We start from the raw sequence: 57,671 nt of genomic DNA on the forward strand, positions 1-57,671 counted from the left end.
ACAGTCACCAAGAGGAAGCCAAGAGAAAATTGTCACTAAATGGCTAGAGGGAGTTTTAAATCATGCAAAAGGCAAAAACATTAGAACCAAGAAATCCAAACAAATCAACAGGAATATTTAATGGGCAATCAAGCGGTATACTGAATTGGAATGATATTGCGTATCCACATTGGCATAAGATGTACAAACGTCTGCTAGGGAACTACTGGCAAGCGGATGAAATAAATATGTCTAATGACATAAAGCAATTTGGTAGCTTGAGTGAATCGGAGCAGGATGCTTACTTAAAAATTATTGGACTGCTAGCGACATTAGATGCACCTCAAACTCGTACAGCTCTATTGCTTTCGCTATATGCAACAGATCCATCGGTACAATCCATTATGGCGGTCATTGCACAGCAAGAAGCCGTACATAATGAAAGCTATTCCTATGTTTTATCATCCATTGTATCGCTGGATAAGCAAAACAAGGCATTTGATTTTGGTAGAACGGATGAAGTGCTAATTAAGCGCAATCAAAACATTGCCAAGTACTACAATGAATTTGTAGAGAATCCAACGACGGAAAACATATTAAAGACGCTAACTTATACAACGTTATTAGAAGGACTATTTTTCTACTCTGGCTTTGCCTTCTTTTATAATCTTGCTCGTTATAACAAAATGGTAGGTACTTCTACGATGATTAGCTACATCAACCGAGATGAGCTAGAGCATGGCCGGTTTATATCAGAGCTATTCAGAGCAACGCTAGCTGAAAATCCAGAGCTAAATAACGATGAATTTATAGGGTGGGTCTATGAGCAATTTAAAGAATCTGTCCAACTAGAAATAGAATGGTCCAATTATGTGCTACATGATATCGATGGAATCGATATAGAAGATATGCAAGGGTATATTAAATACCGTGCCAATAAAATGCTACGTCTCATCGGTTTAAATGAAATCTACCCTGAGTATGTGGAAAACCCGATGAAATGGATTCGAGCATATGCAGATAATATAGATGGCACTAAAACAGACTTCTTCGAACAAAAGTCTCGCCAATATGTAAAGGTGAATGCAATTGATAATGGCTTTGATGATCTTTAGTAGAAAAGAGATCTAGTCTGATAAAATTATAATCTTAGCAATGCCATGAACTTCGTGTTCATGGCATTTTTTTTAATAGATGGATATTTAGTTGGAATCTAACAAAATCAGGCTATGTTAAAGGCTTAGGTTGATTTTTCTTGAAGTGGAGATGGGTGAAAATATGACAAATTCGTGGGAAGGCTTTTTAGACATAATTACGTTAGACCAAAGTATCAGACTAAAAGCAAATTTACAGATTTTAATGGATTAATTTCTCAAATGGTAATCCAAATAAATCCTTGTTGGTAAGTTTATTCGACCAGATTGAAAAAAATTATGGGAATAAGAGATGCACAATCCTTTGGTGGAATAATGGTAGAAGTCTTTATTCAAAGACTATTAGTAAAGACGATTTGGATTTTTTACAGTATTTTTGGGATGAAATAGTGAAATTTCTTTGTTTTTTTTACCAGAAGAGTTTGATATAAAAAGAACAAAAGTCGAAGACGAGGAAGCATTCATTGGAAAGTGTTTAAAAACAACAGTCACACAAACTATTATGAGTTGTTGGATTATCAAATAAGAACCTCCTGACTAAATCAAAACGATTAATGTCAGGAGGTTCTATTTAAATACGTTCTTTATTTTTATAATTCGGAAGCATACTTGTTTAACTCTTTACTCATCGAGTGAATTTTGGTAATGATGTTAGAGATTTCTTCAGTAGAGGATACCTGGTCTTGTCCAACAATAACAACCTCTTGTATGGAAGCTGTAATCTCATTCACAGACTCTTGGATGTTAGTTAATGTTTGTCTTATTTTTTCTGTGGAAGAAACTGTTTCTAAAGAAAGTTTTCTTATTTCATTAGCGACTACTGTGAAGCCAAGACCTTTATCACCAGCCCTTGCTGCTTCAATAGCAGCATTTAACCCTAAAAGATTTGTTTGATTAGCGACTCTCTTAATGAAATTTAGTACTTCATCCGTATTATTCACTTCTTCCGAAGCACGATTGGACTTTTCTAACAATACATTACTTATTTTCGAGAGACCTTCCGAGCCATCTGTTATAGATACAACACGATTATTAGCTTGTTCAAGTGATTGTTCAATCTGCTCTGAAATGGTTCTAAGTTGTTTTTCGTTTTGTTTTTGTAATTGAATGGCTAATGCTCCAATGACCTGACCATTATCTACAATAGGTGCAGCTGATCCAGTAAACGGAATTCCAAAGAATTCGGATGGAACTTCTTCGCTTATTACTATCATGTTTTTAATACAATCTGCTAATGGTTCGCGTGGATTGATTTTAGTACCAGCTCTTGCTCCTATATCTATTTTACGCCCAGGATGATAAGCAATCCATTCTTGCGTATTTGTTAATCCAATAGCTATGTCTGGTAACATCGAGTGGAATATAGGTAAGATTTCTAAATAGTTTTGTAGATTTGGATGAATGGCTGAATTCGAATTTAAAATTTTAATATTAGTCATTTTCTATTTTTCCTTTTCTACTAAAAGATGGATTTTAATTTATCTTATCACTAGTAATTAAAATTGTCTGCTAAATAATATTTTTTGGTGCTCCATTACTATTATCGTTATAAATTTTCTACTAAATTAGGGGATATAAGCTTTATTATAATTAATCGTCTTATTCCTAATATTTTTCTCTTTATAATAAATACAAATTGTGTTCCAACTGTTGATTTGATTGAAAATTAGAACAAGACCTACATATTGTTTCTGGTCATAATGTTCTCGAGTTCGCTGATAAAGTTCGTCTGGAACACGTTTCATTGGGATTAATGTCACGTGCTCTGTCAATTCTTAAGCAACTTTTTCTGCTTCAGTGTAGAATTCACTCTTTCTATGCATTGACACAGTAAAGTCGCTGTTCGGTTTTACCCATTTTTGGGGCATCGGTTGTATGCATACTCAAACAAAATGCACATCCGTTAATTTGAGAAGCACGAATTTTAATTAGCTCACGAAGTTTTCGTTCGATAGCTGTAGTTTTCGTATATTTCTCCATTTCCATCATATCGTATTTATTCAAGATGAAATCCAACTGTAAAGAGTAATTAGGGTTGCTTCGCAGTAAGTAGATAATGTGTAATAAAAGAGAAGATGCTTATTTAGCTAACACGTGCTTCAGTAAAAAATAATATCAAAGTAAATGAGCCAGTAGAAAACATCCTAGCTCGTTTTTTATGTATACTTCTATCAGCTTTACGTTTAACATAGCCAAAAATTAAAATATACTGAATGAAAACAGATCACAAAAGGAGATACAAATGAATAATAAACGAAACTTGATTTTATATATTGCTGCTAGCTTAGACGGATATATAGCTACGGAAGATGATTCTTTAGAGTGGCTATTTAATGTAGAGGGTGAGGGTGATAATGGAATATCAGAGTTTTATGAGACGGTAGATACCGTTTTAATGGGTAAAAAAACATATGACTGGATAATAAAGCATGAATCAGGAGAATTTCCATATAAAAATAAAGAATGTTACGTATTTACAAGATTAACTATGGAAGATACCGAAGATGTTCAGTTTACGAATGGTAACATAGTGCAATTAACCGGCGAACTAAAAAGTAGCGAAGGAAGTAACATTTGGCTTGTCGGTGGAGGCGAATTATTACAAAACTTTCTAAAAGAAAAACTAGTGGATGAAATTATTTTAACTGTTGCTCCGACTATAATCGGAAAAGGTATTCCGTTATTCAATAAAGGAGATTATCAGTTAGACCTTATATTGAAAGGGACTAGAACCTTCAACCAGTTTGTAGAACTACATTACATTGTTAAAAAGTAAATAAGATAAGGAGAATAAAATGAGGCTACCAATGAATATTACCGGCTTAGCAAATAGTACAATTGAAATGAAAGAGATGGATGGAGACCTATTTAAAAAGTTAGGATACGAAATTGCTAGAAAGACTAATGGTAAAATAATTGGTTTTTTTTCACCTAGCTACCCATTGAATTATTTTCGTATGGACATTGAGGTAGATAAAAAAGTGGTGTCGATTCTACTGCATCAATATTTTCCATATGCAGCCATTGTATTATATGAAAATGAACTCCAGCTACAATTTATAGAGTATGATAATTTATCCACTGAGCTGAGTCCATTTTATACAGTTTTAGAAGCAGCTTTTTTAAATGATCCGTTTAATCCTAACGCTCATGATTTATCAGAGGATGAATTAAAAAATGTGAAGTATTGGCGTCCGAATAATAATGGAGAGGTTATTTTTAATTGTTGGGATTAGTTATATTCTTGAGAAATGGAAGGAAACATGCTGAATATATTTTTGGAATATCAGAGGCAGCTAAAATTGAAAAACCAAGATTATCACCAGCTTCCTTCAATAAAGAACATTCTAATAAAAAGTATGTTTTGACCTCATTCAAAATAGCTGATCAGGAAAGAAAGATAAGACGAATTCTAAGGATAGAAAGGGTGTTGAAGTGAAGGTCAATCATATAATTCACCTCGAAAACGGATTAGCTTTCGGGATTTCCTTTTTTATTTATATGCAGCTGGACTTTCCAATCTGGATGTTTTTTTTACTATTATTCGTTCCTGATATTACGATGATCGGTTATACAATTAATAATAAAATAGGTGCGACCATTTATAATGTTGGTCACAGTTTTATTTTTCCTATACTTTTAACATTAGGTTACTTCTACTTTTTAAAAGATTATTTGCTTATAATTTCTATCATTTGGGTAGCCCATATTTTTATGGATAGACTTTTTGGCTTTGGATTAAAGTACCAAGAATCTTTTAAAGAAACTCATATGCAAAGGCTTTAAAATTAAAGTTAGTTTTTTATAATTAATCATAGAAAAAGCGTCTAATCAGTCACACAACTGGTTAGACGCTTTTTCTTTAAAGCTTATACTGTTCTCTAATTAAGTAGGAAACCCACTTGCATTGAGGATGGTTTTTAATATTCTCTAAAAGACCTTTTATAAGTGCGAGACTCGGAGTTTCGGTTAGGAGATGATTTTTTAGAATTTGAAGCGTTTCCTTTTCAATTGGCTCTTCTATTTCTAATAGAATCTGACTGATTAACTCCAGTATTTGCTTGTCTTTATCCGTGTTCTCTTTTATAACCTTTTGCATAATTTGAGCACTATCTGCTGAGATTAAAGGGATGGTTGAGTGCTTTGCCAATACTTTCGTTTTTTCAACGAGCGACTTAGTTAGCGTGTCAATATCGATTGGTAATTCAAAGAATAGATAGAGATCGATATATATTTTCATAAAACCTTTTATACAAATAAGTAAGTCATATTTTGTTTCTTCATAAGTTAAATCTAACTTGTCTACCATATAAAGAATGATTTCATTTAATAGATTGTCATAATAAGTTAGTTTTTTTAATAAATCATCGTTTACCGTATGTGTCTGTTCCTTGAAGAAGATTTTAGCAAAAGTAGAGTTTTCTTGAAATGCCTTGTTGGCAGTGTAGAAAAAGGTATATAGCATTTCATCAGAATGTGAACATTCTTTGACCGAGTAGTCAATTTCTGAAATAATCTGCTTCATAAAGCAATCTACCAAAGAAGTAATGAGCTCATCTTTGGATTTATAGGAAAGGTAGAAAGCACCTTTAGATATACCGCAATGGTCAGTGATTTGTTGGACTGATGTAGCTTCAAAACCTTGCTTTGCAAAAAGTTCTAATGCTTTATCCATTATTAATTGTTTCTTTACCATATCTTATCGCTCCCAATGGTTATTGTTGACAAATGACCAATTAGTCATTATTATAAGTAAATGAGTTTGATAAGTCAAATGAGGGTAGGTGCAAGTGTGAAAGGTTTAGTAAATTTTGTACTGAAAAATAAGTTAGCGGTATGGTTATTAACTATTATCATTACTGTTTCCGGTATTTATTCAGGTACAAGAATGAAGATGGAGACCATTCCAGATATCTCGATTCCATTCTTAATGGTGATGGATGTTTATCCAGGTGCGACTCCTGAAAAAGTTATGGAAGATATTTCGATGCCTTTTGAGAAAGCGTTAGAAGGATTAGAGGATGTTAAATCGGTATATTCCAATTCCTATTCGAGTATGTCTAATATTCAAGTAGAGTATGAATATGGCACAGACATGGATGAAGCAAAACGCGCATTGGAGTCTTCTTTAGATAACATAACCTTACCTGAAGGAGCAATGGAGCCAACTATTACGGCAATAAGCATGAATATGATGCCGGTAGCAGCCCTAAGCGTAAGTAGCACAGAAGAAGATATCGTAGAGCTAACATCGACAGTAGAAGAAATTTTACTACCGAAAATTGAGAAAATAGATGGTGTTGGTTCTGCTACTATAACAGGCCAGCATATTGAAGAAGTAGAGCTTACATATGACGAAGCAAAAATGGCCGAACTAGATGTAACTCAAGATACAGTGAAACAAATGATCCAAGCAAGTGATATGGCAGTATCCTTAGGATTGTTTGAATTTGAAGAAGGCGAGCAGGCAGTAGCGGTTGACGGTAAGTTCATGACAGCCGACGAACTGAAAGAAATGCTTATCCCTGTTACACCTTCTGCTACAAACCCATCTCCTTTTGTAAAACTTGGAGATATTGCTTCTATTGAAGTGGTTGGTAAAGTAGAATCGGTTTCCCGTACAAATGGGAAAGATGCAATTGCAATCCAAATTATAAAAAATCCAGATGCTAACACTGTAACAGTAGTAAATGCAGTGAAAGATTTAATCGCAGACGAAGAAAAGAACATTGATGGTTTAGTGATTGACGTTTCCTTAGACCAAGGTGCTCCTATTGAAGATTCAGTATTTACAATGGTTGAGAAAGCATTGTTTGGTGGATTAATCGCCGTGTTGATTATTCTATTGTTCTTACGTGATTTTAAATCTACAATTATTTCTATTGTTTCTATACCGGTTTCTATTTTTATGGCATTACTGCTATTAAATTGGTTAGATATTACGTTAAATATTATGACACTTGGAGCCGTTACCGTAGCAATTGGACGTGTAATTGATGACTCGATTGTTGTAGTAGAGAACATTTATAGACGCCTTCACTTAAAAGGGGAACCATTAACTGGCCGTGCCCTTGTTCGTGAAGCAACGATTGAAATGTTCAAACCGATCCTTTCTTCTACATTGGTAACGGTAGCAGTATTTGCTCCATTAATCTTTGTAGGTGGTATGGTTGGAGAATTGTTCATGCCATTCGCACTAACAATGACATTTGCTCTTGGTGCATCTCTATTAGTAGCAATTACAATTGTACCTGCAATGTCACACTTCTTATTTAAGAAGAAATTGTACGCTGAAAAAACAGAAAGTAATCATAAAGAGCAAGGTAAGTTAGCTGGTAGCTATAAAAAAGCTCTAGAGTGGACATTAAACCACAAAATTATTACTTCCCTTGTATCGGTTGCATTGCTAGTAGGAAGCTTGATGCTTACACCGTTAATTGGTTTCAGTTTCTTGGGTAGTGAAGAAGAAAAAGTAATGTATTTAACTTACACTCCAAAAGCTGGTGAGCTAAAAGAAGACACATTGGCAAACGTTACTAAAGTTGAAGAAGAGATGCTTAAACGTAAGGATATTGATATTACTCAAGTATCCATAAACGGTGACGGCGCAAATGACATGACGGCAATGATGGGCGGAGGTTCAGGCGGCGCATTAATGTACTTGATCTTTGACGAGGATATGGAAGACTTCCCAGGTGCTCGTGAGGAAATCGAGGATTATGTGTTCAACATTGGTCAAACTGGCGAATGGAAGAGCCAAAACTTCTCAAGTATGTCCATGTCGACAAATGAAATTAGCTATACATTCTATAGTGAAGATTTAGATAAGTTGAACGAAGCTGTTGCAATGGTTGAAGAAGTAATGGGAGAAACAAAAGGATTAGAAGATGTTTCTTCGAGTGCTGAAGACAGCTATGTAGAGTATACATTCCAAGTAGCTCAAGATGAATTATTGCAGTACGGTTTAACAACTGGTCAAATCGTTGGGATGTTGAGTCCTTCCACTACGGAGGAAGTATTAACGACAGTTGAAAAAGAAGGAAATGATTTAGAGGTTATCGTACAGCAAGAACAAACAGCAACACCTAAATCGATTGATGATATTTTAGCTAGAGAAGTACCGACAGCAATGGGAACTACAATGCCATTGTCTGAATTAGTAACAGTAGAAGAGGGTTACGCTCTAAATACGCTTGCTCGTAGTAAGGGTGAATACTATGCTTCTGTATCCGCTACAATTCAAGATGATGATATTTCAAAAGCTTCAGCAGATGTTGACAAAGCTATTGAAAAGCTAGATTTACCTAAAGGCGTTACAGTTGGTGTTGCCGGTGTAACTGCAGATATGAATGAAACATTCACTCAGCTTGGAGTAGCAATGCTTGCAGCAATTGCGATTGTTTACTTTATATTAGTAGTAACATTTGGTGAAGGTATAGCACCATTAGCTATCCTATTCTCATTACCATTTGCAGTAATCGGTTCATTTGCAGGTCTATGGATTGCAAACGAAACAATTTCCGTATCTGTTATGATGGGGCTTCTCATGTTGATTGGTATCGTTGTCACGAATGCCATTGTATTAGTGGACCGAATCATTCATATGGAGCGCGAAGGTATGAATATGCGTGAAGCAATTCTTGAAGCTGGTGCAACTCGCTTACGTCCTATTCTGATGACTGCTATTGCAACCATTGGAGCACTCGCACCACTTGCAGTTGGATCAGGCGGCGGTGGTTTAATTTCTAAAGGATTAGGTATCACGGTTATTGGTGGTCTAGCAAGTTCTACGCTACTAACATTAATCATCGTTCCAATCGTTTACGAGGTTCTATCGAAGCTATTTAAGAAAAAACGTAACGAAGTACAAGATAATTAAACAAAAAGCGCCTGTGGGATTGATTCTCACAGGCGCTTTTTTGCAACTTAGATTATCCTTTTCTTAAATCCATTCTAATATCTCGATACGATTACCAAATGGATCGTTAATATATATGCGCTTAGCCCCTGGAAGTTCTGTATCTACTTTAAAGCTTACTTGTTGTTCGGTTAAATGCATTTTTAGAGCTTCAAGGCTTTCAACTTCAAAAGCTGGGTGTGCCTTCTTGGCTGGAGAGAAAGGCTCTTCAACCCCGATATGAATTTGATAGCTTCCAAGCTCGAACCATACGCCACCCTTCTTTTTTAGAAGAGGTGGTTTTTCTATTTCCCGCAATCCTAATATTCCCGTAAAGAAGCTGCGTGCCTCTTCCTCACAGTCCTTTGGAGCAGCTAATTGAATGTGATCAATTCTTTTAAATGTAAATGACATGGTCCATACCCCCTTATGAATTAACTTAATTATAAATGGAATTTTTTGATAATAAAAATTTATATAAATCATGAAAAGGGATAAGTAATTCTTATGTTAAAAAGGTTACATTCGCTCCAATATTTTATTTACGGTATTTTTATTTCTAGCTGTTGAGACCATTTGAAGCTTCTTTTCAAAAAAGGTATTTGTATATTTAGTTTGATGATAGTTTTTAGTATGGTGGATGATCAAGTTTCGATTATGTAGGACAATAAAATCGTCCTCTACAGTTCCTTTTAATATAGCAAGCTGATCATTTGTAACGTCCTTTTGTAGGAACATGACGAAGGTTTGGTCATTCAAGAAAAGTGGGTGATTATGTATTTCTTCTAATTCTGCTTTTGGTCTCACTACAACAGGTATTTCGAATCCATAGTCATTCCTTAATGCTTCTTCCAGTGTTTCCTCGCTGCAACCTCCACTATCAAAAATAACATTTCCCGTTTGAATATATGTACGCACATTTTGAAAGCCTAACTCTTCAAAAAGAAGCTTTAGCGATTTCATATCTACTTTGTTGAGCTTTCCTAAGTTGATCCCTCTTAATAGAGCTACTGACGACATGTTACGACCTCCACTATTTTTACATTAATCATACATATATTTTCTGATTAGTGGAATATGTAATATAATTCTAACAATATGTAAAAAATAGTTTACTTTAAGTAAAAAATATATTACAATTTGTGTGAGGTGACAGAACATGGAAAGTAAGAGACATATAACCAATAGAATTTTAGTATTAAGAGCTGAAAAGGGTCTTTCCCAGAAAGAAGTTGCTGATTTATTGGGAGTGAGCCGGCAAACAATCATTTCGCTAGAGAAGAACAAGTACAATCCATCGTTAAAGCTAGCATTTGACATTGCATTGCTATTTGAAGTGGATTTAACGGATGTATTTCAATATAAGAAAGAGGGGGAATAGAAAGTGACGGAGGTTGTATTTGGTATATTAAGGCTTGTTTATGTAGTTATCTTTTTTGTTGCTTGCTATATAAGCTTCAAATTTGAATGGAGTAGTGAAGGAAAAGATGAGAGAGGTAACGCAATCGCTCACAAATCCTACAGCATCATATTTCCGTTTGCACCCTTTGGATGGTTCCTGATTGAGCTATATGACTCATATATAAGCGAAATAGGCTATGAATCATACAAGCTAGCAATATGGTTTCTACTGACGGGATTAATGATTTGGCACGCCATTAACATAATCGTTTTAAAAAGAAAGTATTAGGAGGATAAGATGAGCATTTATACGTGGATTGGTATTGGAATTTATGCGTTCTTCACCCTACTTCCTCTAAAGGATGCAAAAAACATAGGTAAATGGAAAATTACATCGATTATTATAAATATGGTAGTATTGTTGGCGATTATCTTTGCACATTTATTTTATAGTTTTAATATATGGATAGGAATTTTCCTCCTTATTATTCTTGGAATTTTCTTGGACAAAAAAACCTATACGAAAAAAAGGTTAATCATATATGCTTCCATTTTTGTTGTTATAGGGGGAGTACTATTTTGGCTATTAAACGATATTTTGGGAAGTCCTGAGTCTAATACTGTTTTAGAGCATCTAATAGAATATCCCGATACTTCATCTCTGTATTTTTCAAAGGATGGAAATGTCCTCATTAGTTACAATGTAGAGGAGGCCAGGCCCCTCGCTAGTGTCGTAAAAATTGTGGTTGCGATGGAATATGCCTTCCAAGTAGAAGAGGGAAAGGTTGATCCTACAACTATAATAGGTTTAGAGGATTTAGATGTTTATTACATTCCAAAAACCGATGGGGGTGCCCATGAAGCTTGGTTAGATAGCTTAGAAACAAGACCGCCAACACTGCAGGAGGTTGCTAAAGGGATGATTCAGTATAGCTCGAACGCTAACACGGAATATCTCATGGAACTGCTCGGGCTAGACGCAATTAACAATAGGCTGGAAGTGTTGGATATTGAGAATCATGAAGAAATCTATCCGATTATAGGCGCTTTAGGTATATCCAGTTACCTTAAGGAAAAGGAAAATCTAAGCAAAAAGCCATTAATAAATAGATTGAATAATATGTCCATGGAGGAATATCGTTCATTAGCTATAGAAGTCAGTCAACTGTTAAAATCTAAACAATTCGCAGTAACGGATGTTTCTGATATTTCTATGGACATTCAACGCATATGGTCAGATCGGTTGACTGGAGCTTCTGCAGAGGCCTACGGAGAAATTGTTTCTCGTATATCGAACAATGAATTTTCATCAATTGTCACTAGTACTTTAAGAGATATATTGGAGTGGCCTCTCGCCTATGAAAGCAATCAGGAAAAGTTTAATCATATCGGTGCCAAGGGAGGTTCGACAGCCTTTGTTTTAAATCAAGTTATTTATGTTGAGACAAAGCAAGGGGAACGGATGGAGATGGTAATCATGCTAGATGATTTATCGTTGTTACAAAGCCTTTCTATGCAAAAAAGTATAGATCACTTCCTATTTAAATTAATAGATGACCAGGACTATATAGAGTTAGTGGAAAGCGAGTTGCCATAAATGAAAGAAGAGTGTCATCCAAGTCTGGAGACACTCTTTTTCTTTACGGTAGCCACATACTAGTGCTACAACTAATTAGTAAAACACAAATAAACAAGAACACTAGTATAAAATCCTTCTTTTCAATAGGCACTTCATGATAAAAAACTTTTCTAGGATCTCCCGTAAAGCCTCTTGCTTCCATTGCGAACGCCACTCTTTCAGCCTTACGAACAGCCCCAGAAAGCATAGGAATCAATACGCGACGTAAACCAATCAGTCTTTTAAAAACATTGGAGTCGTCGCTTAGTCCTCTCAGTTTCTGTACTTGTTGAACTTGTATAAACTCGTCCTTTAAAAGCGGTAAAAATTGATAACCAACCATAATACCATAAGCAATTTTAGGAGACAGCTTCAACTGCTGCATTAGACTCCGTATAAATATAATTGGGTCGGTTGTTAGAGCAAATAAAAGGCTCAGACTAGAAAAGGCCAACACCCGAAAGCTTAAGGATAAGGCATGGTTCAATTGGCTTTCCGTTATATCGACAGAACCGATGGACCAAAGAACAGTTCCAGACCCGCTCTCTGCAAATAGAAGAGTGGTCCAAAGGTAACCAAAAGCTGCGATTACGAAAGGGAGCATCAGTAAGGCCCAGTTTTTCCAGGAGATATTGCTTAAGAATATTTGAATCACAATAATGCTGAACCAAAAAACTAGTGGTGTCCATGGATCGAAAAAGAATGCTAGTGAAAGCATGCAAATCATTACGATCACAAACTTAATGGACGGATTCATCCTATGAAGGCTAGTACGCATAGACAGGACCTCGCTTAGGAGGAAGTAATTGATGTTCTAGCATTAAATCTTTCTTATCCCAGAAGCTAGTCGAACTATATTTCCCTGTCACCCCTCCGTTCCTCATCAATAAGATGGAATCAGCTACCTTATACGCAAATTCCATATCGTGGGTAACGATTAGAAAAGTAGTACCTGCCCTAGAGCGCTCATCTACGACTTTTAAAAGTTCTGTCAGATTAGCAGAGTCCTGACCAGAAGTTGGTTCATCCATCAAAATCACTTTACGGTTCTGGCAAAGCATAACGGCTATAGCTAGGCGACGTTTTTGTCCATGGCTGATAGAAAATGGATGGGCCTCTGAGATGCTAGATAAATCAAGTCGTTCCAGCAATTCTTCTGTGTTTGATCCACCGCCAAAAGAGACCTCCTCTTTTACTCTTCCTGTAACAAACAAAAATTCTGGTGACTGTGGTACATAGCCTAACAAGCTGGGCTGGACCTTGCCTTCAGCTGCCAGGATCCCGGACAGTGCTTTTAATAAGGTGGATTTTCCACTGCCATTAGGTCCTGCTAATACTGCGACCTCTCCTTTGTTTAAAGAAAACGAGCTTGGTTGAAGAAAACTAGTGGTGCTAACTCCTTCCACTTGTAGGGATAGTTCCTGTTGGACCCTGTTATCCCGTTTAACATCGTTTATAAGCGAATTTCTGTCTTCCTTTAATCTAATTCGACGATGAAAGAAGTCTTCCCAAAGGTCTAGCTTGTGTTCAATTGCTAATATCGTTAATCCAGAGCTTTGCTGCAGTGTATCCAACCATTCAATATATTGCTTTGCAGTATAGGGATCTAAGTGTGTGATCGGCTCATCTAACAATAAAACCTCTGGCTTCATAATGAGCGCACAAGCCGTGGCGACTCTTTGTTTCATTCCTCCAGAAAGTGACTGAATGATGGAATGTCGATAAGCGGTTAACCTGGTTGCCTCCAATACTTCTGAAATTCTTGAATCCATGTCCTCTCGCGCCACGAGTAAATTCTCTAAAGTAAAGGCAAGCTCCTCCTCAACGGTTGGCATACAAAACTGCGCCTCCGGATCCTGAAAGACGGTAGCGATACGATGATTGACCTCGCCTGGTCGATAAGAATCGCTTTCCTTCCCAAATAGCTCTATTTTCCCAGAAACTATTCCATCGCAATTGTCAGGGTAGAGGCGGTTGCACAAATATAGCAATGTACTTTTCCCGCAGCCGCTTGGACCAGTGATTACAACGCGCTCTCCTTGTTCAATAGACATCGAAAAATTTGATAATACAGGAATCTCTTCATCAGGAAATGAAAAAGAAACATTTTCGAGACGGATAACATTAGACACGTGCATCACCTTTTTTAGATCGTGAGATAGAATATCCTCTTAACGAACCTGTTGCAAGCAAACCATCAGCTATGGCTTTGCCTCCTACACCAGCAATTAACGTCCCACTAAAGATCCGTACGACAAGCATAAAAAGGACATATCCAGTAGTATAAACGGTAAACCCTCCTAAAAAATATCCGTATACAAAGCTAAACACTGCAGATCCTGCACCAGCAAGCATTAATACCCAAAGATCAAATCGTTTATAGCCGGTAGCTGCGAATACTGCCTCTGCACCCAATCCTTGAATGACACCCGAAAGGATAAGTCGTGGTCCCACTGCATTACCTAAAAGCACCTCTATTGCGGCTGCAATAGTTTCAGAGATTACAGCAGCTCCTGGTTTGCGAATAATATACATACAGATGATAGAAACGATAAACCATACTCCAAAAATCCATTCATATGCGATTGGGCCAATAAACCCTGACCAAATATTTCCGACATGAAGGAATAGTAAATACACAATCCCAAATACTACTGCAAAGATAGACATTAAAATAATCTCTTTTAGCTTCCATGTTTTAAGCATGAAGATTATCTCCATGAGAAGGACTGTTAATGCTCATCGATAAAGTCATTACTAAATGCTTGTGCTCCTCTGATCTGGCTCTGCTAAAGGTAGATTCGTAGAAGGCAAATACATCATGGATATCCCCGTGAATCCCGCTTGCATAATGCATGGACTCATTGAATATATCAGCGTCTTTCGCATGCTGAATCTCTTTGTAGATAACATCCATGTAGTTTGGATTGTTCATTGGATATAAGGCAAATTGAGAGGACACATATTGTTTAGTTGCATCCATATTAGCAACTTCATCTCCTCTTTCTAAATAAACGTCAGCTGCTGTGTCACCTGGACAGCCCGCTGAAAATGTTCCTGAGAGAGCCACATGTACCCCAGTTTTAGCTGCATTTAAAGCTATTGATTTTGCCACATTGAATACATGAGCTTGTTTTCCCCTGATCACAGTCGATACGTCATCCGTATGCATCCACACATTCGATGTGTCTGTATCCTGTAACGCCCCCTTAATAATACTGATAAACTCATTGCTCATTGGATGTAGGGAGAAACGAAACCCTACAATTGGACTTAAACCACATTCCATTCAAAACCCTCCTTAAAATTTTTCATAAAAAAAAGCTACATCCGTGAAGATGCAGCCACTAACCTTATGAAAAAAAGGAAAGTCACCGCACTTCCTCACGCAGGTATTATCCTGATCGAGTAATAAGGGATCGGAGCTTAAAAAGCTCTCATCACAGCCAAAGTGGGCACCCCTAGTGCAGAAACGGTATGTAGTTTTCCAATTATGTAAGATTTACACAATCTGTTTTTTTATGTGACCACAGTATAGCGTATAAAAATATTATTGTAAATACAGTTGAATTCTTTTCTCAAATCAGCGATGCTTAAATTATCAGAAAATCATTAGGGGGGAATTGGATGTATAAAATTTTTATTACTAGAAAGTTACCGGAAGAGATTGTACAACCACTAAGAGAAAAATTTGAAGTCATTATGTGGCATAGCGAAGAAATTCCAATGAAGTACGAGGATATTAAAAAAGAGGCAAAGGATTGTAATGCTTTGTGGACCGTTCTCTCGGATAAAGTGGACCGGGAACTGATAGAAAGCCTACCAAATCTAAGAATTATATCTAATCTTGCGGTCGGCTATAATAACATTGATATCGAGGCTGCAAAAGAAAAAGGGATTATTGTAACCAATACGCCTGGTGTATTAACGGAAACTACAGCAGATTTAACATTTGCCTTATTACTAGCAACTGCCCGTCGTATTACAGAAGCGGAGCAGGATATTCGTGCAGGGAAATGGAAGTCTTGGACGCCGATGCAACTGACTGGCATGGACGTTTTTGGATCAACCTTAGGAATTATAGGCATGGGGAGAATCGGTGAAGCGGTTGCACGCCGTGCAAAAGGGTTTGATATGAAGGTCTTATACCATAATCGAACAAGAAAATTAGAATCTGAGCAACAGTATAACTTTACATATGTGGAGCTTGAGACACTACTAAAGGAGTCAGATTTTGTTGTCATATTGACTCCTCTCACTCCAGAAACTAGAGGCTTAATTGGGAAAAAAGAACTGGAAATGATGAAGGAAACCTCAGCTCTTATTAATGTGGCACGAGGAGGAATAGTTGATGAGCAGGCTCTTTATGATGCCCTAGTCAACAAAAGCATTTGGGCTGCGGGTCTAGACGTTTTTGAAACGGAGCCAGTTCCATTAGATCATCCACTATTAACTTTACCTAACGTGACTGTCCTACCCCACATCGGTAGTGCCAGTATTTATACAAGACTTGCTATGATGCAAATAAATGCTACGGCCATTGAAGATGCTTTAGAGGAACGGGTACCAGAAAACAGAGTGGTTTAAAGTGTAAGAGAAGCCATGAACATAGCGTTCATGGCTTTTTTTAGGTTTTGCAAGGTGATAAAAAATAAAAATTAACCCTACCGGTGATAAAATCCCATGAACGGTGATAAAACCTTAATGAGCGGTGATAAATCTCTACGAACGGTGATAAACTCGCGTGAACGGTGATAAACCTTCCCCGAACGGTGATAAATTCAAAATCTACTCTATTTATCTGCATACTTTCTCCTAGACAAAGCCACCCTCGAGCAAAAAAAGAATTATAACAAATAATTAATAATTACGTCGTTATTTGTATGAATAGATTGTCTAGGGTTTACTAATTATTTAATGATAAATAACTATAAAAATGATACATAATATTCAGATAAAGATAGAATAATAACAATCATTTATTAAGTAAATTTGCAATATACAAATTTGTTTAGTAGTATTAGTAGTTATAAATTAGGCGTCCTTTAATTTCCAAATTCAGGGAAGTTTAATTGTTTAGTATTTTAGCAATTATTTATAGATTTTGAAGGAGGAACGATCGAACGTCTAATTTAAAAACTGAATGAAAAGAGGTAGTCAAACTAATGAAAAAGATTATGTTATTTTTTTCACTTTGCACGCTTTTAGTACTTGCAGCCTGTGGCAGTGAGACAAGCAAGGACAATATTGAGGTGATTAAGTTTGCTGATGCAGGGTGGGATAGTATTCGCCTACACAATAGCATAGCTCAAACAATCGTCGAAGAAGGTTATGGTTATGAAACCGAAGTAACAAGTGGAACAACAGCAGCAACAATGCAGTCACTTGAGAAGGGCGACATAAATGTCTATATGGAAGTATGGACCGATAACATTAAAGATGTCTATGAAAAAGCAATTGAAAGTGGAGATATCATAAAGGTAGCTACTAATTTCGCTGATAACGCGCAAGGATTATATGTTCCAACTTACGTGATAGAAGGAGATGCAGAACGAGGTATTGAACCAATCGCTCCAGATTTAAAAACAGTTCAAGACTTAGAGAAGTATCCAGAAATTTTCCAAGATCCCGAAGATAGCAGTAAAGGCCGAGTGGTCGGTGCTCCATCCAGTTGGGTAGTAAGTGAGTATTTGGGGACGAAACTTGAAACATATGGCCTTGACGAACAATATAACTATCTAGCACCTGGCTCTGATTCTGCCATTGTTGCAGATTTAGCTGGCGCATATAAAAAAGGCGAGCCGTGGGTAGGTTATTATTGGTCACCAACGTGGGTAACAGCAAGCTACGATTTAACTCTATTAGAAGACGCACCATACGATGAAGCAACATGGAATGATTCGAAGGGAACTGAATTTCCTCCGAATGATGTAGTGGTTGCTGTTCATAAAGATTTACCAACACAAGCTAAGGAAGTAGTAGACTTTTTAAGTAACTATGAAACTAGTAATGATTTAACTGAAAGTGCTTTAGATTACATGCAAGAAAATGATGTGGAAGCAGATGAAGCCGCTATTTGGTGGATGAAAGAGTATGAAGATATTTGGACAGCTTGGGTGTCAGAAGAAGTGGCAGAAAAAGTTAAAGCTTCTTTAAAATAATTCATAACTCAATCTAACTAAAAGAGAGGTGACCTGCGACTGTATGTTTTGCAGTCCTACTATATGACAGAATTTCCAGATGTACGTTTTCCAATCGGGGATGTAGTAGAAAAATTCGTAGATTTTTTAGCCGCGAACTTTGATGCATTCTTTGATTTTATCTTTATTATTTCTTCCTCTATGATTAAAGGCTTAGAGGCAGGTCTATTAGCAATACCTTGGTGGTTATTTATTGTTATCATCTTTTTAATAGGGTGGTATTTTAATAATATTTATGGAGGATTGCTTTATGGGGCATTTATCTTCTTAATAGGCTCCTTTGATTTGTGGCCGGAAACGATGACCACGATTTCCATCGTTCTAATCTCCGTAATTTTATCTCTTGTAATAGGCATTCCGCTAGGCGTTGGAATGGCTTTTAGTAAGTCCATGTCTAGAATCATGCGCCCAATATTAGACGCAATGCAGACAATGCCGAGCTTTGTCTACTTAATACCAGTAATTTTCTTCTTTCCACTAGGAAATGTACCAGCAGTTATTGCAACAATCATTTATGCTTTACCACCAGTAATCCGTTTAACAGAATTAGGTATCCGAAGTGTAGATAAAGAAATTGTAGAGTCTGCACAATCATTTGGTTCCTCTTCCTCTCAAATGCTCATGAAAGTTCAACTACCACAAGCCTTACCTACAATTATGGCGGGTATCAATCAAACAACGATGATGGCTCTTGCAATGGCTGTTGTTGGTTCTATGGTTGGGGCACAGGGACTTGGAGAACGAGTACTCTTTGCGATTAACCGAATTGACATATCCCTAGGTTTTGAAGCCGGAATTAGTATCGTCTTTCTAGCGATTATTATCGACCGAGTTACCGGAGGAATTGCAAATCGCCTTCAGAAGCATAGGAGGGATGCAGCATGACAGTAAAATTAAAACTAGAAAATGTCTCCAAAATATTTGGACCACGCCCTAAAAAAATTATCCCAATGGTAGAGAAGAGTGTACCAAAGGAAGAGATATTAGCTAAGACAGGGCATACTGTTGGAGTGTACAATGCTTCTATGGAAATCATGGAAGGAGAGACCTTCGTCATTATGGGGCTGTCTGGAAGTGGCAAATCTACCCTAATCCGTTGCTTGAATTTATTGAATAGACCTACCTCAGGTGCTATTTATGTCGATGGGGAAAATGTGGTCGATTACAATAAGACACAGTTAAAATTCTATCGTCAAAAGAAAATAGCAATGGTATTTCAACACTTTGGACTGTTTAGTCACCGTACCGTATTAGAAAATATCGAGTATGGATTAGAAATTAGAGGAATGTCCAAGAAGGAGCGTCAGGAAATTGCTCAGAAGCATTTAGAGACGGTCGGTCTTAAAGGCTATGAAAACCAATATCCTGATGAGCTTTCTGGCGGTATGCGTCAGCGAGTAGGCATCGCAAGAGCGCTTGCGAACGATCCAGACATCCTATTAATGGACGAGCCCTTCAGTGCACTTGACCCACTAATCCGTAGAGAAATGCAGCTAGAGCTTTTAGATATCCAAAACCGTCTGCAAAAAACAATTATTTTCATTACACATGACGTTAACGAAGCATTTAAAATTGGCGATCGTGTAGCGGTTATGAAAAACGGAAAAGTAGAGCAAATTGGCACACCAGAAGAGATTCTGGAAAATCCAGCAAGCAGTTATATTTCCGAATTCATACGCGATATTGACCGTACGAAAATTCTTCAGGCCGAGCACATCATGTCTAAGCCAAATGGATTAGTATCCTTAAAGGATGGACTAAATGTTGCAATCCAGGTAATGAGAGAGAATGGTAACTCGAGTGCGTTTGTAGTTGACAGAAAGCGGCAGCTACAAGGTATCATTACTATCGACCAAGCTATTGAAGGGATGAAACAAAAGAAAACCTTACAAGAAGCGATGTCGAAGGAAGTAAAAACTGTACATCCAGAAGAATATGTACAAGATTTAATACAACAGGTACTTGATTCCAGGTATCCTCTCGTTGTCACAGACGAGGAAGGTACGATGAAAGGAATTATTTTACGAGTGCATGTATTGGCAAGTTTAATAAGTGATCCGATAGAGGAATCAGAAGAAATATAAATATCAAGAAAGCCCAAAGGCCATTATGTCGTCTTTTGGGCTTTTTATTTTGACCATTTAAAGATGAAAAATGAAAACAACATGTGTAATAAATGGAATATTATTTGGTTGATTATGTTAAAATTTAACATGTAAACATAGTGTTGTTTGAGAATTGGACAGAAGGAGAGTTATCCATGGAAAATAGCCTAATAAAAATAGTAAAGAACAACATCAGAGCAATATTGGCTTTCGTTGCCTTCTACTTTGGCATATTTGCTTGGCTAGTATTTAGTAGTGAAAATGTAGTTTCAATAGAGGTTATTTTGTTATCCTTCTTTTTAACTGGGCTGTTTAGCTTTTGTTCATGGAGTATGGGATTTAACTCGAGATAATTAAGAAAATGATTATATATTTTGGTGAATACAATAGAATTATCATTCATATTAAAGGAGAGTTTAGGTGAAAAAGAAATTACTTATTTGGATTCCAGTTCCTTTATTAATAATAGTTTTAATAACAGTGAATTGGAATTATATTTCCCAATATACCGAATGGAAGTTGAATTGGGAGATAGGAATCCCAAGACCAACCAAGATAGAAACAGTCTTTCATACAAGAAATGGATTTCCTAGCGAGGGAGAAGTATTTCATGTACTTCATTATAAATCTATTGAAAAGAAATTAGAGGACAAAGATGGTTGGATTTCAATTAATGAAGATTCCTTTGACACTGTATCTGGACACCTTAAAAAGTTTCAAAAAGATGTGGCTAATATTAATAAGGATACACAGCAGTTTAATATGTTATTTCAAGAGAATCCTGTGACTTTTGAAGAAGAGGATAAATATTTTTATAAATTGGAAGAGGATAATAGTTATATACTGGCTATTTCAAATGCGAAAGAACAAAAATTGTTTGTGATGGAATGGATCCAATAGTGGTACTAGAAACAGGGCGCATTTCATGTCTAAGGTCTGAATTTGGGTGTTTATGGGACACTATAACTTATTTAGAAGTCATTTTAAGTCTTTAGGAGATGAATAAATGAAGAGAATGTCACTCTATTGCCTATGTATCTTGTTCTTATGCTCCTGTAGTCAATTCAATGAACCCTTATTAAATGATGAGATGATTAAACTTACAATTGGATGTATAGATGGTGAAATAATTGAAATTGATAACGAAAAAACCATTAAAAAAGTGATTAGGGAAATCAACGAATCAAAAAGAGAAGGTACACAAGAGATGGAATTTGATCTGGAGCATCTCTCTACACTCGAAAATAATGAAGGTGAGACAAAATCTTTCAATTTATTTAGTAACGGAAAAGTCACCATGGCTGGATACTACATCCACTCAAATATAGATAATTTTTGTGAAGAATAGTTTTATGTTTAAGGAGGTATTATATGCTACACCATAAGATCAAAATTATTCCGTATAACCCTAAGTACGCAGTAAAAACAGTGGATATGTGGCGGAAAAGTAAGGAACAGGCTATTGGCCAAAAAGAAATTCACGACTTCGAAAAACACGTTTATTTTTTAAATCATATTTTAACGGAACAATTTCAAATAGAGTTAGCGTTAATGGATGAAGAAGTAGTTGGGATGATCGCCTATAATGACAGGGAAATAAGCCAACTATATATTCACATAGAGTATCAAGGAATCGGTATAGGTCGAGCATTACTAGATAAAGCAAAAGTGAAATCTAGTGGGAAATTAACATTGTACACATTTGAGGTAAATAAAAATGCACAGCAGTTTTATGAAAAACATGGTTTTGAAGTGATAAGTAGAGGGCATGAAAACGAAGAAAATTTACCTGACATTCAATACGAATGGGTATCCAAAATAAATGGAGACATACAAACTTGAATTATTATTTCTATTAGAAGGGTAACTCTACATTGTTGCTCTTTTTTATTTTGTAAAATAAAGCTAAAAATTCAGAAAATAAACTTTTATTTTGGAGGAATTAATCATACAATAAAATTAGAACGGTCGTTCAAATTGACGGAAGGAGATTATTTTGTATTGAGTAGGCGTTATGACAGTGAAGAGGCAAAACGAATCATTAAGGAAAAGGCTTTTGAATTGTTTTCATTACATGGCTACAATCAGACCTCAATCGCAGATGTTTCTAAAGCTTCTGGATTTAGTAAAGGTCACATTTACTATCATTTTGAAAACAAAGAGAAGTTGTTTGTCCTATTAGCACAGAATTCCATGCATGATTGGTATTCAAAATGGACGGATGTCGAACAAAATTATTCATCAGCCTCTGAAAAATGGTACGGAATGGCCAAGCATGTTTTGTACAATTATCAAACTCCATTGCTTAAGGCTGGAGAGGAATTAGCGGCTAATCCTAAATCATCATTGGAATCGGTCCGAAAGTTATATGAACTTGCGGTAGTGCCGATGAGCTCTTATCGTTCAATCTTTATAGAAGGAATTGAATGTGATGAGTTCGAAAACGGCAATGTTGATGAATGGACTGCCCTGTTAGGAACTTGGCTCGGGGGATTATGTCAATTGACCAATACACAGCCATTACAGTCACTTGAGCCTTTATTTGAACAAGCAATCACTATATTTTTAAGTTCAATAAAGAAAAGGGGAAACTGATATGAAAGTTGCATTAATTGGTGACAGTTTAACTGAGGGACGCCCTGGCGTTTCGTTTGTAAATATTTTAAAAGAGAAGTTTCCGAGCGATTCGTTTGTGAATCTTGGAAAACCAGGGGAGACTGTAAAAAGTCTATATAGCCGATTGATCAAAACTAGTTTAGATTCTGATTATGATTTAACCTTTCTATGGATTGGTACGAACGATGTATATTCAAAGCTATTAAAGGTTCAGGCGCAGCCAGTTGCTGAAAATCATGATGAATTTATAAAGCTTTACCAACAAGTGTTAAAAATAGTGATGCCTTCTACCAAGAAGATGGTGACGGTTTCACCCTCTATAGTAGGTGAATATATTGAAAATCAGACTAACAAGGAAATTAAAGAATTATCTGTTCTTATCCAGTCTTTAAGTGAAAAAAAGCTAATGGATTATATGAATCTCCAAACGATTTTTGAGAAAGAATTGGCTAACACGAACAGCTCCACTTATATTTCAACTAATCCATTTCGAGTTATGTTCGATGTATTCTTCTACAAAAGTGAAGCAAGGATTGATCGATTATCAAGCCAGCGTGGTTTAAAACTTACCTTAGACGGAATACATCTGAACAGCACCGGAGCAAGAATTGTTGCAGATGAATATGCCACTGTGATCAGAAGTACACTTGGTGATAGTTCAATTATGGAAGTTTCTTAAGGGGGTAATCATGGACACAAAAAGAAAAGTTGCGATTGTTACTGGTGGAGCTTCCGGAATTGGTAAAGCAATTTGCGAAGAACTCATCACTCAACAGGTATTTGTCATAATAGCAGATGTAAATAAGATAGAAGGTAAAGTTGTGGAGGATGAGCTTAATCGACCACAGAGCTGTGCGCGGTATGAGTATGTGGATGTAGCTGATCAAATAAGTATGGAAGAGTTGGTTAAGAATACTTTTAACGAACATGGTAGACTGGATTATCTGTTCAATAACGCTGGAATTACTATGTATGGTGAATTGTATGATGTTTCAATAGAGGACTGGAAACATATCGTAAATGTCAATCTTTGGGGAGTCATACATGGGACACAGATAGGCTACAAGATCATGAAAGAGCAAGGCTTTGGTCATATCATAAATACATCTTCGGCGGCAGGAATGGGGCCCTCTTCTCTTACTGCAGCATACTCCGCCACGAAACATGCTGTAATTGGGCTCACAACCTCATTGCATTATGAGGCAAAAGAACATGGCGTGAAAGTAAGTGTACTTTGTCCCACATTTGTAGATACGCCTATCTTTTCAAATGCTATAGCTATTAATATGGATAAGCATAAAATGATTCAACAGATGAAAAAGCAAAAGTTAATGACTCCTGAAAAGCTAGCTAAGATTGCCATAAATGGTGTTCATCAAAATGCCCCCATTATTTGTCCGATGCCCATGCGACGAACAATGGATATCTTCTTTTCCTTGTTCCCACTAGCACATAGTAAGCTAATGGACTATGTTTGCAAAGTTGGAAGGAGAGCTCGTATATCATAGGCTATAGAATCCCTCTGTCTAGTCATGTCCTAAAATACCAGGTCAAGTGCTCTCTATAAAGAAAACAAGGTCAAGTTCGATACAGTAGATTAATTTGCTCGGCAATATATTCGGAATCTAAGTGCAAGCCATCTTTTATCCACCACATGATTACCCCGATATAGAGGCGGTCTTAATATCTGTATCTACCATGATTTTTTTCTTATATTTTTAGATTGAATTCTCCGGGTGACGATTAAATCTTTCATTAAGAACAGTAAATGCTTTTCAACTTGTTCAAACTGTAATAGTGCAAGTATGTGATTCCTTTGTTCAAGAAGATAATCTAATAGCTGTAATAAGTGATCTTTACTTTCAATTTATTGATTGAAGCGGAAAGCTGAAAACAATTGCACTATATCCTGTTATTATATTAATACCATTTATCAACCTTTCCCTTTAACATAGTTTAAATTATTTGAATTTTCGCATATTATATATTGCAAAAATGGATATTATTAACTAAACTAAAGATAGTACGAGATGGTTTATGTACTACTAAATCATAATAATGTAAGCGCATTCAATCAAGCCGAGGAGGTAGTTGAAATGAGACTTCAAGATAAAGTAGCAGTAGTAACAGGTGCGGGTTCAGGGATGGGCAAGGCGATTGCAGTTCTCTATGCAAAAGAGGGAGCTAAGGTTGTGGTTTCAGATTTAAATGAAGAAACGGCAAAGGCAACAGTTGATGAGATTAAATCAAATGGCGGAGAGGCACTAGCCATAACTGCCAACGTTGCAAAAGAAGAGGATATTCAAAATCTTATTGATACGACGGTAAGTACGTATGGTACGGTTGATATTTTAGTAAACAACGCAGGTATAATGGACAACTTCGAGCCTGCTGGAGATATTGAAGATAGCAACTGGGAAAGAATATTCTCAGTTAATACAACAAGCGTCATGCGTTCAACGAGAAAGGTATTGCCAATCTTTTTAGAGAAGCAAAAGGGAGTTATTATCAATGTTGCCTCTGTTGGTGGACTACAAGGATCTCGAGCGGGCGGCGCTTATACAGCCTCTAAGCATGCAGTAGTAGGATTCACTAAAAACACTGGATACATGTATGCTGATCAAGGTATACGTTGTAATGCAATAGCACCAGGTGGAGTGGAAACGAACATTAATAATTCTATGACAAGTATTAGTGAAAAAGGAATGGGCCGTATTCGATTAGGGATGGGTAACAATCCAAGAATGGGTAAATCAGAAGAAATTGCAACGGTTGCATTGTTCCTTGCTTCTGACGAATCCAGCTTTGTTAATGGAACTGTCATAACAGCAGATGCAGGCTGGCTTTCCTACTAATATCTTCATCAAAACCCCTTCTCCTTATTTGGAGAAGGGGTTTTTAATTAGCTAAAAGTATATTAAATAAGCGGATAATAGGCTTCGTAGTTTGGGTGGCAATAATATGGTGGTCTTGCTCCAATTTCGGGTAATTCAAATGGTTTGGCATTCGAAGCATATTGCACATTTACCTTTTTGTCGGAGTGATTTATAAGTAATTTTTCTACCTCTTCATGTCTGTTCAACAGCATTCCTCCTTTGGATTTAGCTTATTCTTTTTAACGTGAATAAGGAACAGGGATGGAATAGGATATTCACCTTAATAAGAGGATACACATAAGATGATTGGATACTAAACCTGAAGGGAGAATGTCTTGGAACAGCATGAACACAATCTAAACTACCCGATGTATCCAAACTTCGGTAAAATAACGAAATTTCAAGAGGTTCCTATCACTGTACCAGAGCAGCGTCAGCTAAGACAGCCTGGTCTGGAAAGTCTGATGCATCCAAGGCCAATTATAGAAAATCCTAACTATACAGGAACGGGTAAATTACTTGGCAAGGCTATCTTAATAACAGGAGGAGACAGTGGGATGGGAGCGGCTGCAGCTATTGCCTTTGCTAAGGAAGGAGCAGACGTCGCCATTGCTTATCTTGATGAGCATGAAGATGCCTATCGTACAAAAAATAGGATAGAGGAGCTTGGGCAACGTTGTTTACTGTTGCCGGGAGATTTGCGAGACAAGGAGCATTGTAAGCATATAGTGGATGCAACTGTTCAAGCTTTTGGGCAGTTAGATGTTTTATGTAATCATGTAGGAATTCAATTCCAGCAGCTAAGTCTTTTAGATATTACAGATGAGCAATTTGACGATACGTTTAAAGTTAATATTTATTCCCATTTCTACACAACGCGAGCAGCTTTACCACATCTTAAGCCCGGGAGCTCTATTATTAATACTGCTTCAGTCGTTGCATATGAAGGACATAAGCATTTAATGGATTATACGGCTACTAAAGCCGCAAATGTAGGGTTTACTCGCGCCCTTGCAAATAACCTAGTAAGCCAAGGTATTCGAGTAAATGCAATTGCACCAGGCAGAATATGGACACCGTTGATCCCTGCTAGCTTTTCAGCAGATGAGGTTACACAAGCTGGCAATCCGATGGAACGACAAGGTCAACCTTTCGAGCTAGCACCTACCTTTGTTTATCTAGCCTCAGATGATTCACGGTTTGTCACTGGTCAAACCCTTCATGTTAATGGCGGGCAAATCACTTCTTCTTAAAAAGTTCTGTTAAGACCATGTCCTTGTGATTTGGTCTTTTGTGTTTGTATATAGAAATACTAATTTTTCCTTTACTGAGTTTATCATCCATGTGTTTAGGTTATATAGATAAAATGAATGTCGAATTTTGTAATAGTTGTAGGGGCATTCAGTTTTAAAGGAGGTATTTGTTATGAAAAAGAGGATTTTAGGTGTCACTGCTCTTACTCTGTTGCTTGCAGCCTGCTCTGATGAGGAGACGACAGTGAAGCAAAAGGACCAAACTGAAGAAACCAAGCAAGAAGAAGTCGTAGAAGATGAGGAATTTTCACTAGAGGTGACAGATGAAGAATGGCTAGCATTATCTAACCAAAGTAAATGGTGGGAGGAAAATGATTTAACTGAGCCAGAATTTGGACAAGCCGTAATCGTCCAATTTGATGAGGATACAATCCCCGAAGTAGTTATTCCTTATACACAAGCTAAAGAGGAGCCCCAGGGTCTTTTAATTGGGAAGTATAATGAAACCGATGAAAAGTGGGCCATTTCTCAAAATGTTCCGATTGATAACAGCTTGAAAATAGAAATCCTAGAAGACAAATTAACATTCAGTAACGGTACTGAAGTACTTGTTACTCAAGAAAGTGATGATACAAACAAAACATTAGCAACCTATAAATACTCTAAAGAAGATGAAGAAGTAATAGCTTCAAGAATTGATGTGGATGTGGACCAACCAATTGAAGTGGATACTGAAGAAAATACCATTAACTATTTTGTTGATGGAGAAGAAAAGAAAGAGACGGTAGAAGAGGAGTAAGAATCTTCTAGATTCCTGATTATTGATAAGACCTAATTATTACATGAATATAGTACACGAAAAAAACAGTCCCTAAGTTTTTTCTAGGGGCTGTTTTTATATGACCTCATTGTAAAGAATTCCTTCTCCGTCCTCTAGCTCTATAACTTTTAAGTAACTCTCATTTTTAACGAACACACTTTTATATATTTTATTGCCATCAGTGTCTTCAAAGAAAATCACTCGAGTCCCTTCGTTATCAGTCTCAATATTTGCTACATATACTTGCAGATCAATAATATTATTTAAAATAGGATACTCTGGAAAATCATTGAGGGCTTGATTTTCCTTTGGTAGTTCTTCTTCTAATTCAACGGGAGATACATCTGATACTTCCTCTTCAGTAGCTGAGCAACCAGCTAGTATAACAGATCCCACGATAGCAATTAATAATTTTTTCACTTTCCAGGACTCCTTCATCATTTTTATTTGAAGCGTTTTTCATGGAATAAAAGTTATCCCTTAAATAGTTATCCTAAAATACTGAATATATGATGTCAAATGATAGCTCTTCCCAAACTGTCACCTTTCAAGAAAAATCGTAATAGTATAAGCAGATAAGAATAATTATGAAGCATCATTTAGGAGAGTGCCTATGCCTGCTATTACAGGAAAACAATATATAGACCGGATAGATCAGTTGAATTCGGAAATTTGGGTTGACGGAAAAAGAGTAACGGGGAAGATTTCCGAACACCCCGCATTCAAAGGGGTCATGAAGAGCCAAGCAGCATTATTTGATATGCAGCATGACTCAAAATTAAAAGAAATATTAACCTATTCTTCCCCAACTACAGGAGAATCTGTGGGAGTGTCTTTTTTAGAGCCAAAATCAAAAGAAGATTTGGCTAAAAGAAGGTTGATGGTTCAGGAATGGGCTCGAGCGACCAATGGTCTAATGGGAAGAAGTCCTGATTATATGAATACAACTTTAATGGCTTATGCGTCTTCCGCAAAATTACTGGAAGGTAAAAATAGCTGTTTCCCTCAGTATCTCCAATCCTACTTTGAATATGTACGAGAAAATGATTTAACTTTAACTCACAGTTTTATTGAGCCACAGGTAAATCGGACCTTCTACTATTTAGAAAATGAAAAAGAACCAATTGCAGCTAAGGTCATCGGTGAAAATGAAAAAGGAATTATTTTAAAAGGTGCTCGTCTGCTTGCAACGCAAGGTGGTATGACAGATGAAATTTTAGTGTACTCCATTGGTTCAATTTTAGATGAAGGAAAAGGATATTTTTTCTCTATCCCAAGTAACACGAAGGGCGTAAAATTTATATGTCGGGAGTCATTAGTAGGGGGAGATTCTTCCTTTAATTATCCGCTGAGCTCCAAATATGATGAAATGGATACCATTGTGGTTTTTGATGATGCTGTAGTCCCGTGGGACCGTGTATTTATTTATGATGACACTATGACGGCCAATGATTTTATGACTAGCAGCTCCTTTCAACCGTTCACCCTACACCAGGTAATATCTAGACAGATTGTTAAAACTGAATTTGTCTTAGGAATTGTCCAGTCTATTATCAAAACTATTAATATAGCAGAATATCAGCATGTTCAGGAAAAGGCGGCAGAGGTAATTGTAGCATTAGAATCTTTAAAAGCGTTGTTAATGAAATCAGAGATAGATGCGAAAATAAATCGTTTTGGTTTAATGGAGCCAGATAGAACTACATTGCATGCTGCTATTACTGTGTATCCGAAGGTATACCCAAGACTAGCGGAAATCGTACAGCTATTGGGTGCTAGTGGACTAATGACCATTCCAACAGAAAATGATTTTAACTCACCGATTAGAAAGGACCTCGATCAATACTTGCAGGCAAAGGCAGCCCCAGCTGAAGAACGTGTAAAGCTATTCCGCCTTGCTTGGGATCTTACGATGAGTCCCTTCGGAACAAGACAAACCATTTATGAGCGTTTTTTCTTTGGAGATCCAATTCGCGTAGCAAGCCAGCTCTACTTTGCCTATGATAAAGAGCCTTATGTTCAACGTATTAAAGATATTTTATAGTTGCAGGGAGATAACTGGTCAGAACCCTACCTTGTTTTATTAGCTAATACTAATAATCGGTCGGTTAGGGCAATTAATCGGTCGGTCGAGACGAATAATCGGACGGTTCGCACAGAAAACCGGTCGGTTCAGACAAATAATCGGTCGGTTCCAATCACTTATCACATAATTTGAAAAGGCAAGCATGCGAAAAATAGCATGCTTGCCTTTAGTATGGCTAAATAAGTTTATTTCTTTCTTCTAATAAGCGATGAATTAACCTCGTTCATCGATGCACAACCAGATAATGCTAAAGTAACATCAATATCATTAATCATGTTACGTAGGACGTGCTCAACTCCTTGTTCGCCGGCAGAGGCCAAACCATAGATAAAAGGTCTGCCCAGTAAAACTACATCTGCCCCAAGAGCTTTTGCTTTAATGACATCAGAGCCCCGTCTGATACCACTATCCAATAACACTGGAATATTCCCCTGAATGACTTCCGCGATGGATGGGAGTGCCTCTAATGACGAAATACAGCCATCCAGCTGCCTGCCTCCGTGATTGGAGACTATAATTCCATCGACTCCGTGGAGTAAAGCTTTTCTTGCATCCTCCTCATGAAGGATACCTTTCAGTAAAATAGGAAGCTTGGTGTGCTCCTTAATGGTTTTAAGGTTTTCCCAAGTTAATGAAGGATTAAAGATAATATCAACAATACTTTTGATGACCTCCGGATCGTCAGCGGAAGGGGGGCTAGTAAATCGATCCTGAAAGACAGGGTCGTATAAGTAGTTAGCAGCACCTTTTCCCAGTTTTAAAGGAGAATAGCGATTGTTCAAATCACGCTCCCTATTTCCAAGAAGGGAGGTGTCAATCGTAATGACGATAGCAGAATAACCTGCTTTTTCTGCGCGACGAACCATACTTATCGCCATTTCCTCATCATTGGACCAATACAACTGATACCAGCGAGGGGTGTCTCCTAGATTAGCTGCAATTTCCTCTAAAGGATAAGAGGATAATGTACTAGCTATAAAAGGGACTCCACATGCTGCAGCAGCACGTGCGGAAGCCAGTTCACCTTCAGGATGGAAAATACTTTGAACCCCGATTGGTGCAAGTGCAAAAGAGGAAGGGAAGGTAGTTCCCAGCAAAGTAGTGGAGGTGTCTCGACTGCTCACATCATTTAAATATTGAGGGACGATACACCAATCCTCAAAGGCTGCCTCATTGGCGCGAAGGGTGCTTTCATTACCAGCACCACTATGGACGTATGTAAACGGTCCTGTTTCAATAGATTTAGAGGCCAATTCTTCTAAAAGAGAAATCGAATGTGGTAACTCCAACTGTGAAATAGAACGGGTCATATAAGCTCCTCCTTAAATACTAACTCGTTTTCTTACCTAAATATGCCTCAACAACTCTTGGGTCTTCTAGTAAGCTATCTGCTTCTCCGTTAATAATGATTTTTCCGGTTTCCATGACATAACCATAATCCGCAACCTTCAGTGCTTGCTTTGCATTTTGTTCCACCAACAATACAGTCGTACCGCTGGCTTTAATTTCACGAATCATTTTAAAGATATCGGCAACTATTAATGGTGCTAGCCCCATAGAAGGTTCATCTAGCAATAGTAACTTCGGTTTGGATAGCAGTGCTCTTGCGATGGCGAGCATTTGCTGCTGTCCACCGGATAAGGTACCGCCTAACTGATCCTCCCGTTCTTTTAAAATAGGGAACTGTTCCATAACATTTTCCAAATCTTTTTTTATGTCCTTATCATTACGGTGATAAGCGCCCATTTCCAGGTTCTCTAGAACGGTCATGCTAGAGAGGATAGCCCTTCCCTCAGGGACAAGGGCAATACCTTTTCTGACAAGCTGGTCAGGTCTCATGCCAGTAATGTTCTCACCTAAAAACTCCACAGTTCCTTTTTGAGGCTTTAGTAGGCCTGTAATTGTTTTCATCGTTGTAGTTTTCCCGGCACCGTTTGCACCGAGGAGGGTGACGACCTGCCCTTGCTCTACTACAAGGTTTACATTTTTAAGAGCTTGTATTTTTCCATAAAATGTTTCAATTCCTGTTACCTTAAGCAATTTCTTCATCCTCCTCTGATCCGAGGTAAGCTTCTATTACATCCTGATTATTTTGAATTTCAGTAGGAGTACCTTCAGCAAGCTTCTTCCCAAAATTTAAAACTGCAATTCTGTCGCAAAGCTTCATCACAAAAGGCATGTCGTGCTCAATCAGTAAAACAGTTACTCCACGCTTTTGAACTTTTTTTATCAACTCAAATAGGTTCTCTGTTTCTGTTTCATTCATACCAGCTGCAGGCTCATCTAATAATAATAGTTTTGGATTACTTGCCAGGGCGCGGGCTATTTCTAATCTTCGCTGTTGACCGTAAGCTAAGTTCTCTGCAATCGTTTCTTCGTATGGAGAGAGACCCACTAACTCTAACAGCTCCAAAGCCGTCTCGTAATTACCTTTCTCTTCTTGTTTTTGTGACTTTGTTCTAAGTACACTTTTTAAAACACCGGATTTATTTCGACAATGGGCACCTACCAATACATTTTCCAAGACGGACATTTGAGAAAACAACCTGATGTTTTGAAACGTACGACAGATTCCCTTATCTGTGATTTTATGAGGCTTCATACCTGAAATGTTTTTCCCTAAAAACAAGATCTCTCCAGAAGTAGGGGCGAACATATTAGTTATTATATTGAACATGGTTGTTTTACCAGCCCCATTAGGTCCGATTAATCCGAAAATTTCTCCTTCGTTGATTTGGAATGAAACGTCCGTTAAGGCTGAGATTCCACCAAAGTTTTTAGTTATATTTTTTAACTCTAATACCATTGGAATCCCTCCTTTTAAATGTAAATGTTCGTTTTAGCCAATTTAATACGGGAACATCTATAATTCCTTGTGGGCGGAAAGCCATCAATACAATTAGAATAATCCCGTAAATCATATATCGATACTCACTAATAAATCGTAATGCCTCTGGAAGTAGTGTCATAAAGGTTGCTCCGAATATTGCTCCCCAAATAACCTCGCTTCCACCAAAAATGGAGAAGATTAAAATATCAATGGCACGGTGATAAGCAAAGTCTGCAGGACTGATATAAGCTAATACATGTGCGTAAAGAGCACCAGCAAAGCCAGCCAAAATTGCACCTTGTGTAAAGGACAATACTTTGTAATAAGTGATGTTAATACCCATTGCTTCTGCCGCTTTTTCATCCATTTTAATGGCAGCGTATGCTCTACCGACACGTGACTTGTTCTGTCTGATAAAAAACCAAACAATAAATATAGTAATGATCAATAAAACAAGTACTACTATTAAATAAATAGCTTGATTGTTTTTAAGTCCAAGCATATCGGGATCAAATCCTAAATCTCTTAAAAATTGAAACAGCTCTCTACCAAGATGAGGTATACCAGACAAGCCAATCGAGCCTTTGGTCACTGAGTCCCAGTTCACAAAAATCACTCGAAGTACTTCTCCAAAACCGAGTGTTGCAATAGCTAGATAAACTCCACTCAATCTTAATGCAGGAATACCAATTAAAATTCCGAAAGCCCCTGCAACTATTGCTCCCAAAACAATACTCAAATAAAGAGGGACCTCAAAGTTGATGGTTAAGAGGGCAGAAGTATAGGCTCCGATACCCATGAAACCTGCATTTCCTAAAGATAATTGCCCGGAGGAAAGCGTTATGTAAATGCTTATCCCTAAGATAATATTGATAAGAATAAAAGAGATAATCTGTAAATAGTATGGATTTAAAATTTCTCCTAGCATATGATCATCACCTTCCTACCTCAGCAGTTTTCTTGCCGAAAATACCCTGTGGACGTATGAGAAGGATAAAGATAATAGCAACGAAAGCAACGGCATCTCTATACCCAGAATCTCCGTAGGCAACAATCATTGTTTCAGAAAGACCAAGGAGTAATCCTCCAACCATTGCACCTTTTACATTTCCCATGCCGCCTAATATGATAATGGCTAAACCTTTTAAGCCCATGGACAAGCCCATCTGTGGATTGACGGAGTTAAAGGCCATACCTACTAGAATTCCTGCTATTCCACCAAGGGCAGAGGCAAGTATGACAGTTGTTGTAATAGTACGTTTCGTATTTACACCCAGTAGACTAGCGGTCTCTAAGTTTTCGGCAGTAGCGCGCAGAGCCTTTCCAGCTTTCGTTTTAGAGAGCCAATACGAAAGTACGATCATAAGGGTAATAGAAATCGCAAAGATTAAAATCTGTACTAAATAAATAGTGATTGAACCAACTTGGATTTGAATTTGTGCAAAAGAATGTCGAAACGGATGATTACCGGCTCCAAACAAATGATGCGAAAGGTTTTCCAACAAAATGGAAACCCCAATAGTGCTAATTAAAGGAGCAAGATGTGAAACACCCTGTTTCCCTCGAAGAGGCCGAAGTGCAATCTTTTCTAACAAATAGCCCAAGATAGCTGTAACGATTACTGCTGAGAGAAATGCTACCCAAAGTGGTAATCCTAATACACTAGTTACCAATACCCCTATAAAAGCACCTATCATGAAAATTTCTCCATGAGCCATGTTAATAATGCCGAGTACACCAAAGACAAGTGTAAATCCAAGGGCAACAATAGCATAAATGCTTCCGAGTGTTATACCGTTAATAATTTGTTCTAAAAGCATGATAGCTCACCCTTTCAAAATAAGGTAAGGGCTATTCACCCTTACCTATAATCGTTAGATTTTATTTGCTTACTCAAATAATTTAAATTCCCCATCCTGAATGATTAGTACAGTAGGGTCCATGATTACATCGCCTTCTTCGTCAAAAGAGATCTTCCCAAGAATACCTTCTAAATCTTTTATTTCAGCTAGAGCATCGCGGAGTGCATCACGATCTGCTTCCCCAGCATTTTTTAGTGCCTCTGCGTAAATATAAAGAGCATCATAGGCCTGTGCAGCAAATTGGTCTGGTTTGTGCCCGTACTCTGTCTCATATTTCTCTACAAAAGCCTTCACTTTTTCATCAGGTTTATCAGCAAACCAAGGAGTTGCAACGATTAATCCGTTAGCTGCTTCCCCAGCAATTTCAATTACCTGAGGTGAGTTGAAACCATTCCCTCCTACAAAAGGAACATCAATGCCCATTTTTCTCGCTTGATCCATGATTACTGCACCTTCATTGTATAGTGCGGAAGCCAAGATTAAATCTGGCTGAAGATCTTTAATCTTAGTAAGCTGCGCATTATAATCAGACTGTCCTTTTTGGAACGTCTCGATTGTTAATATATCTAGTCCCATATTTTCAGCTTCAGCCTTCATCGTATCGAATCCAGATTGAGTGAATAAGTCATCGTTCCCATATAAAATGGCTACTTTTTTAGCACCGTATTTGTCTACTGCCTTTTCTAATGCTGCTGGAATAGCCAAAGATTCCGGTATAGAGTTACGGAATACATAATCTCCGATTTGAGGAATACCAGCCGCTGTTGTAGAAGTCCCCATGATTGGGATCCCATTAATGTCAGCCTCAGGACCGACTACGTTCATTTCCGTACTTAACGTTGGCCCTATAATGGCAACAATGTCATCCTGGCTCATTAATTTTTGACCAACAGATAATGCCTGCTCTTGTTTTCCGACAGAATCCTCGATGACAAGCTCAATCTTTACGTCGCCCTTTTCATTAATTTCTTCTAAAGCTAGCTTTAATCCATTTGTAATCGCTTCCCCATAAGCTGCGCCTGGACCTGTCATGTAAGAAATAACCCCTATTTTGGCTGAAATCGTGCCATTTGCGTCCTTACTGCTTTCTCCATTTGAAGACTCCCCAGCTCCACAAGCTGCCAGGAAAACTAACATCGTAATGGTAAGAATAATAGATAACTTTTTAAAAACATTTCCCATACCCCAAACCCCCTGAAAAAGATTTATAAAACATATATCTATATTAAAACTATTAACTCTATAATGTAAAGTTAATATTTTGAATAATTTAAATAATAAAATAATAATATATTGATATATGAAATCTAGAACTAAGCATGCAAATATAGGTTTCAAAAAAAAGATTAATAAGATTAAATTATTTAAAAATAAAGCTATTAGGGATAATATTACGTATTCAACTAGTGGGAATAACTTATAAAAATTCTAGTTTACTTCCGACTTAGGTGTCATTAGAGATTAAGATTAGTCCATACGCTTTTATTTATATAGATCAATTTACTCGTGAGCCTTTTATCATAATAAAATTAAAAATTCAATTACTTTGGAATTATTTGTTGTTTATAACAGAGTTCTGACTTTACCTCTATATACAAAAATGGAATATTATAACTAATATTGATTTTTTAAAGGAGGAGTTTTATGTGCATAGGCAAGCAAACAGGGGATGGTTGTAAGGTCGTTAGAAGAGCTAAGAGGAAAAACATACTATGAAAATATTAGATGTAGACTTATTAGAAAATGGACTTCAGCGGATTGGGAATCAACAGGAGAGATTAAGAACTGAAATGACTGCTATACAGCAATCTATCGAAGCATTAATAGCAATGGACGAAGTACTGAAAGGGAAAGGAGGAACAGCGATTAAGTCCTTCTATGAAGAGTGTCATCTCCCTCTACATCAAACCTTTCAATTATTTTCTCAACATTTCTCAGAAACATTAGTCAACATAAATAATGCTTTAGAATCACTGGAGTCAAGTAAAGAAGGCTATATACGGGAGGCGTATTTGGAGGGAGAAATAGAGACTGGGCTTACGAGTTTTTCCCAGCTTACTAGTGATTTAACTAACCAATCAAATGATATGATAAGCCAAGTTAGTGATATTGTAGCTCTTCCTCAATTAGATGATAGCATGGTGCAAGAAGGTGTAAGTAATGCAAGAAAAGATAAAGATGAAACGATAGACAAGCTTCATGAGTTTGATACCTCTCAAAACAATGCATTATCCGCTATAGAGGAAGGTATTAATTTAATGAATCAATGGATTTCTATGATTGAATCATTATTTTTATCCGGACGTACAGATATTAGATTTGAGACGAACCAATGGAAAGCAATGACGTTGAACAGTGAATTAAAAGATATAGTAGATTCTAAGACATATCCAATGATTACTTGTACTGCAGGAGACAACGTAGACGAATTAATAGGGACGGAGATTGATCCAGAGATACTGAGTATTATGGAAAATGGTAGAATTAAATCAGTTGAAGGGGAACTGGATGATACTATGTTGTTTGTCAGGTATCATGTTTATGACAATGGACTTATCGTAAAAGAGTTTCAAAAAATTGAATCCGACCAAATTCAATATGAAATAGTATCCAAAGTAGAGGAAGCACAGGAGTCAGAGGATAAAAACGGTTTTGAAGTAGTCGCTGATTTTCTGATTATGGATGATATCAGAACATTAACAGATCCAAATGCATCTTTTTTAGATAAAGGAATAGCTGCCGCCTCTGTTATCCCTCTTCCCGTTGGAAAACTTGTAAAAGGTGGTTCGGCAGCAGTCAAAGCTGTAGACAACGCTGCTGATGCTTCAAAGGCGGCAGATAAGGTTAGAGATGCCTCTAGAATTATAGATGAGTTACCTCCTATAGAAAATGGACCATATATAAAAAATGGAAAACCACGTGGAAGACCACAATTATCAGGTGACAAAAAATTAGAGTTTGAACGGAAGGTATATGACGACAATGTTGGACCTGATGGCATTTTACGTGATCCAAATACAATGGAGGTCCTTGACTGGAAGCCTGGTCAACCAAGAAAAGGTGCGGTAGACTTTGGACATCGACAAGGTTATGAGTATCATCCTATGTTTGAAAAATATAGAAATCGTGAAATAACTTTAGAAGAATTGAAAGAGTTCCAATTTAACCCCGAAAACTTTAGGATAGAGAGTCCTGGAGCAAATAGGAGTCGTAAATTCGAAGGGAAATGATAAGGATATGAAAATAACAAATGTGTTTGATGCAGTACTTAAAGGAACCTTTGAAGATTTTAAAAGTTTCTATAATGGAGAAGTAAATCAGATAAATCCACATAGCAAGTTAAATTTATTGTCTACCGCAATGCTTAATTCTGAGAAACCCGATGATAAGCTGACGATTATCCAGTACCTATTAGAAAATGGTGTAGATATTTCTTTTACAGATTCTTTATATAAAAGAAATGCTCTACATACTTTCTTTTTTAACGTTATGAAAGGTCCAAAAGACTATATGGAACAAGTTGTGAGACTGCTGGTGAAAAACGGTGTAGATGTAAATGGTTTAGATAAGTTCCATTCAATTCCCTTAAAATATGCGATAACAGTCAATAAAAACACTACAGAGGATATGAAGGAGATTTATTCTTATTTAGTGAAAGAGGGGTCTGATGTGAATATAAAGGATACCTTTAATAAATCAATAGTAGACTACGCTAAAGAGTTTCCTTGGAGAATTGAATTTTTGGAAATAGTAAAGGAGTATGAGCATGGATAATAAAAACGATGCATATGGTGGTTTTATGGTTTCTAAAAATGTCTTTAATGGCGTGCCAATCAGATATAGCTTTAGAGAACCGAGTTCTATACCTCAGTTAAACGGCTGGAATCTTTTCTCGGAGTTAGATGATGATGAATATGTGAACAATCCGGATAACTTTGTCATTGTAAATGCTGAAACTATTTATTCGTTAGCACCACAGATGCTAGAAATTTTTGATGCTCCTTACGGGACCGATTTGTTTTGGGTTTATGAAGAAAACGTACACATCGGTTTTTATGATTTGGTGGCAGATAAGATAACGTCAATTGAACAGATTCTAGCGTAGGCGTAGATGATGCTTCCTAGCTTTGGAGTATGGAGAACGTTTAAATAGAGAAACACAGGACGTCCAACAATGGGCGTCCTTTTCTTTTTGTCTATGCTGTTAATCGTAAAGGAAGCACAGGGCGCACAAACATTCCTATCATGCTAAAATAGAGCTAACTAGAAACAGAAACATAGAAAGGGTTTTAGATGATGAATAGTACGATAAACGAAAAGAAAATTAAAGAACTATGTGGCATTACTGCTTTTAAAAAGGGTAAGGCTTATTTTCTTGCGGATAAGGTGCATCTTCATCCTAGCCCTAAAGATAAAAAGGTGATGAAAGCTACTGTAAAGGCAGGAGAGAATTTCATGGTCACTATAAAAGCTGACTCCGTTGGAGAGGTTGTGGCCTCTTGTACATGTCCCCCTGTCGGTTTTGTTTCCACCTATTGTCAGCATATTGCGGCTGCTCTCATCTCAATCGATGAAAAGCAACGAATGGATAGTTATTTGGCAGAAAGAATGCTAAATCTATTTGAAAAAAAGACCTCCCCCCCTACAGGAAAGCAGCTGCACTTTGATGAAAGAAAGATACTTGAGATGGAGTTCACGTGCTGTACAGTTCCTTTGGAGGGAGGGGCTTACGGATTCGGTATACAGTTAGCTGTTGGCCCCGAACCATTTCAAGAAATAAAGCAGGTAGCAAAATTTCTCTATGAAATGGAAAGAAGAAGACCTTTCGAATATTCACCAGGCTATTCCTACGCACCGGAGGTCTTTAGCTTTACAAGGGAAACGGATGACGTGCTTCAAATATTAATGAAAAGTCAGCGCATAAATAGTAAGGCAATAATACATGATGATATTTTGCTTATGTCGGCCACCGATTGGGATAGACTTCTCCCTTTACTTATAAAAGCACCGAGAGTTAAGTTTCTACATGATGATTTTTACTATGAAGGCATTCAGCTTGGTCAAGAGCTGCCGATACGTTTTGAATTTGATGAGGCGAAGAAGCCTGACTATCAGTTGAACGTAAAAGGTCTCGATATGGTGACCGTCTACAGATCCTATGGCTACGCATTTTCTAAAGGGGTGCTATACAAACTGCAGCCGGAAGAGACAAGCAGACTGGCAGAACTAAAAAGCATACTGGACCAATCTGGTAAGCATGAGCTAATCATTCTAGAGAACAATATCGACCAATTCATGAAAACAGTTCTACCAGGCTTGATGAAGCTAGGTCAGGTCTACATAGCGGAGCCTATCTCTAAAAGGATGGGAGAAACACCTCTAAAGGCGAAGCTGTTTCTTGATAGGGTAAAAAATCGCCTGCTTGCTGGCTTAGAGTTCCATTACGGCCATCTGCTAGTCAATCCCTGTGAGGAAACTGAGGAGTCATTCACCCATTTTCCTGGTATACGGCGTCAGAGAGAGAAGGAACTCGAAATCATGAAGCTCTTGTTGGACTGCGGATTCAACCAAACGCCAGGAGGATTTTACTTAATGGATGAGGAGGACGAATATAACTTCCTGTATTATGTATTGCCAAATGTTGAAAAGTGGGTGCAGGTATACGCTTCTACTGCTGTGAAATTACGGGTAGTGAAGGAATATACAGGTCCAAAGATAAGGATTGAGATGAAGGAAAGAACCGAGTGGCTAGAGTTTCGCTTTGAGCTAGACGGTATAAAGGAAAAAGAAATTCAACAGCTGATGACAGCCATTGAAGAGAAAAGAAGATTTTATCGGATACCAAACGGGAATCTAGTGTCGCTTGAAACACCTGAATTTTTAGACCTTGCAAGATTCATGGAGGACATGGAGGTAAGCAGTGAACATTTTCGGGACGTGATGCAGGTTCCTATTCTAAAGGGGATGCAGATTGCACAGACACTAAGTCGAGGGGATCTGCTTGAGCCAGGACAAAGATTTGCTAAGCTCCTTAAGAATCTAAATGAACCGGAGAACCTGGAAGAGGATGTACCATTAGGGTTAGAAAATGTATTACGAGACTACCAAAAGGTGGGCTTCAGATGGTTTAAACTGATGGCATCATATGGTTTTGGAGGTATACTCGCAGACGATATGGGGCTAGGGAAAACACTTCAAAGCATTGCCTTTATTGAATCGGTGTTATCAGAATCTCGTGTTCGAAAACAGCCCATATTGGTCGTTACGCCTGCATCACTCCTTTATAATTGGAAAAACGAGCTAGGCAAGTTTACTCCACATATAGATGTACAAATCATCGATGGCAGTAAGACAGACAGAAATGCGGCATGGAAAGCTGGGATAGAGGCTGATGTCCTCGTCACCTCCTATCCTTCCCTCCGAATGGACACAGATTGTTACAGAGATCTTTTCTTTCATACTGTATTTTTTGATGAGGCGCAGGCTTTTAAAAATCCAATGACTAAAACAGCTCGGGCAGTAAAAATGCTACAGGCAAAGCATCGATTTGCACTTACCGGGACACCAATAGAAAACTCTTTAGACGAGCTTTGGTCTATTTTCTATGTTGTATTTCCTGGTCTATTGCCAAACAGAAGAGAATTCAGTGAGATGAGAAGAGAGCATATTGCCAAACAAGTTCGCCCATTTATATTGCGACGTATGAAAACGGATGTTTTACAAGAGCTGCCTAAGAAAACGGAAATGGTTATCTATTCCGAACTGCAGGTCGAGCAGAAAAAGCTCTACGCTGCGCACTTGGCAGAGCTCAAGCATGATGCCCTTAAACATTTAAAGAAAAAAACCTTCCGGAAAAATCGCATTAAATTTCTCGCTGGGCTAACTAGACTACGACAATTGTGCTGTCACCCAGCCCTCTTTGTAGAAGGCTATGAAGGGAGCTCCGCTAAATATGAGCAGTTAATGGAGATTTTAGAGGATTGCCGAATGACAGGTAGACGAGTGCTTGTCTTTTCTCAGTTTACTCAAATGCTAGCCATCATTCGCAAGCAGCTCATTAAGCAGGGTGCACCATACTTTTATATAGACGGACAAACCCCACCAGTGGATCGTGTCAGTCTGTGCGAACGATTTAACGAAGGAGAGGGAGACTTGTTCCTTGTATCATTGAAAGCAGGGGGTACAGGGCTTAATCTCACCGGAGCAGACACAGTAATATTATATGACCTGTGGTGGAATCCAGCAGTGGAGCAGCAAGCAGCAGATCGTGCTCACCGCATGGGCCAAACAAATGAGGTCCAAGTCATTCGATTGGTAGCAAAAGGCACCATTGAAGAAAAAATTACACAGCTCCAGCATAGAAAACAAAATCTAATCGAGGAAGTTATACATTCTGGACAGGACATATTAGCTGGAATGGATGAAGAAGACATTTTAGAGGTTTTGATGGGAGAGTAACTTATTAATAAAATGAAATAAAACCCAGCATAAATATACAAATATTAGGAGTCCTAAGTAATGACATTGTAATTAATCTTTCCGCCTTAAGAATTATTTTTCATATACGCTCTTCTCACATTTCCATTATTTCTAATAAATGGAATACAATATTATCAACTGAATGTGATAAGGGAGGGAGCTTATGAAAGTATTAGATGTCGATCAATTACAAATAGGGATAAAAGATAATATTAGTATGATGGATACACTTCAAACTGAAACAGAGGCCATCCACCAAAGTATTAAAGGGTTAGTTGGTATGAATGAAGTGTTAAAGGGTTATGGAGGAAATTCAATTAGGTCCTTCTATGAAGAGTGTCACTTGCCCTTTCTTGAATTTTTCCAACTATTTTTAAGGGAATATAAGCGGGTGTTGGAGACTGCTGAAACTGCATTACTTTCACTTGAACCAAATACTGATGGGCATATGGTCGAAAGATATATGGATGGAGAAGTGGAAGAAGGTCTTCAAAATATCTCAACTCTTACAAAAAATTTAGTAGAAGCAACGAATGGTATTATGGACCAGGTTGCTGATATTATTTCTCTGCCTCATCTTGACGATAGTGATGTGCAGGACGGAATTATACTTTCTAGAAATAAAAAAGATGATACCCTAGATAAGCTCTATGAGTTTGATCATACGCAACATAACGCCTTGTTGCCAATTGAAAACGGAATAAAGATAATGGAAAGACGCGTAGCTGAAATAGAAGCTCTAATGAAGAGTGGATTAACCGATAAGCACTTCCAAGTCAATATATGGAATCTGTTGACAGTAAATAGCGAACTAGCAGATGCGATCGAAACACAGACATATCCACAGTTAAGTTGTGTATTAAAAAATGAGCACGAACATTTAATTGGAACAACAATATCAGCAGATACCTTTGATTTGTTAAATATTAAGCTAGAACGAACAGTGGAACGAGAACTTTTTGATGACTTTTCATTGTTAAACTACCATGAATATGAAAATGGGCTTGTAATCAAAGAATATCGTTTAAAAGGTGACGATACGATTCATTATGAGATCGTCAGTGAAGTGAAAGAGGAAATATTGTCTCCAAAAGAAGCTTATAAATTAGGAGAGGATGAATATATAGAATATATTTCATCATTGTCTGACGGAGAAAAGGAAATATTTTTACGAAACGTAATGGATGCTCAGTTAGAAGAAGAAAATAAATTAACCATGGGAATTTTAGATTTTTTAGTTTTAGATGATATCAAAGCCCTTTTTGGACCAGATTCCTCTTTGACTGAGAGAGGGCTAGCAGCTGCCGGATTCCTCCCATTCGGCAAGGTTACAAAGCTAGGTAAATTAGGTAAGTTATTTGGACATGCAGACGATGTACCAACAAATAAAATTGACGACGTACTCGAGGCCAGAGGTATAAAAGTAGTAGATGGTAGAGTAGGAAATAAAATACCTATAGAAGAATTTCACAATATACGGTCCCGTTCAGTCCATAATGCAGATGCCGATTCTATGACTCTTGGGAGGTATACAGGAGGATCTGACTCTTACATCGCAAGAGCTGGTAATAATTCTACTTATTTCAGTATGGGTGATGATTGGAATAAAATCCAAAGTAAATATGGTTTGTCAGATCAGGAAATGTTTGATTACTTTAATGTACCTGCTCTGAATGACGCTGTTTCAAGTGGAAAGAAAATTCAATTCTCACATAACCCAAATGAACGCGTAGGAAGCTTTCTTAATCAGGAGTGGGAGTATTTAAAAAAGGAACATGGCTTTACTGACTTAATTGAAGAAGGAGGAATGTGGTATGCAGAAAGATAGTTTAACTACAGCAAAGGACAAAGCAAAGAGCTTTACGAAAGCAATGAGAGAATACTTTGGGGATCGAGTAGATAATTTTTCAATTTACAATCTAATGGATACACCTCACCAAACGTTCTCGATAGATTTTCAAGCATACAAATACTTCATTATTACTTTAGGTTATGATAGAGGCAGTTTTGGATGTGCTATTAACTACGGGAAATCTAATGTGAGTTTAGAAAACAGTCAGAAATGGTTTGATGAAGCAGATATGAATATCTTCTTAGAGGAATTGGAGCAACAGCTAGAATTAAGAATACCGGATAAATTTTTAGATTTTTATGGGTGGAAATAAAGGATAACTTTTCTTATTAAGCAAGTTAGGAAGTAAGACAGATGCCGTTTGTTAGGTATCTGTTTTTTTACTTGTATATGGAATAATTTTCATTTAAAGTAAAACTATTGTCTGTTAAAGGTGGGTGAATAGAAGTAAATGGGTATAATAATTTTAGTACTATTTATATTTATTTTAGTAATTCTAAAAAAACCAACAGTAAAAGGGTCTATAGGTGAGTGGCAAGTAAAGCGTAAATTAATGGGTCTAGATGAAGAGGAATATGTGGTGCTCCATGACCTCTTGCTTCCCTATGAAGAAGGAACAACACAAATAGATCATGTAGTTGTCTCGACAGTAGGTATATTCGTGATTGAGACTAAAAATTATAAAGGATGGATATTTGGCAAGGAGAGACAAAAGTATTGGAAGCAGGTAATTTATAAGAAGAACTATAATTTTCTCAATCCAGTAATGCAAAACTTTGCTCATCTTACTGCTATACAAACTCTAATAAAAGAGACATACGAAGGGCCTTACTATTCGTTAATAGCATTTAGTAACGAAGCTACCTTAAAAGATATAGAGATAAACTCTGAACACGTACGAGTGTTATACATATCTGCGTTACTCAAGACAATCCAGTCATATGATCAGAAAGTAATTCTTCCTTTTCGAGTGAGACAGATTGCCATGACATTAATAAATGCCAATATACAAGGAAAAGAATCGAGAAAGATTCATGTTCAAGAAATAAAAACTAAACTTGTAGCAAAACAAATTAACTTAAATACTGAAGTTTGTCCTCGTTGTAGTAGCCAACTTATCGCCAGAAAAGGGAAATACGGCGAATTTAAAGGTTGTTCTAATTTTCCTAAATGTCGGTATGTGCTAAAGTGATAGGAAGTCTAAAGTATTAGAGTAAAAAAGAGGTAAAGTATAATAAATAATAAGATTAAGTTTCTATGGAGGTGTTTCTTTGAAAGAAGGTATTTACGACCTACCTATAAACAAAAATATTTATGCAGAGCTAGAGAAGCTTACTCCTGAAATGTATACAATTGACCTAGAGAAGATGGATTTTGAAGAGGCAAAGACCTACTTTTCTTCTTACATTTCAGAGGTTACTAAGAAAGCTCTCTCATATATTCGGGAAGAGGCAAAGGAAGATGACGAAGCACTTTTGTTGCAAATTCAAACTTGTAATCAAATTATTCAACTGTTAAGTTCAAAATTACACGACGAGGATTTTGTGAATCTACAACTAGATGAAAGAGGAGAAATACTTACTTCCGTATATAAAAAGTTAAACAGTATACGGACATTTCGTAAAGAGAAGGCAACTCGACCGCTCACTTCAATTTCTCAAAGCTCTCTATTCACGGGCTCTCAATATGAACCTAACATGTTAGAAGAATTAAAAAAAGAGATTGCTTCCTCTGATGAAATTGAATGGCTGGTTTCTTTTATTAAGTGGTCAGGACTCAGGATCATATTAAATGAACTTCGAGACTTTACTATAGAACGTGGTGGGAAGCTAAGAATTATTACTACTTCCTATATGGAAGCAACAGACTATAAAGCACTTGTGGAGCTTAGTAAATTACCTAATACAGAAATAAGGGTATCATTAGATAAACAACGAACTAGACTTCATGCAAAGGCATATTTATTTAAACGCAATACAGGCTTTAGTACGGCTTACATTGGTTCTTCCAACTTATCTAATCCAGCATTAACTTCAGGGTTAGAATGGAATTTAAAGATTACCGAAAGGGATTCCTTTGATGTTCTAAGAAAGTTTGAGGCAACCTTTGAAAGTTATTGGAACGATGAGGAATTTAAATCTCTTTTACCTGAGGAATACGAAAATTGGGAAATGGTACAGTACTCATTGTCAAAAGAAACTGTCGCCGAGGAAACCGAACAGTATTATTTTGATATCCAACCATATCATTATCAAAAAGAAATATTAGATCAGTTGGAAGTAGAAAGAGTAATTCACGGGCAGATGAAAAATCTCGTAGTGGCTGCGACTGGAGTCGGAAAAACAGTAATTTCTGCTTTTGATTTTAAGCGATTTCTAAAACAAAAACCTAACGCAAAGTTATTATTTATAGCACATAGAGAAGAAATATTAAAGCAAAGTCTGATGACTTTCCGAACGATTTTGAAGGATGCCAACTTTGGTGAAATGTTTGTTGGGAAGCATGAGCCTAAATCTTTTAATCAAGTATTTATGAGTATTCAAAGCTGGAATAGCAAAAAGATGAGTGAAAATACTACTTTTGATTTTTACGATTATATTATTGTTGACGAATTTCATCATGCAACAGCACCCTCGTACAGAGCATTATTAGACTTTTATCATCCAACAATTTTACTTGGTTTAACAGCTACACCTGAACGAATGGATAATGAAAGTATTTTAAGTTATTTTAATGATCGAATTGCTGCTGAAATGAGGTTGACAGAAGCAATAAATAGAAAATTATTAACTCCATTCCATTACTTCTGTGTAACTGATAACGTTGATCTAACTAATATTAAATGGTCAAGAAAAGGATATGACATAGGAGAGCTAACAAATATTTATACTGCAAATCATCGCAGGAGTGATCTAGTTATACAAAGTATAAAAAAGTATGTTACCTCACTAAAAGAAGTAAGAGGGTTAGGGTTTTGCGTTTCAGTAGATCATGCAAAATATATGTCATCCTATTTTAATCAAAAAAATATACCTTCTATTTCATTGCATGGTAAATCGTCACCTGAGGAACGAATTACAGCACAAAGAAAATTAGTAAGTGGAGAGATAAATTTTATCTTTGTTGTGGATTTGTATAATGAAGGAATAGATATTCCTGAAATCAACACAGTATTGTTTTTACGTCCAACAGAAAGTCTAACTGTCTTTTTACAGCAACTTGGTCGAGGATTAAGACTCGCGGATGGTAAAGAATGTTTAACTGTACTTGATTTTGTTGGACAAGCCCATAAAGATTATCCTTTTGAAGAAAAATTCCGAGCGTTGGTAGGAAAAACAAAACATTCTATTCATCATTACATTGAAAATGGGTTTTTCCATCTACCTAAGGGTTCTGTTATCCAAATGGAAAAACAAGCAAAAGATTATATATTAAGAAATATAAAGGCTGCCCGAATTAATAAACAAAATCTTATTGCAAAAATTAAACATTTTGAAGCGGATTCGGGAATGCCGTTAACTTTAAATAATTTTATACAGTTCTATCATCTATCATTAGCAGATGTTTATGGGTCACAAAAAAACCGTAGCTTTGAAAGGATGAAGGTAGAGGCAGGGGTCATAAAAGAATATGTAGCAGAATATGAGGATCTTTTGATGAAAAAAATTCATAAATTATTTCATTTAGATTCCTTAGATCTGATAAATTTCTACAAAAAATATATTGAAAAGTTTGAGGTTAAAACAGAGGAAGAACGAAGAATGGAAGCAATGTTGTATTATTCATTTTTCTCTAAGCCTCCTAAGGATTTAGGCTTTGCTTCCATAAAGGTAGGACTTCGAGAATTATTAACAAATCAAGCATTAAAAGATGAGATTCTCCAAGTAATCGAGGTTTGTTTTGAAAACTTAAGGTTACTTGAAAAAAAATCTCCGTTCAATTTTGTGTCTCCTCTAAGAGTGCACGCACATTATACGATAGACCAAATCTTAGCTGCATTTGGGTACTATAATGAAAAACAAAAACCTGCTTTTAGAGAAGGGGTTAAGTATTTTGAGGAAGAAAAAACGGATGTTTTTTTCGTTACTTTAAATAAATCTGATAAAGATTTCTCTCCTTCTACTTTATACGATGACTATGCGATTAATGAACAATTATTCCATTGGCAATCTCAAAGTAGAACTTCCGATACAAGTCCAACAGCGAGAAGGCTATTTAATCATCGTAAAACGAATAATAAGATTTCTATCTTTGTAAGGGAATATAGGAACGAAGGAGCGTATACCTCTCCCTTTATCTTTCTTGGAACAGCTGATTACGTTAAGCATGAGGGTAGTAAACCTGTGAGTATTATTTGGAAGTTGCACGAACCAATGCCAGCATACCTTGTATCAAGTGCAAATAAAAATGTTTTATGATATAAACCTATATCTAATGTTTCATAACTTAATCGATCCAGGATAAGGTATATGAGATAAATAATGCAGCAGGAGAAATTTTATTTCTCCTGCTGCATTTTTTGCGTTCTAATTAAATCAATTAGCAATCTCCGAATTAAAAATCATATCACAGTCTAGTGTGTTAGCAACGAGTGCTTCTTATTTGATAGAGCAAAATTAATTTTGCATTAATAGATTTATTTAGGTTTACCTGTAAAAGCAGGAATTATGAATTAGGTTCAATCGTAATGAATTTACATCTAAAATGGTACTCTTTGTTATTTTTAAGTAGAATAGGGTAGTAAGTAATAGATGTAATTAGGAGGAATTTTAAATTGAGAAAGTTAACTGTAGTTCTTATGATTTTTGTTTTGTTTTTATCAGCCTGTAATAATGAGACTGATAAAAAGGAAGGAAAGTCAAAAGATGAAAAATCAAAAGATGAAATGGTCCAGGTAACAATTCCTTTTCGTTTTTATGATGGCGTAAGTGAGGAACAGGTACTTGAACAGGCGGACAAACTTGGGATAAGCAAAACTACAATAAATAAGGAAGATCGACTAGTTGAATATGAGATGACTAGAGGAACACAGGAGGAGATCAGTGCAGATTTAAAGAGCAACCTGAAATCGTTTGTAGAAGAGATAGAAGCGAATGAAGATATTAGCTCGATAAAGGGAATTGAATATAACAAGGAATACAATGACTACACCGCTACTGTAAACCGAGAGATTTATGAAGCAGACGGCAATGCCCAGGGCTATGCTCTTTTAGGTCTTTTATTGAGAACACTTTATTACCATTATTTTAATGGGGAAGATTATGAAACGTATGAAGTAAAGATTGATGTAAAGGACGAGGATACGAACAAAGTATTTGATACAGTAGATTTCCCAGGTGAGGATGGTGGCTTTTAGAGATTAAATTCTACATTGATTTGTGGAAAAATAAGGATTGGGTAATTTAATCATATAAATGAAGAAGTTGGTTATACTTCTGTACACAGAGATTTTAAATGCTGTAATTTGTAGCTAAGCGAGAGGTGTTTAAATGCGAAAATCATGGGTAGCTTTATTGATATGCTGTATTTTACCAATCATTACTGGCTGTACAGAGTATGACCAAATGACCGTACAAAGTGAAATAATACAAGTTCATGCGGATAGCCCTTCCATCCTAATAGCAAATGGTAATAGATTCACGGAAGTGAGAGAAACAACAGGTAGTGAATTCACTATTGGAGAGAAGGTTGGGGAGGTACAAGAAAATGTCGGTCGAGATATTGTACCAAGCAATAACCTTTCCTCCAATGCATTAGCGCCTGGGACGGAAATCTATTCTATTAACGAGGATCCGGATATTTACCTTGCCAAGATCTCTAGCAGTAGCTATATGATTTATATTAGTGAGTAGTTTGTCTGGATGATTTGTTAAAATATAAAAAAGTAAAGGTAAAAGTGACAAAAGGTAAGAGGAGAATCTTTTCTTATCCTGTCTCTATTGCCTTTTTTATAAAACCAAAACAGAACGTATGTGTGGTATAATAGAGAGATAATAGTGTGGTAGCTCAAGGGTGGTTGGTTCACTCCCGGTAGAGAGGGGGTGGTGCCTTGTCAGTATTCGAAGCATTGATGTTTGCAGTAGCATTTGCGACATTGGTCGTTGTAATATTGTCGTTTAACCATAAAAAATAACCCATCCTTGAGTTGAGAGCTCAGATGGGTTAATCCTAATTGAAGCCAATCCCCTTTGGGACCAACTATTATAATGGACTGGTTGATGCACTAACATCAATCAGTCTTTTTTAATGTACGCAGTTGTTACTTTTAGTATACGTTTGGAAAGAATTCTTTTCAAGTAGTTCATCTCTTTTAAGCGACTGCTAATTACCCAAAGTGCGCTCTAGCTCAACGCATGGTAATATATGAATTAATTGGAAGAGAACGTACTAGCCATAGGATGGGAAGGGGTTTAAGTATGAAAGCATATCACTTTTATTGACGCTAGAAGGTGTAGAGCCAGTTGTTTGGAGAAGGTTTGTTATTCCTGCAGAGACTACTTTTAAAAGGCTGCATGACACGATTCAATTTGCAATGGGATGGCAGGACGCTCATTTATTTGAGTTTGCTTTTGAAAGAGAGAAACGCAAATTGGAAATCGTAGAGGATGAGGAAATGTATGAACAACATATTTTTGAGCAATTGGGAGCGTTTAAGAATCAGCATAAAAAGATAGAGAATAAATTTGAAAAGCGCTATGTAGAAAGACTAATGACTAGAGAGATGAGACTTGCTACTAAAACGAAGCTTCCAAAATATGTAGAGGAATATATTGAATTTGTTTATCTATACGATTACGGTGATAACTGGCTGCATCATATTAAGCTAGAAAAAATTATCCTAGATTATGAAGTGGTGCATCCCATTTTGTTAGAAGGGGCAGGAGCTTGTCCGCCAGAAGATGTAGGGGGAGTAGGAGGGTATCTAGAATTTTTGGAAGCTTGGAATGATCCTACACATGAACAGCATCAAGATATGAAGCGATGGGGAGAGGGAATGTACGAGCCTGAATTTAATATGGAACAAACAAATAAATGGATGAGAGAGATATTGAAGCTTAAAAAGATTAAAAAGGACGACTGTTCCTGACAAAGTTAAAATTGAAAAAGGAAAGATAATAATGAGTAAAAAGAGAAAAAATAAAAAGAAGAAAAATATAATAGAAGAGGGAGAACTGTTTGGAGAATTTGCTTTTATTGCAGGTTATACAGAAGGCGGAGCCCCATATGGGATTTTGCATGACGAGTGGGATGAACTCAATTACTCGGAAGAGGATGAGAATGTCCGAGAAGATAATGTGCTTCCTTTTTAAAAATAATTAGATAGCAAAGCTCTGATAAATAGAAGTAGGTAGGAGGCTCAAGAGTGAGGCTAGCTTGGAAGAAAGAGTGACAACGTTCCATGTATCCCGCAGACTCGAAAAAACTCTGGAGCTAGCGCTATGTGCAATATAAATCCAATGGGGAGAGTCTTTGGAAAGTAGATAACATTTAAATAGCGAACTAACCTATCCAGGAATTAATTGGATAGGTAATAAATTTTGCTACACCATGAACTTAGAAATTTTTATCTGTAAATATTCTGCATGATTTGCTAACGATATAGCAGCTGCAGTTACTTCTTCCATAGAAGCTAATTACTCCTCGGATGCAGAAGCTACTGAGGTAGAATTATCAGATATTACTCTTGTTGAGGGAGTTAGTGCAAGGAGAAATATTATGGTTTATGATTTTAAAAAGGGTGTTTAGGGGGTGTCTCATGAACAAAAATACGTGCCCTTCTTGTGGTTATAGTACGATGGATAGTGATGGTCACTACGATATATGTCCAATCTGTTTTTGGGAGGACGATCCATTCCAAAAGGAAAATAAATATGATACAGGTGCCAACCAGATATCTCTAATTGAAGCTCAAATAAACTATATTAACTATGGCGCTTGTGAAAAGAGATTTGTTAAAAATGTTAGAAAACCTAATTTACAAGATAAAAGAGACCCTAATTGGAGGGCATTTAATGATGAATTATACGAATTGAAATTAGCATGTAGAAAGTTTAAAGAAGGAATATATAATATTGCCGATTTAGAGCGTAACTTATCTTGGATTGTTGTTCCTAAAGAGCTAACCGAAATTATAAAAAGAGCAGAGGTTGATTTAGAAACGATTCGTTTTTGCACTTTCGAGTACAAGCAAAGAGATGAAGCGATAGAGGTAGTTGATCATTTACTAAAACAATTAAATATTACATTAGAGACGCAGGAATAAAGTATTAAGTACGTTAATAATGAAGGGAACCTCAACAAAAGGATGTTCCCTTCATTTTCTATACTCTGAATTGTAGGTATTGTTAAACCCCAAACCGCTGTCTATACCCACATTTTCTACACATTTCCTCAACAGCTTCTCTTCTAGTGAAACCATCGTAAAGAGCATTTGCTCGCTCGCCTTCAATTATTTCAGAGAAGGGGGTTTTATTGACATTACCTAAATTAATGACTCCTTCACCGTCTAAACAGCAAGGTACTACTGTTCCGTCTACCAAGATAGCAGCTTGGCTTCGAAGTGCATGGCAAAATCCTTTGCCATCATCCTCTGGTGCTTGTAGGCTTGGCCATTGGAATTCGTGGTCTTGGTTTAAGAAGACATTTGGCGCGATTTTAATCCCTTTACCTGGCTGTACCTTTTCTTCAATTCTGAAGTCTAGGTTATATTCATTCTCTAAAATTTCTAATGTTTCTCTATTTCTCCGCTGTACTAGGTCTGACACCTGGTCTTGCTGGAGGTTCCATAAGCGGTAAGAAATAATTGTGTTATGCTCTCTCGAATCACGTACAAATTCAAGGATATCTCCTAAGTACTTTTCACGATTCTCAGATCCTTCATGACCATCAAAGCTGTGAAGAGAGAAGTTAATTTGACGAAGTGCTGGTTTACCTAATAATTTTTCTCTATTCTTTTTGATTAACGTTCCGTTAGTAGTGATATTAACCTTAAAACCCTTTGCATGAGCAGCATCTAGAAGCTGATCGATACGAGCGTGGAGTAGTGGCTCTCCTTTTACATGCAGGTAAATATATCTCGTATGGTCCTTTATTTGGTCAAGGATATTATTAAATGCATCTAATTTAATAATGTTAGCCTTACGAGCAGTGGGTGGACAAAAACTACAAGCAAGATTACAGACACTTGTAATTTCTATATACATCTTTTTAAAAGTTTTCAAGTTTTCTTCACCGTTCCAGTTCTATTTGATAAACAACTATACTTATTTTAACAGAAAAATATTTTAGGGGGAGAGCTTTCTAAAAGTATATTTTACGGTAGGAGGAAAACCTTCAGATTTTGCCGAATGAAGCATGAGAGATAGTTTTAAAGGAGGCGTGTCTATTGGAAAAAAAGATTCGATGGGGAGTTTTAAGTACAGCGAGAATTGCAAGAGAACAGCTTATCCCGGCAATCCAAAGAGCGGGCAATGCAGAGTTAGTGGCTATTGCAAGTAGAGGAAGTAAAGTGCATGAGGTTGCAAAGGAATTAGAAATTAATATCGCTTATGAAAGCTATGAAGAGCTTCTCGCCAATCCAACTATTGATGCAATCTATATTCCCTTACCTAATCATTTACATAAGGAATGGGTGATTAAAGCAGCTAAGGCAGGAAAGCATGTACTTTGTGAAAAGCCAATTTCACTTACGTCCCAAGAAGCAATCGAGATTATTGAAGTCTGTAAGGAACAAAATGTGAAGTTCATGGAGGCTTTCATGTATCAGCTCCACCCACAGCATACACGTGTAAAAGAACTCATCTCTTCCGGTGTTATAGGAGAGATCAAACTGGTAACTGCCAGCCACTCGTTCTATATGGAAAATAGACAAAACGAGTTTAGAATGAATCCAGAGATGGGTGGGGGTAGTCTATTCGATGTAGGCTGTTATTGCATCCATGCCATTCGATACATGACCGGAGCAGAACCTGTTAGGGTGCATTGTATGGCAGATCTAGATAAGGAAACTAACGTTGACATAAGTGCATTCGGGACTTTACAGCTAGACAATGGTATTCATGCTACGTTTAATTGTAGCTTTGACATGGCTGGGAGAAATGAATATGAAATAGTGGGTTCTAAAGGAACGATTAAAGTGCTATATGCATTTCGTCCTGACCAAAATGGCGGCTTAGGTAAAATAATGATTCAACAAGATGACATGACAAGTGAAGAAAATATTCCTGGTGATCTTTATCGAATAGAGGTCGAACACTTCTCCAATGCTATTTTAACGAATACAAATCCCGAGGTGACAGGCGAATTTAGTATTGGGAACATGCGTGTAATGGAGGCCTGCCTAGAGTCGATTAAAACGGGAAAAATTATGCAGATGGTAAATTAACAAAATACAGAAAGAAAAGCTAAACTCTTACTAGAACAGTTGTAAGAGTTTAGCTCTTCTTTTTTTAAAGACTCATTCTGTTTCCTTATAAACAAAGTAATCAAAATCAGCAGGGATGCTTTGGCCAGATGTATCCTGACATTGCATACCAACAAATGCCCCGGTAAAAAATCCTCCGCCTTGAATATAGTCATCGGATAATTTATGGGAAGCCAAAGAAATAGGAATCGTTGTCCAATTATCACCATCCAATGAATACGAATATTCATAAATAGATGTCTTAACCTCTACACGTAGATATACATACTCTGCCTCTTCAGGTAAAATAATTTCTTTTCCTTGAAGTGGCTGATCAAAAACGAAGTTATCACATGTACTTATCTCTAAAATTCTTCCCTTTTCCTCGTGCCAGGAAATTTGTAATGCTGTCCAATTTTCTGTGTTGTAATAGTTCACGAGACCAGCTGATTGTTGGAAGGTATTTGGGTGGAAGGCTACTTTTGTTTCTGCAATAAAGTTGAAATGCTGCCAACGTCTAGCTATAAAAGCCTGTGTAAATTTAGAGGTTAAAGATTCCTTGCCATAAAGACGTAAATGTCCAGGATTGTCTTTTAGTGAAACAATGTGTTCCCCAAGTGGAATTCTCAATGATTGAAAATGAGCATTCAATGATTCTCCGTTAAAATCATCCTTCTCTTCGAAGTCCTTTTCCCAAGCTACTTCTTGTATATTGGGACCTTCAATTTCTAGTGAGGGACCATTACCATCTACAACATAAGGCCAGTCATTTTTCCATTCTAATCGTTGAATAGCAGTCTCTCTTCCAAGTGGACAATACCCCCGCGGATCTAGTAATGGTTGGTTGTCTCTTGGTAGTGGACGACCGGTTAAGTGTACTAAAAACCATTCATCGGTATGGGTATGGACGATAGAAGCATGGCCTGACTTTTGCAATGGGTTTCGCGGATACGGGAAAGATGTTATCAATGGATTATCTGGATGGACCTCATAAGGACCCTCTAGGTTTTTCGATCGCGCCATAGTTGCTGCATGGTCATATTTTGTGCCACCTTCAGCAGTTAACAAATAGTAATAATCATTAATCTTGTATAGGTGAGGAGCTTCTACGAGCTTAATATCTGTTCCTTTAAAGATAATAGTAGATTCGCCGACTAATTTTTGTTGCTCCACATCATATTCCTGAAGCGCAATACCATAAAAATTATGATGATGGAGACGGTGATCCCACTTCATATTCACTAAGTACTTTTTTCCGGATTCATCATGATATAAGGAAGGATCAAAGCCAGAACTGTTTAAAAAGATAGGGTCTGACCATTCACCGTCGATTGTGTCACAAGTGACAAGATAGTTATGGGAATCTTTCCACTGTCCCTCTGTAACTTTTACGTCTGTGAAAATGAGCCAAAAATGTCCGTCACTGTAGGATAATGCAGGTGCCCAAACCCCTCCAGAGTTAGGATTTCCCATCATATTCAATTGACTAAGGCGGTTAAGAGGTCGAGAAGCTAAACGCCAATTTTTTAAATCCTTGGAATGATAAATTCCAACGCCGGGGAACCATTCAAAAGTAGAAACGGCAATATAATAGTCTTCTCCAACTCTACAAATACTTGGATCTGGATTAAAGCCTGGTAATATCGGATTGCGAATAGTTGTCATTTGTCATCATCCTTTTTATTGAGTGATTTTTGTCCATTTCAAGCACATAAACTGTAAGCGGTTATATATTTCGGTGAACGGTTATAAATTTCAGCGAACGGTTATAAATTTCAGCGAACGGTCATAAATCTCCGTGAACGGTTATATATTCTTCTGAGCGGTCATATATCCCAGCGAACGGTTATAAATCTATAAAATTGCTGCCCACTAAACCATTTATTATCAGAGAATATAAAATCGTAATTTTCAGATAATTAAATTTACTAATCATCAAAACTATGTGTAAGGGAGGGGAATTAATCATTTTTTAGTCTTCAAAAAAGTAAATTGACTCCAGAAAACGTTTATTCTAGCAAAACATCCTGTTGGATACTGACACTTAAAAAGTTTTCAATGGAAAAAGCAGCAACCCCTAATGCTGTAGACCTCGTGGATAGCTCTGAAAAATCAATTTGCAAATCGTTTTGTTGAAACCAGAGAGCCTGATTTGTAATTCTTTTATTTAAAGAGTCCTTTAACCATTTTTTGGAGTAAGCTAAACGGTTCCCGATAATGACTTGTTGCGGGTTAAAGATATTGATAATGTTATTGATGCCGATACCTAAATAGTCACCCGTCTGATGAAACAATTGAATGACTTCCTCATTTCCACTTTGCGCAAGGGAGACTAAGCCTTCTAAATCCTGTGAATCAAAGGGTATATCTAATTTCTCTGCATGTCTCATTAGCGCTTGTTCAGATGCATAAAGCTCCCAACAGCCTTCGTTTCCACAGCGACATAACAGATCTCCTGCTTGAATAGTCATATGACCAAGCTCACCAGAGAATCCATTAGAGCCTTTGTAAAGAGAACCATTCAATATTAATCCGACGCCGATACCTATTCCTGCACTTACGTAGATGACATTCTCAAAGTCCTTGCCAGCTCCAAAATGCTTCTCGCCATAAGCTCCGGCATTTGCTTCGTTTTCTATAATGATAGGTAGATTATATTTTTCTTCTAAAACCTCCTTTAAGTTAATATTTCTCCAATTTAAATTTGGTGCTAATAGAATATTTCCATCCTTCTCTACAATCCCTGGCACACCCACTCCAATTCCTACTACTCCATGAGGACAATCGGGAGTAGAGATAAGGAGGAAGTCTATCGTTTCAAATAATCTCAACTCTATTTCTTCATAAGATAGATTCTTAAAAGCTATACGCTTCTCGGTGTGAATATTACCGTTAAGATCGGTTAGCACTCCGAGTAGATAGTTAACTCCAATGTCTATACCGATAGAGTAGCCAGCTTTTTCATTGAACAGCAGCATAACTGGTCTTCTACCACCACTAGATTCCCCTGGTCCAGATTCATAGATAAGGTGTTCTTCCAGCAAGTCATTAACTAAAGAGGAAACAGTTCCTTTGTTTAATCCGACTTGACTAGCAACAGTCGCTCTCGAGATAGGGGAATTATATTTTATCTTATCTAGAACTAGTGATTTGTTTCCTTTTTTGACCACATGGTGATTCCATGTTTGGTTAGCATTCAGCTTCATTCACTTCAGCTCTTTCTTTATCATTTTTCATCATT

General features: G+C 37.0%; 56 protein-coding genes, 2 pseudogenes and 1 riboswitch (1 of these 59 running past the window's edge). Of the genes and pseudogenes, 38 read left to right on the forward strand and 20 right to left on the reverse strand.

The window, feature by feature from the left end; all coding sequences use genetic code 11:
* Both NSQ95_RS01220 and NSQ95_RS01225 read left to right on the forward strand, forming a co-directional pair.
* Window positions 1–121, forward strand: the final stretch of a protein-coding gene (locus NSQ95_RS01220) for a flavodoxin (protein ID WP_342560143.1). The gene continues 353 nt to the left of window position 1, outside the view; only the last 121 of its 474 coding nucleotides appear in the window; the start codon falls outside the window, past its left edge; its stop codon occupies window positions 119–121.
* Window positions 63–1,094, forward strand: a complete 1,032-nt coding sequence (locus tag NSQ95_RS01225) for a ribonucleotide-diphosphate reductase subunit beta (protein ID WP_340886512.1) — start codon at window positions 63–65, stop codon at window positions 1,092–1,094. Before NSQ95_RS01220 ends, NSQ95_RS01225 begins: the two co-directional genes overlap by 59 nt.
* A gap of 629 nt (window positions 1,095–1,723) precedes the next feature.
* On the opposite strand, the gene NSQ95_RS01230 is transcribed toward NSQ95_RS01225, so the two are convergent.
* Both NSQ95_RS01230 and NSQ95_RS01235 read right to left on the reverse strand, forming a co-directional pair.
* Window positions 1,724–2,572, reverse strand: coding sequence for a methyl-accepting chemotaxis protein (locus NSQ95_RS01230; RefSeq protein ID WP_340886514.1), 849 nt, complete (start codon window positions 2,570–2,572; stop codon window positions 1,724–1,726).
* A 126-nt stretch (window positions 2,573–2,698) separates the two neighbouring features.
* Window positions 2,699–3,122: pseudogene (locus NSQ95_RS01235) on the reverse strand (carboxymuconolactone decarboxylase family protein).
* Between the two features lie 253 nt (window positions 3,123–3,375).
* On the opposite strand from NSQ95_RS01235, the gene NSQ95_RS01240 reads away from it, so the two are divergent.
* From NSQ95_RS01240 to NSQ95_RS01250, 3 genes are all read left to right on the forward strand, one after another.
* Window positions 3,376–3,909, forward strand: a complete 534-nt coding sequence (locus NSQ95_RS01240; RefSeq protein WP_340886516.1) for a dihydrofolate reductase family protein — start codon at window positions 3,376–3,378, stop codon at window positions 3,907–3,909.
* 19 nt (window positions 3,910–3,928) lie between these two features.
* Window positions 3,929–4,369: a hypothetical protein gene (locus NSQ95_RS01245; RefSeq protein WP_340886517.1), complete on the forward strand. Its 441-nt coding sequence runs from the start codon at window positions 3,929–3,931 to the stop codon at window positions 4,367–4,369.
* A gap of 199 nt (window positions 4,370–4,568) precedes the next feature.
* Window positions 4,569–4,919, forward strand: coding sequence for a DUF4260 domain-containing protein (locus NSQ95_RS01250; RefSeq protein WP_340886520.1), 351 nt, complete (start codon window positions 4,569–4,571; stop codon window positions 4,917–4,919).
* A 76-nt stretch (window positions 4,920–4,995) separates the two neighbouring features.
* Here the strand turns inward: NSQ95_RS01250 and NSQ95_RS01255 are convergent, their stop codons facing one another.
* Window positions 4,996–5,829: a TetR/AcrR family transcriptional regulator gene (locus NSQ95_RS01255; protein ID WP_342560144.1), complete on the reverse strand. Its 834-nt coding sequence runs from the start codon at window positions 5,827–5,829 to the stop codon at window positions 4,996–4,998.
* A 96-nt stretch (window positions 5,830–5,925) separates the two neighbouring features.
* Here NSQ95_RS01255 and NSQ95_RS01260 point away from each other — a divergent pair, with 96 nt between their 5' ends.
* Entirely contained in the window at window positions 5,926–9,012 is a 3,087-nt protein-coding gene (locus NSQ95_RS01260) for an efflux RND transporter permease subunit (RefSeq protein ID WP_340886525.1), read from the forward strand.
* Window positions 9,013–9,075: 63 nt separating this feature from the next.
* Here NSQ95_RS01260 and NSQ95_RS01265 read toward each other — a convergent pair whose 3' ends face one another.
* Together NSQ95_RS01265 and NSQ95_RS01270 are read right to left on the reverse strand one after the other, a co-directional pair.
* Window positions 9,076–9,444, reverse strand: coding sequence for a VOC family protein (locus NSQ95_RS01265; RefSeq protein WP_340886527.1), 369 nt, complete (start codon window positions 9,442–9,444; stop codon window positions 9,076–9,078).
* A gap of 105 nt (window positions 9,445–9,549) precedes the next feature.
* Window positions 9,550–10,050: a DUF1697 domain-containing protein gene (locus tag NSQ95_RS01270; RefSeq protein WP_340886530.1), complete on the reverse strand. Its 501-nt coding sequence runs from the start codon at window positions 10,048–10,050 to the stop codon at window positions 9,550–9,552.
* Between the two features lie 139 nt (window positions 10,051–10,189).
* On the opposite strand from NSQ95_RS01270, the gene NSQ95_RS01275 reads away from it, so the two are divergent.
* Genes NSQ95_RS01275 through NSQ95_RS01285 form a run of 3 tightly spaced genes read left to right on the forward strand, consistent with a single transcriptional unit; the run spans window position 10,190 to window position 12,028 of the window.
* The gene (locus NSQ95_RS01275) at window positions 10,190–10,411 is read left to right on the forward strand and encodes a helix-turn-helix transcriptional regulator (RefSeq protein ID WP_340886532.1); all 222 of its coding nucleotides are present in this window, start codon (window positions 10,190–10,192) and stop codon (window positions 10,409–10,411) included.
* Window positions 10,412–10,414: 3 nt separating this feature from the next.
* Window positions 10,415–10,720 carry a hypothetical protein gene (locus tag NSQ95_RS01280; RefSeq protein WP_340886534.1) on the forward strand — a complete coding sequence of 102 codons (306 nt, stop codon included), beginning with the start codon at window positions 10,415–10,417 and terminating at the stop codon, window positions 10,718–10,720.
* 9 nt (window positions 10,721–10,729) lie between these two features.
* Window positions 10,730–12,028 (forward strand): serine hydrolase, encoded by a 1,299-nt coding sequence (locus NSQ95_RS01285; RefSeq protein WP_342560145.1) that lies wholly within the window; start codon window positions 10,730–10,732, stop codon window positions 12,026–12,028.
* 43 nt (window positions 12,029–12,071) lie between these two features.
* On the opposite strand, the gene NSQ95_RS01290 is transcribed toward NSQ95_RS01285, so the two are convergent.
* Genes NSQ95_RS01290 through NSQ95_RS01305 form a run of 4 tightly spaced genes read right to left on the reverse strand, consistent with a single transcriptional unit; the run spans window position 12,072 to window position 15,338 of the window.
* Window positions 12,072–12,827 carry an energy-coupling factor transporter transmembrane component T gene (locus NSQ95_RS01290; RefSeq protein WP_340886540.1) on the reverse strand — a complete coding sequence of 252 codons (756 nt, stop codon included), beginning with the start codon at window positions 12,825–12,827 and terminating at the stop codon, window positions 12,072–12,074.
* Window positions 12,817–14,181 carry an ABC transporter ATP-binding protein gene (locus tag NSQ95_RS01295; RefSeq protein WP_340886542.1) on the reverse strand — a complete coding sequence of 455 codons (1,365 nt, stop codon included), beginning with the start codon at window positions 14,179–14,181 and terminating at the stop codon, window positions 12,817–12,819. Before NSQ95_RS01295 ends, NSQ95_RS01290 begins: the two co-directional genes overlap by 11 nt.
* Window positions 14,174–14,755, reverse strand: coding sequence for an ECF transporter S component (locus NSQ95_RS01300; RefSeq protein ID WP_340886545.1), 582 nt, complete (start codon window positions 14,753–14,755; stop codon window positions 14,174–14,176). Before NSQ95_RS01300 ends, NSQ95_RS01295 begins: the two co-directional genes overlap by 8 nt.
* Complete coding sequence (locus NSQ95_RS01305; protein WP_340886547.1) at window positions 14,748–15,338, reverse strand: YkoF family thiamine/hydroxymethylpyrimidine-binding protein; 591 nt, start codon at window positions 15,336–15,338, stop codon at window positions 14,748–14,750. Before NSQ95_RS01305 ends, NSQ95_RS01300 begins: the two co-directional genes overlap by 8 nt.
* Before the next feature lie 75 nt (window positions 15,339–15,413).
* A riboswitch (TPP riboswitch) is annotated at window positions 15,414–15,522 on the reverse strand.
* A gap of 154 nt (window positions 15,523–15,676) precedes the next feature.
* On the opposite strand from NSQ95_RS01305, the gene NSQ95_RS01310 reads away from it, so the two are divergent.
* The 12 genes from NSQ95_RS01310 (at window position 15,677) to NSQ95_RS01365 (ending at window position 25,825) form a co-directional block, all read left to right on the forward strand.
* Window positions 15,677–16,636, forward strand: a complete 960-nt coding sequence (locus NSQ95_RS01310) for a D-glycerate dehydrogenase (RefSeq protein WP_340886549.1) — start codon at window positions 15,677–15,679, stop codon at window positions 16,634–16,636.
* Window positions 16,637–17,214: 578 nt separating this feature from the next.
* A complete protein-coding gene (locus tag NSQ95_RS01315) occupies window positions 17,215–18,210 on the forward strand; it encodes an ABC transporter substrate-binding protein (protein WP_251555085.1) in 996 nt (331 codons plus the stop codon).
* Window positions 18,211–18,273: 63 nt separating this feature from the next.
* The gene (locus tag NSQ95_RS01320; protein ID WP_340886552.1) at window positions 18,274–19,134 is read left to right on the forward strand and encodes an ABC transporter permease subunit; all 861 of its coding nucleotides are present in this window, start codon (window positions 18,274–18,276) and stop codon (window positions 19,132–19,134) included.
* A complete protein-coding gene (locus NSQ95_RS01325) occupies window positions 19,131–20,333 on the forward strand; it encodes a glycine betaine/L-proline ABC transporter ATP-binding protein (RefSeq protein ID WP_340886554.1) in 1,203 nt (400 codons plus the stop codon). Before NSQ95_RS01320 ends, NSQ95_RS01325 begins: the two co-directional genes overlap by 4 nt.
* 176 nt (window positions 20,334–20,509) lie before the next feature.
* Complete coding sequence (locus NSQ95_RS01330; protein ID WP_340886556.1) at window positions 20,510–20,707, forward strand: hypothetical protein; 198 nt, start codon at window positions 20,510–20,512, stop codon at window positions 20,705–20,707.
* A gap of 67 nt (window positions 20,708–20,774) precedes the next feature.
* Complete coding sequence (locus tag NSQ95_RS01335; protein ID WP_340886559.1) at window positions 20,775–21,254, forward strand: hypothetical protein; 480 nt, start codon at window positions 20,775–20,777, stop codon at window positions 21,252–21,254.
* Window positions 21,255–21,360: 106 nt separating this feature from the next.
* Window positions 21,361–21,702: a hypothetical protein gene (locus NSQ95_RS01340; RefSeq protein ID WP_340886561.1), complete on the forward strand. Its 342-nt coding sequence runs from the start codon at window positions 21,361–21,363 to the stop codon at window positions 21,700–21,702.
* Window positions 21,703–21,725: 23 nt separating this feature from the next.
* The gene (locus NSQ95_RS01345) at window positions 21,726–22,196 is read left to right on the forward strand and encodes a GNAT family N-acetyltransferase (RefSeq protein WP_340886565.1); all 471 of its coding nucleotides are present in this window, start codon (window positions 21,726–21,728) and stop codon (window positions 22,194–22,196) included.
* Window positions 22,197–22,355: 159 nt separating this feature from the next.
* On the forward strand, window positions 22,356–22,949 hold the full coding sequence (locus tag NSQ95_RS01350; RefSeq protein ID WP_340886568.1) for a TetR family transcriptional regulator C-terminal domain-containing protein: 594 nt from the start codon (window positions 22,356–22,358) through the stop codon (window positions 22,947–22,949).
* A gap of 1 nt (window position 22,950) precedes the next feature.
* On the forward strand, window positions 22,951–23,649 hold the full coding sequence (locus NSQ95_RS01355) for an SGNH/GDSL hydrolase family protein (RefSeq protein ID WP_342560146.1): 699 nt from the start codon (window positions 22,951–22,953) through the stop codon (window positions 23,647–23,649).
* 10 nt (window positions 23,650–23,659) lie between these two features.
* The gene (locus NSQ95_RS01360) at window positions 23,660–24,478 is read left to right on the forward strand and encodes an SDR family oxidoreductase (RefSeq protein WP_340886572.1); all 819 of its coding nucleotides are present in this window, start codon (window positions 23,660–23,662) and stop codon (window positions 24,476–24,478) included.
* A 588-nt stretch (window positions 24,479–25,066) separates the two neighbouring features.
* Window positions 25,067–25,825: an SDR family oxidoreductase gene (locus NSQ95_RS01365; protein WP_340886574.1), complete on the forward strand. Its 759-nt coding sequence runs from the start codon at window positions 25,067–25,069 to the stop codon at window positions 25,823–25,825.
* A 62-nt stretch (window positions 25,826–25,887) separates the two neighbouring features.
* Here NSQ95_RS01365 and NSQ95_RS01370 read toward each other — a convergent pair whose 3' ends face one another.
* Window positions 25,888–26,052 (reverse strand): hypothetical protein, encoded by a 165-nt coding sequence (locus NSQ95_RS01370; RefSeq protein ID WP_340886998.1) that lies wholly within the window; start codon window positions 26,050–26,052, stop codon window positions 25,888–25,890.
* 162 nt (window positions 26,053–26,214) lie between these two features.
* Here NSQ95_RS01370 and NSQ95_RS01375 point away from each other — a divergent pair, with 162 nt between their 5' ends.
* Both NSQ95_RS01375 and NSQ95_RS01380 read left to right on the forward strand, forming a co-directional pair.
* Window positions 26,215–27,099 carry an SDR family oxidoreductase gene (locus tag NSQ95_RS01375; protein WP_340886960.1) on the forward strand — a complete coding sequence of 295 codons (885 nt, stop codon included), beginning with the start codon at window positions 26,215–26,217 and terminating at the stop codon, window positions 27,097–27,099.
* 172 nt (window positions 27,100–27,271) lie between these two features.
* On the forward strand, window positions 27,272–27,898 hold the full coding sequence (locus NSQ95_RS01380; RefSeq protein ID WP_340886576.1) for a hypothetical protein: 627 nt from the start codon (window positions 27,272–27,274) through the stop codon (window positions 27,896–27,898).
* 96 nt (window positions 27,899–27,994) lie between these two features.
* Here the strand turns inward: NSQ95_RS01380 and NSQ95_RS01385 are convergent, their stop codons facing one another.
* A complete protein-coding gene (locus NSQ95_RS01385; protein WP_340886578.1) occupies window positions 27,995–28,339 on the reverse strand; it encodes a hypothetical protein in 345 nt (114 codons plus the stop codon).
* A gap of 193 nt (window positions 28,340–28,532) precedes the next feature.
* On the opposite strand from NSQ95_RS01385, the gene hpaB reads away from it, so the two are divergent.
* Complete coding sequence (gene hpaB, locus NSQ95_RS01390; protein WP_340886581.1) at window positions 28,533–29,963, forward strand: 4-hydroxyphenylacetate 3-monooxygenase, oxygenase component; 1,431 nt, start codon at window positions 28,533–28,535, stop codon at window positions 29,961–29,963.
* 227 nt (window positions 29,964–30,190) lie between these two features.
* On the opposite strand, the gene NSQ95_RS01395 is transcribed toward hpaB, so the two are convergent.
* From NSQ95_RS01395 to NSQ95_RS01420, 6 genes are all read right to left on the reverse strand, one after another.
* Window positions 30,191–31,315 carry an alpha-hydroxy-acid oxidizing protein gene (locus NSQ95_RS01395; RefSeq protein WP_340886584.1) on the reverse strand — a complete coding sequence of 375 codons (1,125 nt, stop codon included), beginning with the start codon at window positions 31,313–31,315 and terminating at the stop codon, window positions 30,191–30,193.
* A 19-nt stretch (window positions 31,316–31,334) separates the two neighbouring features.
* Window positions 31,335–32,045, reverse strand: coding sequence for an ABC transporter ATP-binding protein (locus tag NSQ95_RS01400; RefSeq protein WP_340886962.1), 711 nt, complete (start codon window positions 32,043–32,045; stop codon window positions 31,335–31,337).
* Window positions 32,038–32,811 carry an ABC transporter ATP-binding protein gene (locus NSQ95_RS01405; RefSeq protein ID WP_340886586.1) on the reverse strand — a complete coding sequence of 258 codons (774 nt, stop codon included), beginning with the start codon at window positions 32,809–32,811 and terminating at the stop codon, window positions 32,038–32,040. Before NSQ95_RS01405 ends, NSQ95_RS01400 begins: the two co-directional genes overlap by 8 nt.
* On the reverse strand, window positions 32,783–33,763 hold the full coding sequence (locus NSQ95_RS01410; protein WP_340886588.1) for a branched-chain amino acid ABC transporter permease: 981 nt from the start codon (window positions 33,761–33,763) through the stop codon (window positions 32,783–32,785). The genes NSQ95_RS01405 and NSQ95_RS01410 overlap by 29 nt, the downstream gene beginning before the upstream one ends.
* Before the next feature lie 7 nt (window positions 33,764–33,770).
* Window positions 33,771–34,655 (reverse strand): branched-chain amino acid ABC transporter permease, encoded by an 885-nt coding sequence (locus NSQ95_RS01415; RefSeq protein WP_169360078.1) that lies wholly within the window; start codon window positions 34,653–34,655, stop codon window positions 33,771–33,773.
* A 69-nt stretch (window positions 34,656–34,724) separates the two neighbouring features.
* Window positions 34,725–35,879: an ABC transporter substrate-binding protein gene (locus tag NSQ95_RS01420; RefSeq protein ID WP_340886590.1), complete on the reverse strand. Its 1,155-nt coding sequence runs from the start codon at window positions 35,877–35,879 to the stop codon at window positions 34,725–34,727.
* A 530-nt stretch (window positions 35,880–36,409) separates the two neighbouring features.
* Here NSQ95_RS01420 and NSQ95_RS01425 point away from each other — a divergent pair.
* The 13 genes and pseudogenes from NSQ95_RS01425 to NSQ95_RS01485 all read left to right on the forward strand — a co-directional run.
* Window positions 36,410–37,927, forward strand: a complete 1,518-nt coding sequence (locus NSQ95_RS01425; RefSeq protein ID WP_340886592.1) for a T7SS effector LXG polymorphic toxin — start codon at window positions 36,410–36,412, stop codon at window positions 37,925–37,927.
* A gap of 7 nt (window positions 37,928–37,934) precedes the next feature.
* Window positions 37,935–38,471, forward strand: a complete 537-nt coding sequence (locus NSQ95_RS01430; protein WP_340886594.1) for an ankyrin repeat domain-containing protein — start codon at window positions 37,935–37,937, stop codon at window positions 38,469–38,471.
* Window positions 38,464–38,802 (forward strand): DUF2185 domain-containing protein, encoded by a 339-nt coding sequence (locus NSQ95_RS01435; protein ID WP_340886596.1) that lies wholly within the window; start codon window positions 38,464–38,466, stop codon window positions 38,800–38,802. The genes NSQ95_RS01430 and NSQ95_RS01435 overlap by 8 nt, the downstream gene beginning before the upstream one ends.
* 191 nt (window positions 38,803–38,993) lie before the next feature.
* Window positions 38,994–42,155: a DEAD/DEAH box helicase gene (locus tag NSQ95_RS01440; RefSeq protein ID WP_340886598.1), complete on the forward strand. Its 3,162-nt coding sequence runs from the start codon at window positions 38,994–38,996 to the stop codon at window positions 42,153–42,155.
* 184 nt (window positions 42,156–42,339) lie between these two features.
* Entirely contained in the window at window positions 42,340–44,004 is a 1,665-nt protein-coding gene (locus tag NSQ95_RS01445; RefSeq protein ID WP_340886600.1) for an LXG domain-containing protein, read from the forward strand.
* Entirely contained in the window at window positions 43,991–44,341 is a 351-nt protein-coding gene (locus NSQ95_RS01450) for a hypothetical protein (RefSeq protein WP_340886603.1), read from the forward strand. Before NSQ95_RS01445 ends, NSQ95_RS01450 begins: the two co-directional genes overlap by 14 nt.
* Before the next feature lie 138 nt (window positions 44,342–44,479).
* Window positions 44,480–45,220: an NERD domain-containing protein gene (locus NSQ95_RS01455; protein WP_340886606.1), complete on the forward strand. Its 741-nt coding sequence runs from the start codon at window positions 44,480–44,482 to the stop codon at window positions 45,218–45,220.
* 79 nt (window positions 45,221–45,299) lie between these two features.
* On the forward strand, window positions 45,300–48,446 hold the full coding sequence (locus tag NSQ95_RS01460) for a DUF3427 domain-containing protein (protein WP_340886609.1): 3,147 nt from the start codon (window positions 45,300–45,302) through the stop codon (window positions 48,444–48,446).
* 356 nt (window positions 48,447–48,802) lie between these two features.
* Window positions 48,803–49,384, forward strand: coding sequence for a hypothetical protein (locus NSQ95_RS01465; protein WP_340886612.1), 582 nt, complete (start codon window positions 48,803–48,805; stop codon window positions 49,382–49,384).
* Between the two features lie 133 nt (window positions 49,385–49,517).
* On the forward strand, window positions 49,518–49,880 hold the full coding sequence (locus tag NSQ95_RS01470; RefSeq protein WP_298467972.1) for a hypothetical protein: 363 nt from the start codon (window positions 49,518–49,520) through the stop codon (window positions 49,878–49,880).
* A 584-nt stretch (window positions 49,881–50,464) separates the two neighbouring features.
* Window positions 50,465–51,115, forward strand: a complete 651-nt coding sequence (locus tag NSQ95_RS01475; protein WP_340886618.1) for a plasmid pRiA4b ORF-3 family protein — start codon at window positions 50,465–50,467, stop codon at window positions 51,113–51,115.
* Window positions 51,116–51,146: 31 nt separating this feature from the next.
* The gene (locus tag NSQ95_RS01480) at window positions 51,147–51,338 is read left to right on the forward strand and encodes a hypothetical protein (protein ID WP_340886621.1); all 192 of its coding nucleotides are present in this window, start codon (window positions 51,147–51,149) and stop codon (window positions 51,336–51,338) included.
* A 446-nt stretch (window positions 51,339–51,784) separates the two neighbouring features.
* A pseudogene (locus NSQ95_RS01485) lies at window positions 51,785–52,033 on the forward strand (CPCC family cysteine-rich protein); the annotation flags it as partial.
* A gap of 340 nt (window positions 52,034–52,373) precedes the next feature.
* Here NSQ95_RS01485 and NSQ95_RS01490 read toward each other — a convergent pair.
* The gene (locus tag NSQ95_RS01490; protein ID WP_340886623.1) at window positions 52,374–53,249 is read right to left on the reverse strand and encodes a radical SAM/SPASM domain-containing protein; all 876 of its coding nucleotides are present in this window, start codon (window positions 53,247–53,249) and stop codon (window positions 52,374–52,376) included.
* Window positions 53,250–53,413: 164 nt separating this feature from the next.
* Between NSQ95_RS01490 and NSQ95_RS01495 the strand changes: the two genes are divergently transcribed.
* Complete coding sequence (locus NSQ95_RS01495; RefSeq protein WP_340886626.1) at window positions 53,414–54,412, forward strand: Gfo/Idh/MocA family oxidoreductase; 999 nt, start codon at window positions 53,414–53,416, stop codon at window positions 54,410–54,412.
* 72 nt (window positions 54,413–54,484) lie between these two features.
* On the opposite strand, the gene NSQ95_RS01500 is transcribed toward NSQ95_RS01495, so the two are convergent.
* Window positions 54,485–56,095: a glycoside hydrolase family 43 protein gene (locus tag NSQ95_RS01500; RefSeq protein ID WP_340886627.1), complete on the reverse strand. Its 1,611-nt coding sequence runs from the start codon at window positions 56,093–56,095 to the stop codon at window positions 54,485–54,487.
* Window positions 56,096–56,439: 344 nt separating this feature from the next.
* Window positions 56,440–57,630 carry an ROK family protein gene (locus NSQ95_RS01505; RefSeq protein ID WP_340886964.1) on the reverse strand — a complete coding sequence of 397 codons (1,191 nt, stop codon included), beginning with the start codon at window positions 57,628–57,630 and terminating at the stop codon, window positions 56,440–56,442.
* Window positions 57,631–57,671 lie beyond the last annotated feature (41 nt).

This window comes from Psychrobacillus sp. FSL W7-1457 (assembly GCF_038593405.1).
Taxonomy (GTDB): domain Bacteria; phylum Bacillota; class Bacilli; order Bacillales_A; family Planococcaceae; genus Psychrobacillus.

What these genes read in the sequence shown, in the direction of transcription:
- NSQ95_RS01325 (WP_340886554.1), top strand. Translation starts at nt 19,131, where the DNA reads ATGACAGTAAAATTAAAACTAGAAAATGTCTCCAAAATATTTGGACCA.
- NSQ95_RS01300 (WP_340886545.1), bottom strand. Translation starts at nt 14,755, where the DNA reads ATGCTTAAAACATGGAAGCTAAAAGAGATTATTTTAATGTCTATCTTT.
- NSQ95_RS01425 (WP_340886592.1), top strand. Translation starts at nt 36,410, where the DNA reads ATGAAAATATTAGATGTAGACTTATTAGAAAATGGACTTCAGCGGATT.
- NSQ95_RS01445 (WP_340886600.1), top strand. Translation starts at nt 42,340, where the DNA reads ATGAAAGTATTAGATGTCGATCAATTACAAATAGGGATAAAAGATAAT.
- NSQ95_RS01255 (WP_342560144.1), bottom strand. Translation starts at nt 5,829, where the DNA reads ATGGTAAAGAAACAATTAATAATGGATAAAGCATTAGAACTTTTTGCA.
- NSQ95_RS01480 (WP_340886621.1), top strand. Translation starts at nt 51,147, where the DNA reads ATGAGTAAAAAGAGAAAAAATAAAAAGAAGAAAAATATAATAGAAGAG.
- NSQ95_RS01360 (WP_340886572.1), top strand. Translation starts at nt 23,660, where the DNA reads ATGGACACAAAAAGAAAAGTTGCGATTGTTACTGGTGGAGCTTCCGGA.
- NSQ95_RS01395 (WP_340886584.1), bottom strand. Translation starts at nt 31,315, where the DNA reads ATGACCCGTTCTATTTCACAGTTGGAGTTACCACATTCGATTTCTCTT.
- NSQ95_RS01455 (WP_340886606.1), top strand. Translation starts at nt 44,480, where the DNA reads ATGGGTATAATAATTTTAGTACTATTTATATTTATTTTAGTAATTCTA.
- NSQ95_RS01290 (WP_340886540.1), bottom strand. Translation starts at nt 12,827, where the DNA reads ATGCGTACTAGCCTTCATAGGATGAATCCGTCCATTAAGTTTGTGATC.
- NSQ95_RS01410 (WP_340886588.1), bottom strand. Translation starts at nt 33,763, where the DNA reads ATGCTAGGAGAAATTTTAAATCCATACTATTTACAGATTATCTCTTTT.
- NSQ95_RS01245 (WP_340886517.1), top strand. Translation starts at nt 3,929, where the DNA reads ATGAGGCTACCAATGAATATTACCGGCTTAGCAAATAGTACAATTGAA.
- NSQ95_RS01430 (WP_340886594.1), top strand. Translation starts at nt 37,935, where the DNA reads ATGAAAATAACAAATGTGTTTGATGCAGTACTTAAAGGAACCTTTGAA.
- NSQ95_RS01230 (WP_340886514.1), bottom strand. Translation starts at nt 2,572, where the DNA reads ATGACTAATATTAAAATTTTAAATTCGAATTCAGCCATTCATCCAAAT.
- NSQ95_RS01420 (WP_340886590.1), bottom strand. Translation starts at nt 35,879, where the DNA reads ATGGGAAATGTTTTTAAAAAGTTATCTATTATTCTTACCATTACGATG.
- NSQ95_RS01310 (WP_340886549.1), top strand. Translation starts at nt 15,677, where the DNA reads ATGTATAAAATTTTTATTACTAGAAAGTTACCGGAAGAGATTGTACAA.
- NSQ95_RS01340 (WP_340886561.1), top strand. Translation starts at nt 21,361, where the DNA reads ATGAAGAGAATGTCACTCTATTGCCTATGTATCTTGTTCTTATGCTCC.
- NSQ95_RS01435 (WP_340886596.1), top strand. Translation starts at nt 38,464, where the DNA reads ATGGATAATAAAAACGATGCATATGGTGGTTTTATGGTTTCTAAAAAT.
- NSQ95_RS01305 (WP_340886547.1), bottom strand. Translation starts at nt 15,338, where the DNA reads ATGGAATGTGGTTTAAGTCCAATTGTAGGGTTTCGTTTCTCCCTACAT.
- NSQ95_RS01285 (WP_342560145.1), top strand. Translation starts at nt 10,730, where the DNA reads ATGAGCATTTATACGTGGATTGGTATTGGAATTTATGCGTTCTTCACC.
- NSQ95_RS01265 (WP_340886527.1), bottom strand. Translation starts at nt 9,444, where the DNA reads ATGTCATTTACATTTAAAAGAATTGATCACATTCAATTAGCTGCTCCA.
- NSQ95_RS01320 (WP_340886552.1), top strand. Translation starts at nt 18,274, where the DNA reads ATGACAGAATTTCCAGATGTACGTTTTCCAATCGGGGATGTAGTAGAA.
- NSQ95_RS01405 (WP_340886586.1), bottom strand. Translation starts at nt 32,811, where the DNA reads ATGGTATTAGAGTTAAAAAATATAACTAAAAACTTTGGTGGAATCTCA.
- NSQ95_RS01330 (WP_340886556.1), top strand. Translation starts at nt 20,510, where the DNA reads ATGGAAAATAGCCTAATAAAAATAGTAAAGAACAACATCAGAGCAATA.
- NSQ95_RS01380 (WP_340886576.1), top strand. Translation starts at nt 27,272, where the DNA reads ATGAAAAAGAGGATTTTAGGTGTCACTGCTCTTACTCTGTTGCTTGCA.
- NSQ95_RS01440 (WP_340886598.1), top strand. Translation starts at nt 38,994, where the DNA reads ATGAATAGTACGATAAACGAAAAGAAAATTAAAGAACTATGTGGCATT.
- NSQ95_RS01275 (WP_340886532.1), top strand. Translation starts at nt 10,190, where the DNA reads ATGGAAAGTAAGAGACATATAACCAATAGAATTTTAGTATTAAGAGCT.
- NSQ95_RS01450 (WP_340886603.1), top strand. Translation starts at nt 43,991, where the DNA reads ATGCAGAAAGATAGTTTAACTACAGCAAAGGACAAAGCAAAGAGCTTT.
- NSQ95_RS01345 (WP_340886565.1), top strand. Translation starts at nt 21,726, where the DNA reads ATGCTACACCATAAGATCAAAATTATTCCGTATAACCCTAAGTACGCA.
- NSQ95_RS01375 (WP_340886960.1), top strand. Translation starts at nt 26,215, where the DNA reads ATGTATCCAAACTTCGGTAAAATAACGAAATTTCAAGAGGTTCCTATC.
- NSQ95_RS01355 (WP_342560146.1), top strand. Translation starts at nt 22,951, where the DNA reads ATGAAAGTTGCATTAATTGGTGACAGTTTAACTGAGGGACGCCCTGGC.
- NSQ95_RS01500 (WP_340886627.1), bottom strand. Translation starts at nt 56,095, where the DNA reads ATGACAACTATTCGCAATCCGATATTACCAGGCTTTAATCCAGATCCA.
- NSQ95_RS01365 (WP_340886574.1), top strand. Translation starts at nt 25,067, where the DNA reads ATGAGACTTCAAGATAAAGTAGCAGTAGTAACAGGTGCGGGTTCAGGG.
- NSQ95_RS01415 (WP_169360078.1), bottom strand. Translation starts at nt 34,655, where the DNA reads ATGCTTTTAGAACAAATTATTAACGGTATAACACTCGGAAGCATTTAT.
- NSQ95_RS01315 (WP_251555085.1), top strand. Translation starts at nt 17,215, where the DNA reads ATGAAAAAGATTATGTTATTTTTTTCACTTTGCACGCTTTTAGTACTT.
- NSQ95_RS01470 (WP_298467972.1), top strand. Translation starts at nt 49,518, where the DNA reads ATGCGAAAATCATGGGTAGCTTTATTGATATGCTGTATTTTACCAATC.
- NSQ95_RS01270 (WP_340886530.1), bottom strand. Translation starts at nt 10,050, where the DNA reads ATGTCGTCAGTAGCTCTATTAAGAGGGATCAACTTAGGAAAGCTCAAC.
- NSQ95_RS01240 (WP_340886516.1), top strand. Translation starts at nt 3,376, where the DNA reads ATGAATAATAAACGAAACTTGATTTTATATATTGCTGCTAGCTTAGAC.
- hpaB (WP_340886581.1), top strand. Translation starts at nt 28,533, where the DNA reads ATGCCTGCTATTACAGGAAAACAATATATAGACCGGATAGATCAGTTG.
- NSQ95_RS01225 (WP_340886512.1), top strand. Translation starts at nt 63, where the DNA reads ATGCAAAAGGCAAAAACATTAGAACCAAGAAATCCAAACAAATCAACA.